Genomic DNA, 56175 nt, shown 5'->3' with positions numbered 1-56175 from the left:
CCGCCGCGCGCCGGAGAGCGTGCTGCTGGCGGTCGAAGCGGCCGGCCAGGCGCTGGCGACGAGCGGCCGCGATCCTGCCGCGCTGGCCTGCGTGTTCGCCTCCTCGCACGGCGACCAGCCGATCACCGACTACATGTGCGCCACCCTCGCCCAGGCGCCGGCCGAACTGTCGCCGACCCGCTTCCACAACTCGGTGCACAACGCCGCAGTCGGCTACTGGACCATCGCCACCGGTTGCCACGCGCCGTCCACCGCGGTCTGCGCGCAACGCGCCAGTTTCGGCGCCGGCCTCTTGGAAGCGGCGAGCCAGGTGCTGGCCGAGCAGCGCGCGGTGCTGCTGGTGTGCAGCGACACCGCCGGCAGCGGTCCGCTCAGTGAAGTCACCGAATGCCTCCAGTCGTTCGGCTGCGCGCTGGTGCTGGCGCCGCAGGCCGGCCCGGCCACGCTGGCCCGGCTCGACCTCGCGCTGCAGCCGGGTGCGGTCATCGACGCGCCGCTGCCCGGGCCGCTGGACGGCTGGCGCGCCGGCAGCCCCGCGGCGGCGAGCCTGCCGCTGCTGGCGCTGCTCGCCGGTCGCGGCGGCCACTGCGAGCTGGCCGCCGCCGCTACACTGGGACTGCGTATCGACATGGAGCACGTCGCTTGAACACTGCCGCCCCACGCTGGTGTGTGCTGATTCCCTGCCTCAACGAGGAAGCCGCGATCCGTGCGGTGGTCGAATCCGTGCTGGCGCTGGGCGCGCCGGTGATCGTGGTCGACGACGGCTCGGACGACCGCACGCCGGAGATCGTCGCCGCGCTGCCGGTGACCCTGCTGCGCCACGCCACGCGCCGCGGCAAAGGCGAGGCGCTGCGCCAGGGCTTCCGCGAGGCGCTGCGCCAGGGCTACGACGCCGTGCTGACCATGGACGGCGACGGCCAGCACCTGGCCGCCGACATCCCGCGCATCGTGGCTGCCGCGCAGCGCCACCCGCAGCACATCGTGATCGGCGCGCGCCTGCTCGACCGCGAGCAGCAGCCGAAGGGCCGCCGCCGCGCCAACGCGGTGGCCGACTGGGGCATCTCATGGGCCTGCGCGCAGCCGGTGGCCGACACCCAGAGCGGGCAACGCTGGTATCCGCAGGCGGCGCTGGCGCTGGTCGACCTGCCGGCGGAGAACTTCGTGTTCGAGGCAGCGATCCTGATCGCCGCTTCGCGCGAGCAGCGGCTCGGCGTGGTTTCGGTGCCGATCGCCTCGCGCTACCACGGCGCGTTCCGTCCCAGCCATCTCAAGCCGGTGCGCGACGTCACCCGCATCACCACCTACACCATCGGCCGGGTGGTCCACTACGGCCACATCGTGGCCAGCTACCGCCGCTCGCGCGGCGCACCGCTGGTGCTCGACGACACCGCCGCGGCGCCGGCCAAACCGATGGCGCTGGATGGTTGATCGCCGCGACTCCTCCGTAGGAGCCCGCTCGCGGGCGATGCTTTTCTTGGGCGAATCCCGGCCTCCAGAGCATCGCCCGCGAGCGGGCTCCTACAGCACGGTCATCACAGCGCGGCGGGCGCGAGAAGCATCAAGCCATGCCGCCGTTCACCCCGATCACCTGGCCGTTGATGTAGGCGGCGGTGTCGGAGCACAGGAACGCGACCAGCGCGGCGACTTCCTCCGGCTTGCCGGCGCGCTGCGCGGGCACCAGTTCGCGGATGCGCTCGGGCGGAAACGTCGCCTCGGCCATGCGCCCCTCGATCACGCCGGGCGCGACCACATTGACGGTGATCCCCCGCGAGGCCATCTCGCGCGCCAGCGACTTGCCGGCGCCGACCAGCGCGGCCTTCGCCGCGGCGTAGTTGGTCTGGCCGCGGTTACCCAGCTGCGCCGCCGCCGAGCCGATAGAGACGATGCGGCCGAAACGCGCGCGCGCCATCGGCAGCAGCAGCGGCTGGGTGACGTGGAAGAAACCGTGCAGCGAGACGTCGATCACCCGGTGCCACTGCTCGTCGCTCATGCCGGCCATCGGCGCGTCATCGTGGATGCCGGCATTGTTGACCAGCGCGTGGATGGTCCCCTCGGTCAGCAGCGCATCCAGCGCGGCGCGCACCACTTCCGCATCGGTGACGTCGAACGCGACCGCCTGTGCACTGCCGCCGGCTGCGACGATCGCCGCGGCGGTTTCCGCTGCGCGCGCCAGGCTGTGGTGGCCATGCACGATCACGTGCCAGCCGGCCGCCGCCAGCGCGTGGCAGATCGCGCCGCCGAGCTCGCCACTGCCGCCGGTGACCAGGGCGCGACGTGCGGGAGGGGCTTCGGACATGGCGTGGCTCGCAGGCGATTCAGCGGGAGGGATGGATCACCGCGGCGCGCCCGCTGGCCAGCAGCCGGCCACGATGCTCGACGCGGAACGCATACTGCGCGCCGCCGTCGTCGGCGTAAAGGCATTCGGCGTGGACGTCCAGCGCGCCATCGAGGCCGTCGACGTATTCCTCGTGCAGCTGCACATCGCGCAGGCTGACCAGTCGGCCGGAACGTACCGTCTCGTCGCCGCGCACACGCGCCAGCAGCGCGCCATGCACCGCCGCTGCCTGCGCGCCGTACTCGGCCAGGTGCACCGCATGCAGGCCCTGCGCGCTGCGCAGCGGGTTGTCCGCGCGCGCATGGCTGGCGCTGGTCGCGTGGATCGTGCGCTCGTCCCAGTCGAGCACCGCATCGAGCAGGCACATCGTGCCCGCATGCGGAATCAGGTGCGCCCAGTCAGTCTTGTCGAGCATGTGGCGCCATCAGGATCGACAGGCAGAAGTGGAACGCCACGCCGAGACTCACGGTGAGCCCGATCGCGCGCAGCACCGGAATCGTCGCCCACGCCAGCATGCCGAACACCAGCAGCGCGGACAGCACGCAGACGATGGTGGCATGCAGCGTGCGCCGCTGCTCGGCCGCGTCGCCGGTGTCGCGCTCGAAGAACAGCGCGTAGTGCAGGCCCAGCCCACCGGCGAGGATCAGCGCGACCAGGTGGAACAGCGAGATCTCGACGCCGGCCACGCGCTCCACCGCCAGCACCAGGAAGGTGGCCAGGGTCATCGGCGCCAGCACGTGCCAGGCGCGGCGCAGGCTGCGCAGGGCGAGCGCGATGGTCAGCACCAGCAGCAGCGCGGCGGCCGCAAGCGCCTGCAGGATGCGCGTACGGTAATCGACCACCAGCGATTCGGAAGCCGCCTTCAGATCCAGCAGGCGCACCGCGCCGTGGCTGTCCGCACCCAGCGCCTGCAGCGCGGCCACGTCGTGCACGCCGCTGACCGTGCCCAGTCCGAGCCAGTGGCCGTCGCGCTCGACCAGCATCGCGGCGAGGCGCTGGCCCAGCGGCGTCTGCGCATAGCGTTCGGGCGTCAGCGGCGGCAAGCGGCGCGCGGTCTGCACATCGTCGACGAACGGCCGGAACAGGTCGGCGCGGAACGGCAGGCCCTGCAACGCCTGGTCCAGCACGTGCTGCAACGTGGCGCGGTCGGGCAGCGTCGCCTGCCGTTCGCGCTGCACGGCCACGCTGGGCAGGTAGCGCGAGGGCAGCTCCAGCGCATCGGCGGCATGCTGCGCCAGCAGCGCGTCTGCCTTCGGCTGCAGTCGCTCCGACAGTTCCAGCACGCCCTGCGCGCTGGGTGCCTCGAGCACCAGCAGGTAGCGCACGTCGGGTGCGCCCAGCGCCTCGCGCAGGCGCGCGTCGCGCTGCAGCAGCTCCGGCGGCAACGGCGTCAGCGCGGCGAGGTTGTCCTGCCAGAACGGACCGCGGGCCAGCACCAGCATCGCCACGATTGCCGCGGCGACCACCAAGGGGATCCAGCGCGGCCGCGGCAGGCGATCGACGAACGTGCGCGCCTGTATCAGCCAGTGCATCCCGGCCACGTCGTGCACGCGTCGCGGCAGCAGGTGCGGCAGCAGGTAGCGCGTGCTGAAGCCGGCCACCAGCAGGCCGACGATGGTGAACAGCGCCAGCTGCTTCAGCCCGTTCACGCCGGAGGCGTAGAACGCCAGGTAGGCGATGCAGGCCGAGGCGATCGCGGTGAGCAGCAGCGGCCACAACGTGCGCACGCTGGCCAGCGCATCCTCGCCGGCGCGGCGGTGGCTGAGTACGCGGATCGGGTATTCCTGCGCCACGCCGAGCAGGGTGAAGCCGAACGCCAGGGTGATGCCGTGCACCGCGGGGAAGGCCACGGTGAGCACAGCGATGCCGGCCAGCGCGGCGCTGGCGATCGGCAGCGCCGACAGCAGCAGCGAGCCGATGCTGCGGTACGCCAGCAGCAGCAGCGCGATGAAGCCCACGGTGGAGATGCGCCCGATCCAGTCCGCCTGGTGCCGCGTTTGCGCCGCGGCCACCACGCTGAAGTAGCCTGGCCCACTAAGCTCGAGCGTTGCGCCGGCGCTGCCGGGCAGCGCGGCGAAGGCCTGGCGGATGCCGTCGATCGCCTGCTGCTGCGCGCCTGGGTCGAAACCCGCGGCAGCCGTCTGCACCAGCAGCAGCGCCTCGTCCTGCGGCGAGAACCACACGCCCTCGCGCAGCTGCGGCGATTTCGCCGGCGCCCAGCGCTCGGCCAACTGCAGCACCTCCAGCGTGGGATCGCGCGGCAGCAGGCCTTTCAGCAGGCTGGCGGCGGGCGAGGACAGGTCGTCCAGCCGCTGCTGCAGCTGGTCGGCGAGATAGGCCTGGTCCAGCGGCTGCGTGTCCAGCGTGGGCGACAGCAGGTAGCGGTACGGCAGCAAGCGCTCGTCCAGCGCACCGAGGTCGAAGCTGCCGTTGAGCACCTGGCTGTAGCGCGCGTCGTTTTTCAGCGCGGCGGCAAGGCCCTGGCTCAGCGCCGCCAGCCTTGCATCGGACTGGCCACGGATGGAGAGCAGCAGCAGGCGCGAACCCGGTCCCTCGCCGACCTGCTCCATCAGCAGACGCTGGTCCGGCGTGGTCGGCGCCGGCATGAAGCTGCGCAGGTCGGTGCTGACGTGCAGGCGCTGGCTGATCATCCAGCCGAGCCCGGCCAGCGCCAGCAACCATCCGATCAGCAATGCCGCGCGTGCGCCCCGGCGCATGCTCAGGGCGCGCTCTGGCACAGCGCGGCCAGCGCTTCGCGCGTGGGCTCGGCCGGCATCCGTGCGGCCAGCGGCCCGAGCAGGTCGACCGCGAGGTCGCCGTCGGCCTCCTGCAGGTGCATGCAACGCGAGGCGTTCGCGTAGCCGTCGATGCGGATGCTGGCCACGGTCTTCGCCACGCGGGCATCGCGCGGCACCAGGGTCAGCGTCCAGGCGCCGCGCGCGTCGCCCTCCTGGTGCACCTCGAACGCCTGCTGCAATCGCGCGGCATCGCCGCCAAGCAACGCCACGAAACTGTCCAGCAGCACCTGCAGTTGTGGCGCGCGCTTCAGCGAGAAGTGCCGCGGGCTGCGGCCCTCGCGCTGCTGGGTCACCTCGCCGTCGGCGATGGTGGAAGTTTCCTGCTGCGGATGCTCGACGCGCCGCTGCAGCCTATCGCCACCGAGCCACGCCAACTCGCCGGAGACCACCAGCGGCCGGTCCAGCATCTGCAGGAAGCGCGCCTCGGCGAAGGCGGTATGCGCCGGTGCCGGCTGGCCCAGCGCGGCAATCAGCGTCGAGGCCGCCGCGGCCTGCTCAGATGCCGACGCGCTCGCCCACGGCAGCAGCAGGCTCAGCAGCAGGCTCACCCGCAGCGGGTGCGTCTTGCCAGAAATCATAGAAGTTGAACCAGTTGTAGGGAGCCACGTGGATATAGTGCTCCAGCCGTTGCGCGTAGCGGGCAATCAGCCGGTCCAGCATCGGGCCACGATCATGCCGCGGGATCTCCACCCGGTCGCTGAACGGTTCAAACACCAGGCGGTAGCGGTTGCCGCCGAGGTACAGGCCGAAGCACAGCACCACCGGCACCTGCAGCGTATGCGCCAGCAGCCAGGGGCTGATCGGAAACGGCGCGGGGGAGCCGAGCAGGTTGGTCCGCCGCAGCACCTCGTGGCCACGGCCGCGGTCGGCCAGCATCGCCACCAGCGCGCCGGCGTCGCAGGCCTCGGCCATTGCCAGCGCGATGGTGGTGCCGTCCTGCGCCGCGTCGATCACGCAGGCGCCCACCTCCGGCGCCAGCGCTTCCAGCAGCTCGGTCATCGCCGGCGTCTTCTGCTTGTCCAGCACCACCCGCAAGGCCATCTGCGGCCGGCGCGCACCGATCGCGCGCAGTGCCTCGAAACTGCCCTGGTGCGAGCCGAGCAACAACACGCCGCGACCCTGCGCGATGCGCTCGTCGAGGAGGTCCAGGCCTTCGGTCTCGATCTGGAATGGCCGTTCACCGTGCGCCAGCAGGAAGATCCGGTCCAGGATGGTGGCGGCGAAACAATGGATGTGCCTGAGCACCTGCCACGCCGTGGCCGGCTTGCCGAACACGCGCTGCAGGTACTGGCGCGAGGCCCGCCGTTCCGGCCCGCGGCGCAGGAAGAAATACAGCGTGATCGGGTACAGGGACAGCCGGCCCACGCGGCGTCCGCCGTGCAGCGCAATCGTGCGGATCAGCCACAGCGCGAAACGGCCACCACCCTCGGGGCGGTTCTGCCAATGTCCATGTGTACTCACGCCGCTCCCTCGACCAAGCCGCGTGCCAGCACCATGCCGTCACGCCGAATCTCGAAACGGACGCGCGATGCGTCCGCCATCGTCAGCTGCAGCTGCGCGGTCTCGTCCGGCTGCAGCGGAGCGGCGAACTTCGCCTCCAGCACGCAGCCCAGCCGCTGCCCGCGCCAGGCGCGCAGGGCCAATGCCACCTGCTCCAGCAGCAGCACACCGGGCACCAGCGGCGCACCGGGAAAGTGCCCGGGCAAGGCCGGATGCTCCACGCCGACGCGCAACGCCTGCACGAAGCCGTCGTTCATGGCGCCACCGCGCGCTTGCCGTGCAGCAATTGAGGCCAGTGCAGCGCCAGCTGCAGCAGCATGTCGTGCAGGCCGGGATGCGGCAGATGGCGCAATCGCCAGCGGCGATAGAGGTACTCCAGGAGAAACGCTGCACCCAGCAGCAAGTAGCCACCCAGGTGCAGCCAGGTCGCGGCCCAGCGCTCGGGCACCGGCAGCGGCGAGGCGACCCCGACGCGCGCGAGCAGCCCGCTCTGGTCGGCGCACAGCAACAGCACGGTGAGCAGCAACGCCTGGGCACCGAGCAGCACCGTCCAGAACCAGGTGACCTGGCGCGCATAGGCGGCCACGCCCGGCTGCCGCAGGCGCTCGGCGCCTTCGATGGCGACGATGAAGCGCTGCACCAGCGGCTCGGCCGTGGCCAGCGTGCGGCCGAACCAGTACGCCAGGAGCGCATTGATGAGCACCGGCACCGCCTCCAGCAACAGCTCGGCAAAACCATACCGCCAGGTCAGCAGCAGGCCGGCCAGCACGCCCGACCACAGCAGCCACGACGACGCGCGACGCGCCAGCAGCTGCGGCAGCAGCAGCGCGGTCAGCAGCACGGCCAGCGCCAGCAGCGCGAACACCTGCCGCTGCGTCACGGCGCCGGCGATCGCCAGCAGGGGATAGGTCGGCAGCAGCAGCAGGCCGTAGCACCGCGCGGCAGGTTCGGGCAGAAGTGAAGAGGAGGTCATGCCGGGTTCCGCATCGGCTCCGCCGGAACCTTGAGCCTGCCACGGGCGATGGAACGCCGCATGAAGGAAGCGTGGTGCACGCCGCCGGGTCGAACCGCCGGCTTCAACCGGCGCGGTTCTTCTCGACATGCGCGGACAGCGTGCGCAGGCTGGTGAAGATCTGTCGGTTGCCGGGGTTGTCCGAGCGCAACTGGAAGCCGTAGCGCTTGGACACGGCCAGGGCGATTTCCAGCGCGTCGATCGAATCCAGCCCCAGCTCGCCGCCGAACAGCGGTGCATCCGGGTCGATCTGTTCGGGGGTGACGGAGTCGAGATTCAGGCATGCCACGACCAGGATAGCCAATTCGTGCTGCGTCGCTGTCTGTTCCGCCATGCTCGGTTCCGTACACTGAATGCATTGCCTCCCCCCCGGTGGCAGTGGTCGCGGAGTGTAACATAGCGCCCCTGTCGTTCCCGGTTGCAAGCCATATGCAGGGCTGTGAAAACCCCCAGATCGATCCGCTGCCGCGCCGCGCGCTGCAGGTGTGCTACCGCGCCGGCGCGGCCAGCGCACTGCTGGCCGAACCCGGTACGCTGGCCTTGCTCGGCTTCGGCGTCAGCACCCCGGCCAGTACCGACCCGCGCTGCCTGCAGGTGGCGCTGGAAACCTTCGATGCGCCTGCGCCGCTGGAGCTGTGGCAGGTCAATGCGCCGGTCAGCTGCGGCCGCGACGGCGCGCTGTGCTGGTCCGCCGGCGGCGGCTGGCTGTTCGCGGCGATCGAACTGGACGAACGCGAACACGGCGGCCCGACCGCCACGGCGCGGCTGGCCTACGAACAGCTGCACCGCTTCGTAGCCATGCGCGAGGCGCGACACGTACTGCGCGTGTGGAACTACCTCGGCGCGATCAACCACGGCGAAGGCGACGCCGAGCGCTACAAGCACTTCTGCGACGGCCGCGCCGCCGGCATGGGCGACTTCTTCGCCGAGGGCTTCCCCGCCGCCACCGCGATCGGTCATCACGGCGACGGGCGCCGCCTGCAGGTCTACCTGCTGGCCAGCGACCAGCCCGGCATGCGCGTGGAAAATCCGCGCCAGGTCAGCGCCTGGCGCTACCCGCGGCAGTACGGCCGCACCCCGCCCAGCTTCGCCCGCGCCATGCTGCTGCCGGCGCAGGACGTGCTGGCGATCTCCGGCACCGCCGCGGTCGTCGGCCACGCGTCGGCGCACCAGGACGATCTCAACGCGCAGCTGGAGGAAACCCTGCTCAATCTCGAGGCGCTGCTGGCCAGCGCCGGCATGGCAACGGGCTTCGACGGCCAGTCCCCGCTGAAGATCTACGTGCGCCACGGCGCCGACGCCGCACGTGTGCGCGCGTTCGTGCAACGCCGCCTGCCCGGCGTGCCGACACTGCTGCTGCACGGCGACATCTGCCGCCGCGAGCTGCTGGTGGAGATCGACGGCTGGCGTTACGCGTAAGCGAGGACTGGGAGAAAAGCCCGAAGCGCGCTCCGCCGCTGCCTTCTCTCACTCCTCTTCGCTCACCCCTGCTTCACCGGCCGCTTCCAGCCGGGAAACGTCTGCTGCCTGCCGCGCGCCACGGTGAGTTCCCCGTTCGGCGCATCGCGGGTGATCACCGAGCCGGCGCCGATGGTGGCCTGCGCGCCAATCGTCACCGGAGCCACCAGCGCGCTGTTGGAGCCGATGAAGGCGCCATCGCCGATGCGCGTGGCGAACTTGTTCACGCCGTCGTAGTTGCAGGTGATGGTGCCGGCGCCGATGTTGACGCCGCGGCCCACCACGGTGTCGCCGAGGTAGCTGAGGTGGTTGGCCTTGCTGCCTTCGCCCAGGTGCGTCTTCTTGGTTTCGACGAAGTTGCCGACGTGCACGCCGGCGTCGAGTTCGGTGCCGGGGCGCAGCCGCGCGAACGGGCCGATCGTGCACGGGCCGTGGGTGACCACGCCGTCGAGGTCGCAGTGCGTCAGCACCACCGTGCCGGCGGCCAGCTGGACGTCCTTCAGCCGGGTGAACGCGCCGACGCGTACCTCGTCACCGAGCGCCACGCGGCCTTCGAGGATCACGTCGATGTCCAGCTCGACGTCGTGGCCGCTGTCGACCGTGCCGCGCACGTCGATGCGCAGGGGATCGGCCAGGCGCACCCCATCGCGCATCAGGGCACGCGCCGCACGCTGGCGGTACTCGGCTTCCAGCCCCGCGAGCTGCAGCGCATCGTTCGCGCCCGACGCCTCCACCGGATCGGCGCACTCCACGCTGAGCGCGGGTCGCTTCTCCTCGCTCGCCATCGCGAAGATGTCGGTGAGGTAGTACTCGCCCTGCGCATTGTCACGGTCGAGCCCCGCGATCCAGACGCGCAGTGCGGCGGCAGACGCGACGAGGATGCCGGTGTTGACCAGGTTGATGGCACGCTGCTCCTCGTCGGCATCCTTTTCCTCGACCACCGCCCGCACATGGCCGTTGCCGTCGCACTGCACGCGGCCATAGCCGCTCGGATCGGCCAGGCGCATGGTGAGCAGGCTGAAGCCTCCCTGCGCCTCCGCCAGCTGCCGCAGGGTGTCGGCCCGGGTCAGCGGCACATCGCCGTAGAGCACCAGCACGCGCGCGCCATCGGGTATCTCGCCCAGCGCCTGTTCCACCGCATGGCCGGTGCCCAGCCGCTCGGCCTGCAGCACCCAGCGCAGATCGTCCTGGCCGACGAACGCCGCACGCACCTGCTCGCCGCAATGGCCATACACCACATGGATCGCCGTCGGCTGCAGCGCGCGCGCGGTGGCCAGTACGTGCGCCAGCAACGGCCGGCCGGCCAGCGGCATCAGCACCTTCGCCCGATTCGATTTCATCCGCGTGCCGGCGCCGGCGGCGAGAACGATGACGTGGAGCGGAGCTAGGTTCATGGAAGAAAGCCTTGGCGCGTCCTGATTGAAAAAAGCATAGCAGCCCGCCGGCCGCGGACGATGGCGGACAGCTGACTCAGGGCTTCGTCGTCGCGGCCGACACCGTGGGCTTGCCGGCATGGCATTCGAAGCGGAATACGTAGGCCAAGCTGAACGGTTTCGTCTCGCTGTCCACCACGTGGCTGTTGCCATCGGCATCGGCGGCCCAGCGGTTGATCGTCAGCGGACTGAACTGCCACTGCAGCGCGGCCGCGCGCACGGCGTCGATGAAGGCCTGGCGGCCTGCATCAGCCTGCGGCTCACCTGTCACGCGCACTTCGCCGACCTTGCCCTGCCCATCGACGATCAGCAATGCCGGCACTTCCTGCGGCGGCGGACAGCTGGCCAGCCGATCGGGCGGATACGCCGGTGCCACACGTCGAAACGGCGTGGCGCCGCTGGACACCTCGCCCAGCGCCAGCGGGTAGCGCACCGTACCGGGCGGCACCACCATCCGCCATGACGCATCGCCGATGGCCGGCGGCGGTGGTTGCTGGCGCGGCGCGACGCAACCGGCCAGCAGCAGCGACAGCACGCAGCCGCCGTGGCGGAAAGTGAACATCGGCCCTGTCATCGGCATCTTCCCTGTGCTGCCAAGAGCGCATCATGCCAATGCAAAAACGCCGGCACAAGGCCAGCGTTCTTTTCCGCGATATTCATCGAAGCGACCGCTTCTATTGAAAGCGCGGCCATGGATGGCCGCCTTTTGATCTCGCTCTGCACTCATGGATGAGCGCACGAACTTCATTTCCATGGATGGCCACCCGTTTGATCTTCGCGATCAGGGATGATCGCAAAAGCTCAGTGCTTGAGGCTCTTGCGCAGCCGCTCCAGCGCCTGCAGCTGGGTGATCGCCTCGGCCAGCTTGACCTGCGCCTCGGCGATTTCCATCGCGTCACTGCGGTTGGCCAGCGCGTCCTCGGCTTCCTTCTTGGCGCGCTGCGCGGAGGCCTCGTCCAGGTCGGCGGCGCGGGCGGCGGTGTCGGCCAACACGGTGACCACCTGCGGCTGCACTTCCAGCATGCCGCCGGAAATCCAGAACTGCTGGCGCTCGCCGCCGGCCAGCAGCACATCGACGTGGCCTGGCTTGAGGCGGGTAATCAGCGGCGCATGGCGCGGCGTGATGCCGAGCTCGCCGACTTCGCCGGTGGCAACGACCATCGTCGCGTCGCCGGAAAAGATCTCGGCTTCGGCACTGACGATGTCGACGCGAATGGTGTGGGTCATGGTTCTCTCTCGCTACGCTCGGTCGAACGGGATTCGAGATTCGCGATGGGGGATTCGTCAAAAGCGCGATGACGCAGCTCAACGAATCCAGAATCGCAGATCCCGAATCCCGGCTTCAGGGTCAGGCGGCTTTCTTGGCGCCCATCTCTTCGGCCTTCTTGATCGCCTCGTCGATGCCGCCGACCATGTAGAACGCCTGTTCCGGCAGGTGGTCGACGTCGCCGTCCACGATCATCTTGAAGCCGCGGATGGTTTCCTTCAGCGACACGTACTTGCCCGGCGAGCCGGTGAATACCTCGGCCACGTGGAACGGCTGCGAGAAGAAGCGCTCGCACTTGCGCGCGCGGGCCACGGCCTGCTTGTCCTCTTCGCTGAGCTCGTCCATGCCGAGGATCGCGATGATGTCCTTCAGCTCCTTGTAGCGCTGCAGCGTGCCTTGCACCTTGCGGGCCACGTCGTAGTGCTCCTGGCCGATCACGTTCGGATCGAGCTGGCGACTGGTCGAGTCGAGCGGATCCACCGCCGGGTAGATGCCCAGCGAGGCGATGTTGCGCGAGAGCACCACGGTCGCGTCCAGATGCGCGAAGGTGGTCGCCGGCGACGGGTCGGTCAGGTCGTCCGCGGGCACATAGACGGCCTGGATCGAGGTGATCGAGCCGGTCTTGGTCGAGGTGATGCGCTCCTGCAGCACGCCCATTTCCTCGGCCAGGGTCGGCTGGTAGCCCACCGCCGACGGCATGCGGCCGAGCAGCGCGGACACCTCGGTACCGGCCAGCGTGTAGCGGTAGATGTTGTCGATGAACAGCAGCACGTCCTTGCCCTTGCCGGTCTCGTCCTTCTCGTCGCGGAAGTATTCGGCCATGGTCAGGCCGGTCAGCGCCACGCGCAGGCGGTTGCCCGGCGGCTCGTTCATCTGGCCGTAGACCATCGCGACCTTGTCGAGCACATTGGAGTCCTTCATCTCGTGGTAGAAGTCGTTGCCCTCGCGGGTACGCTCGCCCACGCCGGCGAACACGGACAGGCCCGCGTGCGCCTTGGCGATGTTGTTGATCAGCTCCATCATGTTCACGGTCTTGCCGACGCCCGCGCCGCCGAACAGGCCGACCTTGCCGCCCTTGGCGAACGGGCAGACCAGGTCGATAACCTTGATGCCGGTTTCCAGCAGGTCGTTGGCCGCGGCCTGGTCGGCGTAGCTCGGCGCCTCGCGATGGATCACCCAGCGGTCCTGCTCGCCGATCGGGCCGGCCTCGTCGATCGGGTTGCCGAGCACGTCCATGATGCGGCCGAGCGTGGCCTTGCCGACCGGCACCTTGATGCCTTCGCCGGTGTTGCGCGCGGCCAGGCCGCGCTTCAGGCCCTCGGTGGAACCGAGCGCGATGGTGCGCACGATGCCGTCGCCCAGCACCTGCTGCACTTCCAGCGTGATCTCGGTGCCGTCGATCTTCAGCGCGTCATACACCTGCGGCACCTGGTCACGCGGGAACTCCACGTCGATGACCGCGCCGATGATCTGAACAACTTTGCCCTGGCTCATGCTGATAGCTCCGGATGAATCTCTTTAAGATTTCGATTTGTACAAAGCGCCAATGAAACGTCGCTCTTACTGGAAGTGCGGCCACGGATGGCCGCCTTTTGATCCTGTTTTGCGATCGGGGACGATCGCATTAGTTCAGCCGATCGCACTTATACCGCCGCTGCGCCGCCGACGATTTCCGAAATTTCCTGGGTGATCGCAGCCTGGCGCGCCTTGTTGTAGATCAGCGTCAGCTCGTCGATCACCTTGTTCGCGTTGTCCGACGCGCTCTTCATCGCCACCATGCGCGCGGCGTGCTCGCTGGCCAGGTTCTCCAGCGCCGCCTGGTACACCACCGACTCGATGTAGCGGGTCAGCACGTGCTCCAGCACGGTCTGCGCATCCGGCTCGTAGAGGTAGTCCCAATCGTGGCCCGACTCCAGCTTGACCCCGGCATAGGCCGACTCGCCCGCGTCCTGGTGCGCTTCCATCTCCGCAGCCACCAGCGGCAACGGCAGCAGTGCGTCGACGGTCGGCTTCTGCGTCATGGTGTTGACGAAGTCGTTGTAGGCGAGGAACACGCGGTCCAGGCCGTTGGCCTGGTAGGCGTCCATCATCACCTTGATCACGCCGACCAGTTGCTCGAGCTTGGGCTTCTCACCGAGGTGGCTGACGCTGCCGACCAGGTTGACACCCTTGATGCGGCGGAAGAACGCCACGGCCTTCTGGCCGATCGCCACCACGTCCACCTGCACGCCCTGCTTCTGCCACTCGGCGATCGCCGGCAGCAGGCGGCGGAACAGGTTGGAGTTGAGGCCGCCGCACAGGCCGCGGTCGGTCGACACCACGATGTAGCCGACCCGCGCCACGTTGTCACGCTGGACCAGGAACGGATGGCTGAAATCGGTGCTGGCCTGCGCCACATGCGCGATCACCTTGCGCATCGAGCGCGCATACGGGCGCGAGGCCTTCATCAGATCCTGCGCCTTGCGGATCTTCGAGGCCGAGACCATCTCGAGCGCGCGCGTCACCTTGCGCATGTTCTGCGTGCTCTTGATCTTGGTTTTGATTTCGCGTCCGCTTGCCATTGGTCTCGCTCGCTATGCTCGCTTCGAAGGGAATAGGGAGTAGAGAATCAGGAATAGTGAAAGCTGCATGATGCTGCTCTTCCTATTCTCTATTTCCTATTCTCGATTCCCTGCATTTACCAGCTGCCGGTCTTCTTGTACTCGTCCAGCGAGGCCTTGAACACGGCCTCGATATCCTTGTCCCAGTTGCCGGTGGCCACGATGGTCTTCATGAGGTCGCCGTGGTTCTGGTGCATGAACGCGTGCAGGCCCTTCTCGAACGCCAGCACCTGGTTCACCGGCAGGTCGTCCAGGTAGCCCTGCTCGGCGGCGTACACCGACAGCGCCAGCTCGGCGATCGACAGCGGCGAATACTGCTTCTGTTTCATCAGCTCGGTGACGCGCTGGCCGCGATCCAGCTGGGCGCGGGTGGCCGGGTCCAGGTCCGAGGCGAACTGCGCGAACGCAGCCAGCTCGCGGAACTGGGCCAGCGCCAGCTTCACGCCACCGGACAGCTTCTTGACGATCTTGGTCTGCGCGGCGCCGCCGACGCGGGACACCGAGATACCAGCGTTCACGGCCGGACGGATGCCGGCATTGAACAGGTCGGTCTCCAGGAAGATCTGGCCGTCGGTGATCGAGATCACGTTGGTCGGCACGAACGCGGAAACATCGCCGCCCTGGGTCTCGATGATCGGCAGCGCGGTCAGCGAACCGGTCTTGCCCTTCACTTCACCGTGGGTGAACTTCTCGACGTACTCCTCGGACACGCGCGAGGCGCGCTCGAGCAGGCGCGAGTGGAGATAGAACACGTCGCCCGGGTATGCCTCGCGGCCCGGCGGGCGCTTCAGCAGCAGCGAAATCTGGCGGTAGGCCACGGCCTGCTTGGACAAGTCGTCATAGACGATCAGCGCGTCTTCGCCGCGATCGCGGAAGTATTCGCCCATCGCGCAGCCGGAGTACGGCGCGACGTACTGCAGCGCAGCCGACTCGGACGCCGAGGCGACCACGATGATGGTGTTGGCCAGCGCGCCGTTCTCGTCGAGCTTGCGCACCACGTTGGCGATCGACGAGCGCTTCTGGCCGATGGCGACGTAGATGCACTTAATGCCGGAATCCTTCTGCGCGATGATCGCGTCGATCGCCAGCGCGGTCTTGCCGGTCTGGCGGTCGCCGATGATCAACTCGCGCTGGCCGCGGCCGACCGGGATCATCGCGTCGACCGACTTGTAGCCGGTCTGCAGTGGCTGGTCGACCGACTTGCGCCAGATCACGCCCGGCGCGACCTTCTCGATCGGCGCGTTGAGCTTGGCGTTGACCGGGCCCTTGCCGTCGATCGGGTTGCCCAGCGCGTCGACCACGCGGCCGAGCAGCTCCGGGCCGACCGGCACTTCGAGGATGCGGCCGGTGGTCTTGGCGGTATCGCCTTCGCGCAGGTGCTGGTATTCGCCCAGCACCACCGCGCCGACCGAGTCACGCTCGAGGTTCAGCGCCAGTGCGAACGCATTGCCCGGCAGCTCGATCATTTCGCCCTGCATCACATCGGCCAGGCCGTGGATGCGCACGATGCCGTCGGACACGCTGATGATGGTGCCCTCGTTGCGCGCTTCCGCGCCGAGCTTGAACTGCTCGATGCGGCTCTTGATCAGTTCGCTGATCTCGGACGGATTCAGTGTGCTGCTGGACATGGTTGCCTATCCCGAAATTGAATTCTCTTTTGAAGAGTCCGGTCATGGATGGCCGGTTTTGCTCTTCGCGAAACGACTTCGCGCCTGCCTAAATTTGTCCGGCCATGGGTGGTCGGGTTTTGCTCTACGCGAAATGGAACTTCGCGTGAAACTAATGGCTCAGCGTGCTGGCCAGTTTTGCAAGCCGCCCACGCGCGGAACCGTCGATCACCTCGCTGCCGGTATCGATCACCACGCCGGCCAGCAGCGAAGCGTCGACCCGGGTATCCAGTTCGATCTCGCGCTTGAAGCGGCGCTTCAACGAGACCTTCAGCTGTTCGGCCTGTGCCGCGTCCAGCGCCATCGCGCTGGTCACCTTGACCAGCAGCTGCGACTCGGATTCACGCTTGAACGCCTCGAACAGCTCGGCCACTTCCGGCAGCAGCACCAGCCGGCGCTGCTCCGCCATCTCGGCGAGGAAGCGCCTAAACGGGCTGTCGGCGGCCACGTCGGGCGGCAGGTGCAGCGCCACCAGCTGCGCCGGCAACACCCGTGGGTCGTTGCCGAAACCGGCCACGCGCGGATCCTTCGCCACCGCGGCGGCGAACGCCAGCGCCTGCGACCATGCGGCCAGCGTGCCAGCCGCATGCGCCACTTCGAACGCGGCACGGGCATACGGGCGGGCGAGGGTGATTGCCTGAGCCATAGATCAGATCTCGGCCGCGAGCTGGTCGAGCAGGGCCTTGTGCGTCGAGGCGTCGACCTCCCGCTGCACGATCTTGCTGGCGCCCTGCACGGCCAGCGCACCGACCTGCTCGCGCAGCTGGTCGCGCGCACGCTGTGCCATCGAGGCGATGTCGTCCTGCGCCGCCGCCTTCAGCCGGTTGATCTCGGCAACCGCTTCGCCACGGGCCTTGTCGATGATCTGGTTGGCCTGCTGCTGGGCCTTGTCGATGATCTCGGAGGCCTGCTGCCGGGCCTGCTTGATCTCGCCGGCCACCTTCACGTCCGCGCTCTTCAGCTCGGCGTGGGCGCGCTCGGCGGCGTTCAGGCCTTCGGCGATCTTGATCTGGCGGTCCTCAATGGCCTTGTTGATATACGGCCAGATGAAGTGGACGCTGAACCAGATCAGGATGGCGAACGAAATCATTTCGCCAATCAAGGTCGCGTTGAAATTCATCGCTGCGTTACCTGTAGATGCAAAGTGGAACAGACCCGGGCATCACGCGGCGCCCGGATCGGATACGCGGTGGCGCCACAACGGCGCCACCGGAGGATGTTGCTTACTGGCCCGCGCCGGCAGCCGACAGGATCTTGCCCAGCAGCGGGTTGGCCACCGCGAAGTACATCGCCAGCGCCACGCCAATCAGGAACGCGGCGTCGATCAGGCCGGCCAGCAGGAACATGCGGCCCTGCAGCAGCGGCACCAGCTCCGGCTGGCGGGCGGCGGCTTCAAGGAACTTCGAGCCCATGACGCCGATACCGATACAGGCGCCCAGCGCGCCGAGGCCGATGATCAGGCCGAGCGCAATGGCAGTGAAGCCCTGGATTTGTGCATATTGGACGAGATGTTCCACGGTGGTCTCCTGAGAAATTCAAACTGGAATAGGCAAAACGGTTGAAGCGAGGGGTTCGACGAACGCGATCAGTGGTGATCGTGTGCCATCGAGATGTACACGATCGTCAGCACCATGAAGATGAACGCCTGGATCGAGATGATCAGGATGTGGAAGATGCCCCACACCGTGTAGCCGATGATGCCGGCGCCGTACAGCGCCCAGCCGGCCAGGCCGGCGCCGGCGCTGAACAGGCCGGCGATCAGCATGAACACCAGCTCGCCCGCGTACATGTTGCCGAACAGTCGCATCGCCAGGCTCACCGGCTTGGACGCCAGCTCGACCATGTTCAGGGCGAAGTTCGGGATCCACAGCAGCGGGTGCTTGCCGAACGGCGCAGTGAACAGCTCGTGCATGTAGCCGCCAACACCTTTGGCCTTGAAGCTGTAGAAGATGATCAGCACGAACACCGTCAGCGACATCGCGAAGGTCATGTTGATGTCGGCGGTAGGCACGGCGCGGAAGTGGCCGATGCCGAACTTTTCGGTGATCCACGGCAGCAGGTCGACCGGCAGCAGGTCCATCGCGTTCATCAGGAACACCCAGACGAACACGGTCAGCGCCAGCGGGCCAAGCACGCGACGATCGCCGTGGAACACGTCCTTGACCTGGCCGTCGACGAACTCCAGCACGATCTCGACGAAGGCTTGCCCCTTGCCCGGCACGCCGGCGGTGGCCTTGCGCGCCTTCAGCCAGAACCACGCGCAGAACAACACGCCGAGCGCCAGCGACACGGTCATCGAGTCGATGTTGATGGGCACCGCCCAAAACCCGCCCTCGCTGATATGCGGGGTCAGATGCTGCAGATGGTGCTGGATGTATTCGGTAAGACCGCCAGTCGGCTCGCTTGCCATGGATCAACCCTTGAATCTGAACGCCAGCAGATAAACCGCGTAAGCCGCCGCCAACCCCGTAATGGCGGCCAGCGGTGGCAACTCGAATTGGAACAGGATCACGACCAGCCCCCCGACGATCACGATCCATTTCAGGAACATGCCCGTCAGCAGACGGCCCAACGCCACGCCAGCGCCACTAACGCCGCTGAAGAACCGCGCCGACATCAGCGCGGTACCCAGCGCCACCATCGTCGCGCCTGCCGCTGCCGCCATCGCTTCGCGATACCCCAGCGCCAGGAAAACCAGGCCGACCAGTACCGCCGCAGCAAGCTGCAGCAGGATGATGCGCAGGGCGAGGCGTCGACCAGAGGCAAGACTGTTGAGCACGTAGCATCTCCGCGCGGCCTGCACCAGGCGGCACCGATACAGCTGCGGGCCACGATCCAATCCGTAAAAGTATATCAGTGCGTCAATTGCAGCGACAAGCCATGCAGGCTGCGGCATGACGTCCGGCTGCCCGAATTCGTGACCTGGTCGGTAGCCACATGTATGGTGGCGACAGCACACACGAACAGGGCCGAACACGAGGTTCGGCCCTGTTCCATCACATCGAGGCGCGACGGTACGGAATTACTTGGCGGCCGCCTTCTTGGCGGCGGCGGCCGGCGCCGCAACGGCGTCGTTGGCGGCCTGACGCTGCTCCTGCACCAGCGCATTCAGCGACTCGGCGGTCTTCTGGGTCACCGCGAGCACTTCCTGCGAAACCGCCACGGCACGCTCGGCGTTTTCGCGGCCCAGATTGGCGCCCTTTTCCCACAGGCCGCGCAGGCCGTTGATGTCACGGGTTTCCAGCGCCTCGGCGACGAACTCGGCGGAGGCCTTGGTCTGCTCCTCCAGCGCCTTGAGCTGCAGCTCGGCGACCGTCTCCAGCCCCTTCAGAGCCAGCGACTGAGCCTTGAAAGCGCCGTCGGTGAACTGCTTGGTGAAAGCGAAAAACTGGGTGTTGAGTTGCTGCGTCATGACGTAGTCCTCGTTGAGGATGGGGTAGTGGCAGGCACTCTAGCAGCAGTTTTTGTGCATTGCACTATATTTTTGGTGGCCGGATAAGGATGTAAGTAAATATTCATTTGCAAACACACGTTTATGGCAAATCCATGAAACACTGCGACGCGTCAAAAACTGTCGCGGCTGCAACTCGCGCCGGAAGTGCAGGTTTCATGCACCACCACTTTGTCCAGCCCTGCCAGGCGCGGTTGCAGCCGCCGCCAGATCCAGCGCGCCAGCATCTCGCTGGTCGGGTTCTCAAGTCCTTCGATCTCGTTGAGGTAGTGATGATCGAGCTGGTCGAACAGCGGCGCGAAGGCCGCCTTCACGTCGGCAAAGTCCATCACCCAGCCCGTCTGCGAGCCCGGCTCACCCGACACGTGGATCTCGACCCGGAACGAATGGCCATGCAGGCGCGCGCACTTGTGCCCGACCGGCACGTTCGGCAGCCGATGCGCCGCCTCGATCTGGAACACCTTGAAGATATGCATGGCGAACGCCTGCGTGTCGTGACGATGATGGACCGGCGGAGAACACACGACCTGGTCGTTTGGTGGTATGGGTGGACTCGAATAGACGCCGCAAAGCCTTATCAGCGCTTGAACATCTCCGATATTGTAAGAAACATACCCCCAGAAATACCCCCAGACGAAGCGGGCTGCCTCCTCCGAGACGCCGTTGCTCACCACAAGACGCTGACTACTTGGGGGCCCGGTAACGGCACCCAGACGTGCAGGTCTCGCGCACCACGATCTCCGAGAGCAGCGGGAGCCGCGGTTTGAGTCGTTCCCAGATCCAGACAGCAAGCCGCTCGCTGGTGGGATTGTCCAGCCCGTCGATGTCGTTGAGGTAGTGATGGTCGAGCTGGTCATAGATCGGCTGAAACGCCACCTTGACGTCACCAAAATCCATCACCCAGCCGGTGCCGGCTCCAGGCTCGCCCGCCAGATGCACCTCAACTCGGAAGGAGTGGCCATGCAGGCGCGCGCACTTGTGCCCTTCCGGCACGTTGGGGAGCCGGTGTGCGGCTTCGAGCGTGAAAACCTTGAAGATATCCATCGCGACATTGTACAGCCGCGCCGAGATGACCCTCGATGACCTCGCTGTGGTCGACGCACGCGAAGACGGTCAACGATGCCCGTCTGACCACCATGGGCATATATGCGATCGGGCGGTAAGCTTGGCCTGATCTCGCTCGGTGAGAAGGCATCACGGTTGCATAGCCGCTCAACGTCGCCAAAACGACCAAGGAACAGGGGAAGCTCGTGAAGCTGGAAGACATCAGCCATGGATCGGTCGTCAGTGGCATCAGCCCGGAGGGTCCGGTAACGATCGTCGCCACCCAGCCAATCGGCGACGAGGCGATCACCGTCTTCTACAGGGGTGCCGACGGCATCCCCGCCGAGCGCATGCTGTTCCGTGCGGATGAAGCCCGGCTTGCCCTAGCCACGGTAGGGCGGCCCTGGGGCTTCAACGCGGATGGTGCCGAATTCAAGCTGGCGGCCGAGGCACTGCGCATCAAGCTGGCGCATCTGTTCGATCCCATGATGGCGGTGCATACCTCCAACGTGGAACCGCTGCCGCACCAAATCTCTGCGGTCTACGAAACCATGTTGCCGCGCCAGCCGCTGCGCTTCGTGCTGGCGGATGATCCGGGCGCGGGCAAAACCATTATGGCCGGCTTGCTGATCCGCGAGCTGGTCATGCGCTCGGACGCCCGCCGCATCCTGATCGTTGCGCCGGGGTCGCTGATTGGCCAATGGCAGGATGAGCTGCGCGAGAAGTTTGGTCTGGATTTCGAGCCCTTCAGCCGTGAGCGTCAGGAAGCCTGTGCCAGCGGCAACTACTTCGCCGAGCAGGATCGACTGCTGGTACGGCTGGATCAGCTAGCTCGCAACGACGACTATCGCGAAAAGCTGTCCCACACCCATTGGGATCTGATCATCGTTGACGAGGCGCACAAACTTTCGGCCAGCTACTTCGGCGGCGACATCAAGAAGACCCAGCGCTTCGAGCTCGGTGAGCAGTTGGGCGGCCTGTGCCGCCACTTCCTGCTGATGACCGCCACGCCGCATAACGGCAAGGAGGAGGACTTCCAGCTGTTTCTCTCCTTGCTGGATGGTGATCGCTTCTACGGCAAATTCCGCGAGGGTGCGCACAAGGTCGATGTCAGCGACCTGATGCGGCGCATGGTGAAGGAGAAGCTGCTCAAGTTCGACGGTACCCCGCTGTTCCCGGAGCGTCGCGCCTATACCGCCAACTACCAGCTCTCGCCGCTCGAAGCAGCCCTGTATGCGGCAGTCACCGACTACGTGCGCCACGAGATGAATCGCGCCGATCGGCTTGGCGGCAAGCGCAAGGGCACCGTCGGCTTTGCCCTGACCCAGCTGCAGCGCCGTCTGGCCTCCAGCCCGGAAGCGATCTTCCAGTCGCTCCGGCGACGTCACGCCCGCCTGGAAACCCGTCTCGAAGAAATGAAGCTGGTCGCACGCGGGCGCCGGGTCAACGAAGAGGCGGAGCTCTACACCGCCAAGACCATCGAACTGCCTGACAACCTCGACGAGCTGGAAGACGAGCTCAGCCCGGAGGATTACGAGAACTACGCCGACCAGGTCGTGGATCAGGCCACCGCGGCCGAAACCATTTCCGAACTGGAAGCGGAGATCATTAGCCTGCAGGCATTGGAGGCGCAGGCACGCGCCGTGGTCGATTCACGCAGCGACAGCAAATGGGCGCAGCTCTCGCACCTGTTGCACGACGAGCCGGAGATGCGCGATCGCAGCGGCCACCGCCGCAAGCTGATCATCTTCACCGAGCATCGCGACACCTTGAACTACCTCAAGGCGCGCATCAGCGACACGCTGGGCAATGCGTCAGCCGTCATCACCATCCATGGCGGCACCAACCGCGACGAACGCGTCAAGTTGCAGGAGCTGTTCCGCCAGGACAAGGATGTGCTGGTACTGGTGGCCACCGACGCCGCTGGCGAAGGCGTGAACCTGCAACAAGCCAACCTCATGGTCAATTACGACCTGCCCTGGAACCCCAATCGCATCGAGCAGCGCTTTGGCCGCATCCATCGCATTGGTCAGCAGGAGGTTTGTCATCTGTGGAACCTGGTCGCCAGCGAAACGCGCGAAGGCGAAGTATTCCAGAAGCTGTTCGACAAGCTCGAAGTCGAGCGCAAGGCGCTAGGCGGGCAGGTGTTCGACATCCTCGGCGAGGCGTTCGAGAACAAGTCGCTGAAAGACCTGCTATTGGAAGCCATCCGCTACGGCGACAGCCCAGAAACCCGTGCGCGCATGCACCAGGTCATCGACGGTGCCCTCGATACCAGCCATCTCAAAGCGATCATGGATCGCAATGCGTTGGTCGACAACGCCATGTCGATGGACCAGTTGTTCGCCATCAAGGAGGAGATGGACAAAGCCCAGGCCCGCAAGCTGCAGCCCTATTTCCTGCGCAGCTTTTTCGTTGAAGCATTCGAGCGCGTGGGTGGCCAACTGCGCCGTCGCGAAGCGCATCGCTACGAAATCCCGCATGTTCCCGCCGTGCTGCGCGAACGTGACCGCCAGATCAGCGAAACGCGCGCGCCGGTACTGACCAAGTACGAGCGCATCTGCTTCGACAAGGCAGAGGTCCACATGGACGGCCGCCCCATGGCCGACCTGGTGCATCCCGCGCACCCACTGATGGCGTCGGTCATCGACGTGATGCTCGGCGAACACCGTGCCGCGCTGAAGCAGGGCACCGTACTCGTCGACCCCAGCGACCCAAGTGACCAACCCGGCCTGCTGCTGATCATGGAGCACAGCATCCGCGAAGGCAGCGGCAGCAGCAGTCGGGTCATTTCGCAGCGCCTGCAATTCGTGTTGGCCGACGAGCAAGGCCACATGCGGGTGGCTGACGCCGCGCCGCACCTGGGCATGGAGCCACTTGCTGCAGCCGACGCCCACCTGCTTGCACCATTACTGAAACAGCCTTGGCTGGCGTCGGGCCTTGAGGCGCGCGCGCTCAACCATGCCGCCATCCACGTGGTGCCCGACCACTACAACGAAGTGCGCCAGCGCCGCGAACATCAGATCGACAAGATCCATCAGGCAGTACGCGAACGACTGGCCAAGGAGATCAACTACCTTGCCGGCCGCGCTGCCGAGCTCGACCTGGAAGTAAAAGCCGGCCGCCAGCCGCGCGTGCAACCCGAGTCACTGCGCCGCCGCGCCGACGAGCTGGCCGCTCGCCTGCAAACGCGCGAGCGTGAACTCCAGGACATGCGCAATATCGTCTCGTCCACCCCGGTCATCATTGGCGGCGCCTTGATCATCCCAGCGGGCTTGTTGGCGTGGCTGCGAGGCGACGCCAAACCCGTCTTCAGTATTGACCCCGCCGCCCGCGCCGCCGTCGAACGCCGCGCCATGGCCGCAGTGACCGCATCGGAAGAAGCGCGTGGTCACCTCGTCAAGGATGTGTCCGCGGAAAAGTGCGGCTGGGATATCACCGCCTACCCGCCCATCGTTGACGACCAGCTGCCCGAGCCGCGGCATATCGAGGTCAAGGGCCGAGCCAAAGGACAAGACGCCGTCATCGTCACCCGAAACGAAATCTGTACCGCCCTCAACCAAGGCAACAAGTTCTGGCTGGCTATCGTGCTGGTGGATGGCGATCAGGTGGACGGCCCGCACTATGTGCAGCAGCCGTTTACGCAGGAACCCGAAGTGGGCGTCACCGCCGTCACCTACACCATCAGCAGCTTGCTGGCGAAGGCGTTGCCATGACTTGTGGACCGCACAAAAAGAGACGCCCGCGCGAGGCGGGCGTCGGGCTGAGGATGCTATCCCCAGCGGGGTTATACGTGGCAGATATTGGCACACGGTTGACCGTTGTCAACAACTTTCGGGCATTTCCGGGTAGCCGTTCATGCAACGTGTAGCGATCTATATAGACGGCTTCAACCTCTATTTCGGCCTCAAGTCCAGCGGCTGGCGTAAATACTACTGGCTGGATCTTCCTGCGTTGGCGCAAAGCCTGCTGAAACCCGATCAGCAACTGCTTGCCACCCACTATTTTACCGCGCGCATCCGCAGCAACGGCCACAACCTGACCGATGCCAAGCGTCAGAACGACTACCTCGACGCCCTGGTCGAACGCGGCACACGCGTCCAGTACGGTCACTATCTGGAAAAACAGCGTACCTGCCGGAAGTGTCATGCCACCTGGCCAGACTACGAAGAAAAAATGACCGACGTGAACATAGCGATCCAGCTGCTCAGCGACGCCTTCGATGACAACTTTGACACGGCCTTGGTGCTGTCTGGCGACAGCGATTTGACCACGCCGATCAGGCGGATTCGCCAGCGCTTTCCGCGCAAGCGTGTGATCGTGGTGTTCCCGCCCAACCGCCATTCTGCCGAGCTGAAACGTTGCGCCCATGGCTACCTGAATATCGGCGAAGACAAGTTGCGCAACAACCAACTGCCTGACCAGGTCGCCACGCGCGGCGGCTTCGTCCTGACTCGACCGACCCATTGGAAATAACCATCGCATGACCCTGCGCAAGCCACATTCCGGCAAGTACCTTCGCCCCGCTAGCGAGATCGCCCTGCAATCCGAGCAGCGACTGCACAAATCGCTGGTGCGTATCGGCAACGATGCAGCGCACTACTTGCGCTGCTTTCGCACGGCCCATGGCCGCCAGCTGGCACTGAACCGTGTCAACGCCGGCATCTATGTGTGGACCGAGGCCGTGTGGGAACACGCACCCAACCGGTTCCAGACCATGCGAAAGAAGCGTTACACCGAACACCAGCCACGCATCGCTACCCTGGAAGCCAATGCCGCACGCTTGTACAAAGGTAACCCGGCCGACTACTGGTGCTTCCCCACCCTTGGCGATCTCGACGCCTTCACCGATTGGTACAAAGCGCTGTGACCACCCCGATCAAATGCCCCAAGAAACTCATCGAAGTCGCGCTTCCGCTGGACGACATCAACGTCGCCGCGGCGCGCGAGAAGTCGATCCGGCATGGCCATCCCAGCACCTTGCATCTGTGGTGGGCACGGCGGCCGTTGGCGGCGGCGCGGGCGGTGTTGTTTGCGCAGATGGTCAACGACCCGTCCGAATACATCGAAGGCGACCGGCGTACGCGTAACTGGAAGAACCGGGTGGAGTTGGAGCGCGAACGCCTCTTCAAGATCATCCGCGCGCTGGTCAAGTGGGAGAACACCAACAACGAGGCGGTGCTGGAAGAAGCGCGCGAGGAAACCCGCAAGAGCTGGCGTGAGACCTGCGAGATGAACAAGAGGCACCCGCAGGCGGCCGAGCTGTTCAATCCCGCGCGGTTGCCCGCGTTCCACGATCCGTTCGCCGGCGGCGGCGCGATACCGCTGGAGGCGCAGCGGCTGGGCCTGGAAAGCCATGCCTCGGATCTCAACCCGGTGGCGGTGCTGATCAACAAGGCGATGATCGAGATTCCGCCGAAGTTCGCTGGCCGCGCACCGGTGGGGCCTATTCCGGCGGGCGAGAAGCAGGGCGAAATGCATGCGGACTGGTCCGGCGCCCGCGGCCTGGCCGAGGATGTGCGCCGCTACGGCCACTGGATGCGCGAGCAGGCGCAGCAGCGCATCGGCCATCTGTATCCGAAAGTCGAGATCACCGCGACGATGGCGAAGGATCGGCCCGACCTGAAACCGCTGGTCGGGCAGCAGCTCACCGTGATCGCGTGGCTGTGGGCGCGCACCGTGCGAAGCCCCAACCCGGCCTATTCCAGCGTCGAGGTGCCGTTGGCCTCGACCTTCCTGCTGTCCACCAAGGCCGGCAAGGAGGCATGGGTGAAGCCGGTGGTCAGTGGCAGCACGTATCGCTTTGAGGTGCGCACGGCAGCGGCTGGGCAGGGCAAGCCGCCGGCATCGGCGAAAAATGGCACCAAGCTCTCGCGTGGCGCAAATTTCCAATGCCTGATGTCGGATACGCCGATCGAGCCGGACTACATCAAGGCGGAGGGCATTGCCGGACGCATGGGCGAACGCCTGATGGCGGTCGTCGCCGAAGGCGCGCGGAGTCGCGTCTATCTCGATCCGACGGAGGCAATGGAAGCCATTGCCAAGTCCGCTCAACCAACATGGCGACCGGACACGCCGCTGCCGGATGACCCGCGCAATTTCTGGACACTGAGCTACGGCCTGACCAAGTTCGGCGACCTGTTCACCCCACGCCAACTGGTCGCCCTAACTACCTTCTCCGACCTCGTCGGCGAAGCCCGCGAACGCATCCGCACCGACGCCCTGCAAACCGGCATGCCCGGCGACACCCGCGGCCTCGACGCCGGTGGCACCGGCGCGACGGCGTACGCGGAGGCGGTGTGTATCTTCCTTGCGTTCGCTCTGGATAAAGTTGCGGATAGAGGTTCGACAATCGGACGCTGGGATCCCACACCAACCCAAAGCGGAATCATCAATACATTCAGTCGCCAAGCATTGCCAATGACTTGGGACTTTGCAGAGTCGAATCCGCTTGGCGATGCATCAGGAAACTATGTAAGTGGCGCTGCACTCGTGGCCAAGGCCATAAACGCCTGTCGGCCAAACATTTTTGGAGTTGCTTCTCAGGCCGACGCGTCAAGTCAGCAGATCAGTACGGACAAGTTGGTTTCAACTGATCCGCCGTATTACGACAACATCGGATACGCGGATCTATCGGACTATTTCTATATTTGGCTCCGTCGAAGTTTGCGAGCGACGTACCCAAGTTTATTTGCGACGGTAGCAGTGCCGAAAGGAGAAGAGCTAGTAGCCACACCTTATCGACATGATGGCAAAGAGGGCGCGGAGACTTTCTTTCTCAACGGCATGACTTTAGCAATGCACAACATTGCCGAGCTGGCACATGGTGCTTTCCCTGTCACGATCTACTACGCCTTCAAGCAATCCGAAACCAAGGATGCTGGCACGGCGTCGACCGGCTGGGAAACTTTCCTCGCCGCAGTGATCCGCGCCGGCTTCGCATTGACAGGCACTTGGCCGATGCGCACCGAACTCGGCAATCGCCTGATCGGTAGCGGCACTAATGCCCTCGCCTCCAGCATTATCCTAGTCTGCCGTCGGCGCCACGACGACACACCCAGCATCTCGCGCAAGGACTTCTTGCGCGAACTCAAGGACGAACTGAAGGAAGCGCTGGAAGCGATGCTCGGCGGCGAGGGCAACGCTTCGCCGATCGCGCCGGTGGATCTGGCCCAGGCCGCGATTGGCCCGGGCATGGCGGTGTACTCGCAGTACGCCGCGGTGCTGGAAGCGAACGGCGAGCCGATGAGCGTGCACAGCGCGCTGACCCTGATCAACAAACAGGTGGACGAGACGCTGGGCGGCGAGAACTTCGACGCCGACACCAACTTCTGCCTCGGCTGGTTCCAGGACGTGGGCTGGTCGGCCGGCGACTACGGTACGGCCAACACGCTGGCGCAGGCCAAGGCCACCAGCGTCGAGGGCGCGCAGGCCGCCGGTGTGCTGGAAGCGAAGGCCGGCAAGGTCAAGCTGCTCAAGCCCGCCGACTACCCGGCCGACTGGGACCCGCGCGAAGACAACCGCACCCCGGTATGGGAAGCCCTGCACCAACTGATCCGCGCCCTGAGCCAGGGCGGCGAATCCGCTGCCGGAAAACTGCTCGCACGCATGCCCGAACGCAGCGGCGACATTCGCCGCCTCGCCTTCTGGCTCTACACCCTGTGCGAACGCAAGGGCTGGGCCGACGACGCCCGCAACTACAACGAGCTGGTCACCGCGTGGTACGCGATCGAGAACACGTCGCATGAGAGTGGTGAGCTGCACACGCAAGGCTCACTGGATGTCTAAGGAGAATGAGATGGACGAGAAGGCCTTCGTGGTAAAGCTGGGCGGTGCCGACTTCGCTTTACGTGAAGCGTCAGAACTCGCAGTCAGCGTGCTTGACGAATCACTGAAACGAGGGCTGGGCTCGCTTACCAAGAAGGATGCTGAGATTCTCATTCTTCATCTTTTCCTTACACACACTGACGCCTGGCAGAAGCCGTTGCATGAGCTTAGTTTGCTGCTTCGCATGCCTGTGGCTCGACTGGCAAACCACATGTACGAAATGCGGTTGAAGTATCCAGGCGACAATCGGAGTTACGTTCGTGATGTTCTCTCCGCTTTGTTCGCACGCGTAAAATTTCGATCTTACGAAGAGAAAGGTGCCCAGATTGTAGAATTTTCGGTGGAAGACAAATTCGTTCGACAACGCATCCTCGCCGACCTCAGAGACATCGGAAAATTTGGCGATGGGTCGTTCAACAAGGAAATACTGAAGATCGAGTTGGACGCACTGGTCAAAGTCTTCGAGCGCTACCTGGATAGGGCCGACATGCTTGCCATGAATACCGTCCTTTCGGCAGCGGGCAAGAGGGGCGCAAAAACCTCGCTGACGACCAGCATTTTTTCTGACCTTTTTCGGGAGTTTCTGAAGGGTGCCGCTGGCCGAGCAGGTGAAATATCCGTGGACGTTGCCGCGGCGGCGGCAACAGGTGGGAAGTCAGTAGTGATCAGTTTGGCGACCGCGATCGCTAAGTTCAGGGGAAACAATTGATGGCCATGAGACCTTGGCGCGAAATCGCCGTCCCTCACGAGGACGTCCTGAAGGGTACCTTCCAGCAGGCCGAGTTCGCCGCCGACATCACCCAGGTGCACGACGGCCTGGCGACGCCGGAATATCAGGACGCGGTGTTGTTCTTCCAGCGCACCTATATCACCGAGGGCATGCGCCTGTTGCTCGATTCGGTGGTGCGGCGCCTGGCAGGCAAGGGCGGCGACCCGGTGATTCAGCTGCAAACCGCGTTTGGTGGCGGCAAGACGCACACCATGCTGGCGGTGTTGCACCTCGCGCAGGCTAAGTCGGCCAGTGAATTGGCCGGCATCCCGGCCATTCTGGACAAGGCCGGCGTGCTCACGCTGCCCAAGGCGCGCGTGGCGGTGTTGGACGGCACCAAGCTGGCACCCAACCAGCCGCGCAAGGTGGATGGTCACGTCATACGCACCTTGTGGGGCGAGCTAGCGTGGCAGCTGGGTGGAGCGGCTGCCTATGCGCGCTTGGCGGAGTCCGATGCCGCCGGCACCTCGCCGGGCAAGGAAGTGCTGACGGGGTTGATTCGCGACGCTGCGCCGTGCGTGATCCTGCTGGACGAAATGGTGGCGTACATCCGCCAGTTTGACGACAACAACGCACTCAGCGGTGGCACGTTTGGCAGCAACCTGTCGTTTATCCAGGCGCTGACCGAGGCGATGAAGGCGGTGCCCAACGCAGTGCTGCTGGCCTCGCTGCCGGAATCCCATCGTGAAGTGGGCGATCAGCGTGGTGTCGCCGCGCTGGAGGCGCTGGAACACTATTTCGGCCGCGTGCAGGCGGTGTGGAAGCCGGTGGCCACCGACGAGGCGTTCGAGATTGTCCGCCGCCGTCTGTTTGCCGAGATCAAGGATCAACCTGCCGCCGACGCCGTATGTCGCGCGTTTGCCGACCACTACGTGACGCATGCTGCCGAGCTGCCGGGCGAGACCCAGGACGGCCAGTATCTCGACCGCATGCGCGCGGCTTACCCTATCCATCCGGAGGTGTTCGAGCGGCTGTACAAGGATTGGTCGAGCCTGCCCAATTTTCAGCGCACCCGTGGTGTTCTGAAACTGATGGCCAAGGTGATCCATCGCCTGTGGCAAAGCGACAACAAGGATTTGCTGCTGATGCCGGGCAGCCTACCCTTGTCCGATGGCACCGTGCGTGCCGATGTGACCACGTACCTGCCAGCGGGCTGGGATCCGGTGCTGGAGCGCGATGTGGATGGCGATCGCTCCGAACCGGCGGACATCGAACAACGCGAGCCACGTTTCGGCGCATTGCAAGCCTGTCGCCGCGCTGCCCGCACGATTTTTCTTGGCAGCGCGCCAACCGGAACCAACGAAGTGGCGCGCGGGCTGGAGACCGAACGAGTAATCCTCGGCTGTCTGCAGCCGGGCCAGGCGCCCCATGTATACAAGGATGCACTGGGCCGTCTTGAGACGCGCCTGACCTTCCTGAACACCGCCAACGGACGTTGGTGGCTCGATGTGCGCCCCAACTTGCGTCGTGAAATGGAGGAGCGCAAGCGGCGCTTCGATGAGCCTGACGTCATCGAGGCCATCCGCTTGGCACTTACGCGGGTCATGGGACCGAGCGCTATCGAGCATGTGCATCTTTTCACGCCGGCCGGCGACATCCCGGATGATTGGGGTTTGCGCCTGGTAGTGCTGCCGCCGGCCGCTGCATGGTCGCGCAGCGGCCCCAATGCGGCGCGCGACGCCGCCACGGCCATCCTGCGCATGCGCGGCGAGCAACCACGCCAGAAGCAGAATCGCTTGCTGTTCCTGGCCGCCGAAGCCGATCAGGTGATGCACTTGAAGGACACGGCGCGGGCCCTGCTGGCTTGGCGCAGTATCGAGGCGGACATCAAGGACCTGCGCCTGAACCTGGACGCGCTGCAGTCGCGCCAGGCCGAGCAGAACCGTGCCCAGGCCAATGACACCGTGCACCGCCTGGTGCGCGAAGCCTTCAAGTGCCTGATAGCGCCCACCCAGGCCCCGAAGCCAAGCGGCGAGCTGGGCGATATCGAGTGGGAGATATTTCCGCTCAACCCCGCCGCGCCGGGACTGGGCAAGGAAGTCGACCGCGTGGTGGCTGAAAACGAACTGGTGATCCGTGAATGGGCACCGATCCATCTGGGCAATATGCTCAAACGCTGGTTCTGGAAAGACGGCGTGGTGGACATCCCCGCGCTGGATGCCTGGCAGAAGACCTGCCAGTACCTCTACTTCCCTCGGCTGGCAGGCTCGTCGGTGATGCAGGCCGCCATCGCCGCGGGCGCGGTCAGCCGCGACTTCTTCGGCCTGGCTTACGGCAAGGACGATGAAGGCTATCGCGGGTTCTCGTTTGGCCACAGCACCTCGCCGATCCTCGATGCGTCGTTGCTGTTGATCGAACCAAAGCATGCCGCGACGTACGAGGAGAAGACGCGACCGGCGCCCGTAGCGGCGTCGACATTGGCTGGTGGCCCCGTCACCGACACGCCACCGACTGCCGCGGGAACGGGAACATCGGCAACACCTCCGCTGCCATCGTCACCACAAGCTCGGCAGCTCACGCGTTATTTCGCCAGCGTCGAACTGGACCCGATCAAGGCCTCGGTGCAGTTCTCGAAAATCGTGTCAGAGCTGGTGGAGCTGTTTACCTCCACGCCGGGCACCCGCGTAAACATCCGTGTTGACGTGGAAGCGGAAGATAGCCGCGGCTTTGGCGAGGGTATCGTTCGGGCCGCGAAAGAGAACGGCAAGACGCTGGGGATGAAGTCGTCAGATTTCGAGTAACGGCTTCGTTCTGCTTAAGGCGTGGAAGCCTTGGTAGGCATCAATTGAACGTCGGAAGCGTCCCGAGTAGCCTCGGCAGGGAAGCCCGCCTGTCCGATATGCCGGTTCTGTCCGGGTATCGGCTCAATCCCACCCTGTGGGGCCAGCAGCGCGGGCTTCACCCTTTCCGCATCCGCGACGTCACGCCTCGACTGCATCAAGCAATTGGCGGATCTCAGCCAAGGTTTTGGCCCGGTCGATCGGCTTGTCGCTTTTCGATGCTCCCAGCAGCCGCATGATGTCGCTCTGGCGACCGACAGGCACCGCGCCGTAACTATAGAAGGTGGTCAGCACGCCTTCATGCCCCAGGTTCTGGCTCCACGCCTTGAATTCTTCGGGTGATCGGCACAGTTCCTCGCCAAGCTGCACCAATGTGTGCCGGAAGCTGTGAGGGTTGAAATACGATAACCCTGCATTGGCAAACGCTCGTCGGAAGATGCCGCGGATCGGTCCCGCGCTGCTCCAGGTCGCGCGTGTCAGGCCCGCCGCCTCGAACCGACGGCTGGGGCCCAAGGCAACCCGCGTCGCCGGGAACAGTGGATTATCGGCACCCCAAAGCATTTCAACACGCAGCCAAGTCACCCATTCCTCCACGATGGCCCGAACCGAGTCGCCGACGGGGAAGAAATGGGTATTGAATGTCTTGCTGAACTTGGTTCGCACCTCACGCGCATCCTGGTAGACGCACTGGCGCTCCAGATCGACGTGCTTGAGCCGCATCGACGCAATGGCACTGTCACGGGCACCGGTCAGCAGCGTGAAAGCGAGCAAGGCGCGATCACGACGCTCAATCTCTGTCTTGTCCGGCATGGCGTTGATGACGTGCCGGACCTGCTCCAGCGTGGGCGTGCGGGATTCACGTCGGGCGGTCGCCACGCGGGTGTCCTTGGCCGACATATTGAAATAGTCCGCATCGGCGTACTGCAGGCGGGACTTGTAGCCTGGCTGCCCCGCCAGCCAGTGAAAGAATCGCTTGAGGTGCGCCAGGGTGGCGTGACTCGTGGCCTTGCTCAACGGTTTCCCGGTTTGCTGGCTGCGCTGCTCCATCAGGCGCCGCTTGAACGCTCGTGCCTGCTCATAGTGGAAGGCCTTGAAGTCTTTGTATTTGGTGTCGTCTTCGAAGCGAGCCAGTGCCTTGGCCACGGCATCCACCGTGGCTTCGCTGTAGCTCTGGGCATCCTGGAGATAGGTGAAATATTGGCGCTTGATGCGCTCGTTGTACGGGTTGTGTTTGGTCATAACTGATGCTCCTGTTTGTAGTCACTATTCACGAAGGGTTGGGCGCTCTCGCCTATGCGTGAATGTGCTTGCGTCATCGTGATGTCCAATTCGCCCCGAATCGACGCCAACTTGGCCAGACTGACCCGTCGATACATCATCGACCCACAGTCGGGACAGATCGCCGCGAGCGTCCCGCCCGTGCTTGTCGACGGGAGGTAGTCGGTCATGTTTCCGGCTGGCACCTTGGGAGTGCGGCAACGCATGCAGTAAATACGCCCAGGCCCGCATGGGCACTTGTTGCGGGTTCGCTTGGCCTGCAGGAACGCCCGCAGCTCGGGACCAAGCACGATCATCGGCCGCCGATCGTCACAAACCGGCAAGCCCTGCTTGATCCATTGCCGGACGGTATTGCGATGGACACCGCATATCCGGGCTGCCTCTTCCACGTCGTAGTTACGATGGATCTTTGCCCGCTGGGGGTTGGGTAAGCGCGCGCTCATGGGTCAATGACGCGCTTTGGCGGAGGGCTTGGCGACCGTCTTTCGACTCGCCGCGATTCGACCGGCGATCCATGCGTCGACCTCGGAGCGGAGCCAGGCCACGGTGCGAGTCGACAGGCGCACCTGCGCGGGGAATTCCATCGCCGCGACCAGACGATACAAGGAGGTGCGGCTCAGGCTGGTTACCTGCTGCACCTCGACCCTGCGCAATAAGCGATCGTGGCTGGCAGCCGTTGGTTCCAAGGCACAACCGTGCTTCTTGGGCGGCCGGCTCACGCCCGGCGGCAACGGGGCATCGAACGGGGGAAGGGTGAGTTGGGCGGGAGTACGGGGTTTCATATGAGCCGTCCTGAACTTCGCCGGGATCGGCGGGGACGGTGCTCATTTGTGTGAACACGGAAGCGGCGCACCAAAGGGCACGCCGATTTGTGTTCACTTGTCCTTCTTGCCCGTCAAACGGTTGGTCAGCTCGCGCTTGCGCTCGACTTCGGCCTGTTGTCTATCAGCGTGGAGCTGCTTGATTTGGGCCCGCAAGGCCTCAACCAACGCTTGGCATTCCTTGAGGTTACCGGGTGTTGCTTCATGCTCCACCGGGTCTCCGGCGAAAAAACCATCATGAATACTCAGGCACACCTCTAGCGGCCGACACGGCAGGTCGGTAAACAAATCGGGAAACTTGCACCGGGCAAGATAGGCGACATCGTTGACTCTAAACCGCCCATCGGCTTGTCGGGGCAGTCCACCGTGGTGAAGCTCGCTTCCACGCTCGCAAGCCCGATCTAGCACCATGCCAGCGCGGTTTCGCGCCGTCCTCTCTGAATCACGCGCATCCCTGGTGCGCGAAGCGATCAGTGCGGCAGCTTCGCCACGCGTGAGCAAGCCATCGGGGCCTTCTTGCAGTACGCGCGCAAGCACGACCTTGGCATCAATTTTCATGTTACGCGACATGATGCCCATAGCTCGCAACATTCATTATCGATCGCATATCGGAAGTCACCCTCTGGTGCGCCATGGCACCGTGTGGGCAGCGTAGCGCTTGACGATGCGGCGACCAATCTAGCCGGCTGATGGGTGGGGAGGCTCAGGCTTACTTGCTATGTGACTGCTCGTCCATGGCTTCAGTATCCGGCCAGCCGCCTGGCGGCCCCAGATGCTTCAGTTCCGGGTCGATCAACAGTTGTGCCTTTGCCCACTCGCTCGATTTCCGGGAATTTTCCCGGATGGCCTCGATTTCAGCATGGGTCAAGCGATAGACATCCCTCGCTTCAGCCGCATCCGGCGAATGTTTCGGATCAGTTGACATGGACATCTCCATCCTCTGGCACATGAGAATCAGGCTGCGCCAACCGCCTTCGACCATCGCCGCCAGCTGAAGCTCGGCGTGTTGCATATTTTCGGTAAAATTAAACAATTACCGAAAATATGGAACACTGCTGGCATGCTTCCTACCCCGATTCACCGCCTGTTCGCTCACTCCAGCACGCTGCGCAGCAGCGAGCTGGCGACCCAAGGCGTTCCGCGGATGCAGCTATCGCGCTGGGTAGCGGAGGGTAAGCTACAGCGGCTCGGACGCGGGCTGTACGCGCTTCCAGATTACGCGCCCAACCAGCATGCTTCGCTGGTGGAGGTGGCAAGCCCTGCGCCGCGGGTGGTGTTCTGTCTGCTGACCGCGCTGCGCTTTCATGAGCTGACCACGCAGGCGCCGTTCGAGGTGTGGATCGCGATCGGCAACAAGGAGCATCCGCCACGCCTACCCTACCCGAAGCTGCGGGTGCACCGCTTTTCGCCGGCCTCGCTGCATTACGGCGTGGAAGAGCATCGCGTGGACGGTGCCAAACTGCGGGTTACCGACGTGGCCAAGACGGTGGCCGACTGCTTCAAGTTCCGCAACAAGATCGGGCTAGACGTGGCGCTGGAGGCACTGCGCGACGCGGTGCAAGGTCGCCGTACCAACATGGATGAGATCTGGCGCGCGGCCACGGTGTGCCGGGTGGCCGCGGTGATGCGCCCCTACCTGGAGTCACTGGGATGAACGACCCGCGAGCAGACTCGTCGCGCGCACGGCTGCTGAACCAGGCACAGCAGCGTGGAGGTGACTTCAAGCTGCTGCTGACCCGCTACGCGCTGGAGCGCAGGCTGTATCAGTTGTCGTGTCGGATAAGGAGGCCGGCTTCGTGCTGAAGGGTGCGCTGTTGTTTGCGCCATGGCTCGACGAACCGCACCGGTAGTGGCGAGCACATCAGGCCCGCTCACGCCTGATCGGCACCACCTTGTCGCCAGCGCGCAGCCCATCAAGATAGTCAGCCCACGCCTGCATGATCTTCCGTCGTTCGGGCAGGTGCTGCGCCTTGTTGTAGATACCTGCGACGCCAGGCTCCTTGTGTGAGAGCTGCCGTTCCAGTGCTTCGGGATTCCAGCCCAGCTCGCCGAGCAGCGTGCGCGCCATGTGGCGGAAACCGTGTCCAGTGAGCACGCCTTTGTAGCCCATGCGCGCCAGCGCCATGTTCACCGCACCGTCGGACATCGGCCGGCTGGGGGTCCGTGCGCCGGGGAACAGATAACGACCATGGCCAGTAAGCGGATGCAGATCCCGCAGCACGGCGAGCGCCTGCCTGGACAGCGGCACGATGTGTGGCGGGGTGTTTGGGTTTTCCTTTTCGGCCTTGCGCAGCTTCCGGTTCGACGGTGGCACGGTGTAGGTCGGATGTTCGCCGTCCATATCGAAGTGCGTCCATTCCGCCAAGCGGATCTCGCCCGGTCGACAGAACCACAGCGGTGCCAGCTTCAGGGCACAGGACACTTCAAGGGTGCCGCTGTAAGCATCAATGGCCCGTAGCAGCTCGGCGACCTGCTTGGGATCGGTAATCGTCGGGAAGTTCTTCTTCTGGCGCGCTGGCAGGGTGTCGCGCAGATCTGCTGCAGGGTCGCGCGTCGCGCGTTCTGTCGCCACGGCAAACCTGAAAACCCGGCTCAACTGGTGCCGCAACCGATGCGACTGCTCCACGTGCCCACGCTTGACCACTCGTGCCAGCAAAGGTCGAATTTCCGGTACTCCGATGTCCGCAATCGGCATGCGGCCGATCCATGGCAACGCGTGGTTCTCCAGCCGATCGCGCTCCTTGTCATGCTGGCGCGGCGTCCACTCGGGCGCCTTCAGTTCCAGCCACTCGCGCGCCACCGCCTCGAAAGTATTGTCGGCGGCCACCTTAGCGCGGAGCTTGTCGGCCTGCCGTTCGGCGCCGGGGTCACGAGAGTCCAGAATCAATGCGCGCGCCTCGTCGCGGCGAAGACGCGCCTTGCTCAGGGTGACCTCAGGGTAGACGCCAAGCGCCAGCAGCTTCTCCTTGCCGGCATAGCGGTACTTCAAACGCCAGTAGCGACCGGCCTCAGTGACATGCAGGAACAATCCGCCACCGTCGAAGTGCTTGCCCGGCGCGGCACTCTTGCATTTCAGATCAGTGAGTTTGCTGGTACCGGTGGCCATGCCCTGTGCTCCAAAAGAGGCGGTGGATGGCTGGGGGTATTTTTAGGGCAGGAATACCCCAAAACCCTCAACTACCCCCGAGACTACCCCCAGAACGAGTGGGCTTCAATGGGTACCGCCGGGACGTATAGGCACAAAAAAACCCGCTGTTATGCGGGTTTTGAAGGATTCTTGGGTCTTGTCGGGGTGTCTTGAAACAGGTCATTGGTGGCTATGGGTGGACTCGAACCACCGACCCCAGCATTATGAGTGCTGTGCTCTAACCGGCTGAGCTACATAGCCTTGAGGGAACCCGCCGTGCCGGCATCGGGACGATGCGGGCGGGGCGCGGCAGTGTAGTCGGGTCGCCCGGCAGGTTCAAGTCCGCTGCTTGCTGCCGCTTCGCGCGCTGTGGTTGAATCGGCGCAGGACTCCGCGGCTGCCTTTGCGGGCAGTACCGCGCCGTTGGGCCCCAGGAGGCGACATGATTGATGTAGATGGCTATCGTCCGAACGTCGGCATCGTGCTGCTCAATGCAGCCGGCCAGCTGTTCTGGGCGCGCCGGGTCAATCGTGACGGCTGGCAGTTCCCGCAGGGCGGGATGCGCACGGACGAAACGCCGCTGGAGGCGATGTACCGCGAGCTGGAAGAGGAGACCGGGCTGGCCGCGCACCACGTCGAGGTGATCTGCGCCACTCACGGCTGGCTGCGCTACCGGTTGCCGGAGCGCTATGTGCGCCGGCACCAGCGGCCGACCTGCATCGGCCAGAAGCAGGTCTGGTTCCTGCTCAAGCTGGTCGGCGACGAGGAGGCGCTGAAACTGGATGCCTGCGACAAGCCGGAGTTCGACCTGTGGCGCTGGGTCGACTTCTGGTACCCCGCCGCGCACGTGGTCAACTTCAAGCGGCAGGTCTACGAGCGGGCGCTGCGCCACTTCGCGCCGCTGGTCGAGGACCTGTTCGGCGTGCAGCTGGGCAGCCTGCCGCCACGCGAGGAGACTGGAAACCCGCCCACCGGCCCCCGCGACGGACGTGCCGCCGCCTGAGCGAATGGTCGCAGCTGGCTGGCTGCTTGTTGACAATCATTCGCATTCGCGTTCCAATGCGCGCCATGTACATCTGCATGTGCAACGCCGTCACCGACCACACCATCCGCCGCGAGGCGGCCGATGGCGTGCGCACTTTTGCCGAACTGCAGGCCCGCACCGGCTGCTCGGACTGCTGCGGCTGCTGCGAGCAGGAAGCGCGCGCCACGTTCGACCAGGCCTTGCTGCAGGTCACCTGCCAGCTGCCGCTCGCCGCAGCCTGATCTCCGTTTCCAATGCGCCGTGTGGAGTCCTGGACTCTGCAGCGGCGGATCGTTGCCATGCGCGTTGCCACCGACCACACGCGAAGTTTGTATAGTTCGCGTTGTCTTCGATCGGAGTGGAAGCCATGAAAGGTGATGCGAAGGTCATCGAGTTCCTCAACAAGGTGCTCTACAACGAGCTGACGGCGATCAACCAGTATTTCCTGCACAGCCGGATGCTGAAGAACTGGGGCTATGCCGAGCTGGCCGAGCACGAATACAAAGAGTCGATCGAGGAGATGAAGCACGCCGATCACCTGATCGAGCGCATCCTGTTCCTCGACGGCCTGCCGAACCTGCAGCACCTGGGCAAGCTGCGCATCGGCGAGAACGCGCTGGAGTCGCTGCAGGGCGACCTGGACCTGGAACTGGCCGCGGTGAAGGACCTGCGCGAGGCGATCGCGTACAGCGAGGGCGTTGCCGACTACGTCAGCCGCAGCCTGTTCAAGGACATCCTGCACGACGAGGAAGAACACATCGACTGGCTGGAAACCCAGTTCAGCCTGGTCAGGGACATCGGCGCCGAGCGCTACCTGCAGAGCAAGATGCGCGGCTGAACCACGCGGCCTGGCGGCCTTCAGCCGGGGCACTGCGGCGTGCCGAAGCGTGTCGCCGTTCCTTGACGCTTTCGTCACCCCGGCGCTATATCTCTGATTTTCGCCGGAACGCGCCGCATGGCCTCACGACCACCTCCGCGCTTCATCGTGCGCCGGCACGACGACGCTGATCGGCGCCGGCGCCTGCTGTGGCTGGGCCTGGCCTGGCTCGGCAGCCTGCTGGTGGTGGGCCTGGTCGTTGGGGCACTCGTGGAGCGGGCGACCGCGCCGGCCGCGGTGGACCATCGCCAGCAAAACGCCCTGCTGGCCCAGATCGACGATTTGAAGCAGCAGGTGGCAAACCTGCAGCGCGCGGCCCAGGTCAACGAAATCGCCACCCGCTCGCTGCGCGGCACCCTGGCACAACGCGAGGAGGAGCTGAACGGACTGCGCGCCGACCTCGGATTCTATTCACGCCTGGTGGGCGGCGACGCCCAGCGGCAGGGCCTGAAGCTGCAGGAAGTGAAGTTGCAGCCGATCGTGGGCTCGCGCGGCTGGAACGTCAGCCTCAGCCTGACCCAGAACGCAAAGCGCGGCGAGGAGATTTCCGGCAACGTGCTGCTCAGCGTGGAAGGCCTGCGCGGCAACCAGGTCACCCGGCTGGAGTGGCCGGCGCTGGGCGACGCCGCACAGAAGAATGGTCTGCCATTCCGCTTCGCCTATTTCCAGCAGTTGCACGGCACCATTGTGCTGCCCGCGGATTTCCGCCCGACGCGACTGCGCATCAGCCTTCAACCTGCCGGCGGCGAGCCGGTTAACCGTGCCGTCGCCTGGGGCGCCGCACTGAGCGGAAACATCACCAACACCGAAGGGGACCGCGATGCTCAACCGTAGACGCAGCGATCGCAACGATCGCAACCACAGCAACGAAACCAGCCTGATCGCCCGCGGCACGGTGATCCGCGGCGACCTGCGCTTCAGCGGCGCGCTGCACCTGGATGGCCGCATCGAGGGCAGCGTGCTGGGCGAGGGCGAGGACGCCGTGTTCACGCTCAGCGAGCACGGCCAGGTGCACGGCGAGATCCATGTGCCGCAGGCGGTGATCAACGGCCACGTGACCGGCGACGTCAACGTCAGCGTGCGGCTGGAACTGGCGCCGCAGGCGCACATCGACGGCGACCTGCGCTACCACACGCTGGAAATGGCCGCCGGTGCGCAGGTCAACGGACGCATCTCGCGCCAGGCGGAGGGTGCTCCGCGCGAATTGCCGGCGCCGGACGCCACCCTGGATGAGGCTGTGCCGGCCTGACGCGGTATGCTTGCCTACAGGTCCGTTCGCCCCCATTCAGATGCCCATGGAAACTTTCACCGCTATTCCCGATTACCGCAGCGGCGGCGCCCCGCTGGTGTTCACCGCCGCCGCCGCGCACAAGGTGCATGAGCTGATTGCCGAGGAAGGCAACCCCGCGCTGAAGCTGCGCGTGTACATCTCCGGCGGCGGCTGCTCGGGCTTCCAGTACGGCTTCACCTTCGACGAGGCCCAGGCCGAGGACGACCTGGCGATCGAACGCGACGGCGTGACCCTGCTGTGCGACCCGCTCTCGCTGCAGTACCTCGGCGGCGCGCAGATCGACTACGCCGAGAACCTCAGTGGCGCGCAGTTCGTGATCAGCAACCCGAACGCCAAGACCACCTGCGGCTGCGGCTCCTCGTTCTCGGCCTGAGGACGGCGCCGATGGACCGGGCCGTCCAGCCTCCGCTGAACACTTTCGCCGGGCTCAGCCTGGTGCTCGACCGCGTCGCCGAGTTGCGCGACGAATCGGCATGGATCGTCGAACAGGCCCGCTCGCCACTGGCGCGCTACCTGCTGCTGGACGGCGCCGGCGAGGCCTTCCTGCACCGCGACCGCGACGCGCTGCGCTGGCTCGACGCGAACGAACGCGAGCGATGGTTCGGCGACCTGCGCGCCAGCCTGCTGGGCATGGCGTACGAACGCCCGCACTTCCTGCTGGTGGCGGACGACCCTGCCCGCATGGGCGAGCTGGAACACGCGCTCGACGCCCGCCGCATGAGCCTGCGCAGCGCCGGCCTGCTGCTGGCGGCCGACGAGGCCAGCCTGTTCGCCTATGCCAAGGGCCTGTCGCACTGGCAGCGCGAGACGCGCTTCTGCACCCACTGCGGCGCGCCGCTGCTGCTGGTCGCCGCCGGTCACCGCGCGCAATGCACCAATGCGGAGTGCGCGCGGCTGCACTTTCCGCGCACCGACGCCGCCGTGATCATGCTGGTCGAGCACAACGGTGCCTGCCTGCTCGGCCGCCAGGCCGGCTGGCCGCCGGGGCGCTACTCCACGCTGGCCGGCTTCGTCGAACCGGGCGAGGCACTGGAGGACGCGGTGCGCCGTGAGGTGGCCGAGGAGGCCGGAGTGATCATCGACCAGGTGCGCTACCACTCCTCGCAGCCGTGGCCGATGCCCGCCTCGCTGATGGTCGGCTTCATCGCCACCGCCGTGTCGCGGCAGATCCGCATGCGCGACCACGAACTAGAAGACGCGCGCTGGTTCACCCCGGCGCAGATCGTCGACGGCATCGCCGACGGCAGCTTCCTGCCATCCACGCGCTTGTCGGTGTCCTACCAGCTGCTCGCGCACTGGCTGCGGCAGCGGGCCGGACTGGAGCTGGACGCGTTGACCGCCGCCGCCACGCCTGGCTGATCCAGCGACGCGAACTTCACGCCGATCCACCGGTCTTTGCCGTATCCGCCGCCAGGGATCGGCCATGCCGCACGGAAGCACACTGCCCCATACCGGTGACCCATCGCGCGCGCATCGCTGGCGGGCCGCATGGCGCCGCGGAGCGATCCTCGGCGGCGTCACGGCGCTGCATCTGTTCACCCTGGCGCTGCTGCTGCGTCCCGCGCCGCCGTATCGGCCGACCACTACCCTCCTGCGCGGCGGCGCGGTGATGCAGCTCCACTTGCTCGCACGGCCCGGCAAGCGGCCAGCCGCGAGCCCGCGTTCGCCATCGCCCAGGCATCCCCGATCGGCGCAGGCGGCAAACCCCGCACGCACGTTGCCTGCAGACGTCGTACCGCGCCCGCACGCAGCAATGCTCGTCGTTGCGCCAGCCATCGCGCCGAACGGTTCCGACGACTACCACGCCGCCCTCGCCGGCGCTGCCGCAGTGCGGTGGGCGCCACGTGTGCGCCTGCCGGGTTCGGACGCGCCATCACGCACCGGCATCCCGCTGCGCGCCGCACCGAGCCTGCGGCAGCTGGTGCAAGCGATGACCACCGCCAGCCGCTGCAAGTACGAACGCATGAAAATGGAGCGCAGCGCCAACCAGTTCGTCACGCGCCAGCTGGCGGAACGCGCGCTCGACGCTGACGGTTGCGGCCCGCAGGGGGAGCATGACGCCATCGACCCCACCATCGACGCGATCTCCCGCCGCGCGACCCGCGGCGATTGACGCCGCTGCGCGATACCGCTTCGGCACTTGGCGATCGCGGGCGGCCTCTTACAATGGCAGCCATTGTCCGCGAGCCCTTTCATCATGGCCATCCGTCTGCTGGTTGCCCTCGTCGCCCTCGGCCTGCTGCACGTGATGCCGCAACTGGCACGCTGGCGCGGTGATGGCCTGTTTCGCCGCTGGGTGACGCAACTGGCGGATACCAGTGGCGGCAGCCGCGTGGCGCTGGCCCTGCTGTTGCCACTGGTGCTGTGCGCGTTGCTGGAGTGGCTGCTCGGGCATACACCGCTGGGCGCACTGCTGCCGTTGCTGTTTGCGCTGGTGGTGCTGCTGTACTGCCTCGGTCCGCGCGAGTTCGAGGTCGACCTGGAGGCGATCCTGGACGCCCCGGACGGCGCCAGCCGCGAAGCCGCGGCGCAGGCGCTGGCTGACGGCGGCCAGCCGATTGCCTGGAATGCACCGGCGCTGGGCGAGGCGATCGCATACGCCGCGCTGCGCCGACGCTTCGCCGTGCTGCTGTGGTTCTTCCTGCTCGGCCCGGCCGGAGCGCTGGCGTACCGGCTGGCGCAGACGCTGGGCCGCGACGACACGCTGCGGCTTGATGCGGACAGCCGCCGCGCTGCCAGCTACGTGGCCAACGCGCTTGACTGGCTGCCGGCGCAACTGCTGACCTTCACCCTGGCCGTGGTCGGCCACTGGGAGGCGGTGATCGGCGCCTGGCGACGCTGGCACAACCAGGCCGCCTCGACCAGCTGGTACGCGACCGGCCCAGGCTTCCTGGGCGTCGCGGCGCAGGCCGACGTGCTGATCGACATCGAGGCCGGCGACGGTTACGCCGAAGAGCACAGCGATCCGCTGGCCGAATTGCGACGCCTGCGCAGCGCCCTGCTGCGCGCGCTGCTGGCGTGGCTCAGCGTGGTGGCACTGGTGGTGGTCGGCGGCTGGATCGGCTGAGTGGGCGGATCAGGCCCGTTCTCCACGCAACTCGCGCACCCGCACCTCCAGCGTCGCCGCCGAGACCTGCACCGGCGCCTGCGGTGCGTCCACCACCAATTCCACCCGCGCCCGGAACCGGCGCGGCAGGCGCGCGCGATGAAGCATCGAATCGCGCCGGCTCCACACGCTGCCCCACAGGCCGCGCAGCGTCATCGGCACCACCGGTACCGGTCGCCGCGCCAGGATCTTCTCCACGCCGGGACGGAACGGCGCGATCTCGCCATCGGTGGTCAGGCCGCCTTCCGGGAAGATGCACACCACCTCGCCGGCGGCCAGCGCGGCGTCGATCGCGTCGTAGGCTTGCTGCAGCACCGCGGGATCTTCCTTGTGCCCGGCGATCGGGATCGCCCTGGCGGTGCGGAACACGAAGCTGAGCAGCGGGATGTTGAAGATCTTGTAGTACATCACGAAGCGCACCGGCCGGCGCAGCTTCGCCATCAGCAGCAGCGGGTCCATGTAGCTGACGTGGTTGCAGACCAGCAGCACCGGCCCTTCCTCGGGAATCTGTTCGGCACCGTCGGCGCGCACCCGGTACAGCGTGTTCACCAGCACCCAGGTGATGAAACGCATCACGAACTCGGGCACCAGGGTGAAGATATACCAGGCCACCAGCACATTGAGCAGGGCTGCGGCCAGGAAGATCTGCGGCGCATCCAGCCCCAGCGCGCCCAGCCCCAGGCCGAAACCGGCGGCCAGCACGATCAGCAGCGCATTGAGGATGTTGGTGCCGGCGATGATCCGCGACAGCTTCTCGCGCGGCGCGCGCGCCTGCACGTAGGCGAACAGCGGCACCACGTAGAAGCCGGCGAACACGCCGATCAGGGTAAGGTCGAGCACCACGCGCCAGCTGCCCGCGCCGTGCAGGAAGGCCAGCCAGTCCAGCCCGCGCACCGCCGCCACGCCATGCCGCGCGAAGTACAGGTCCACGCCGAATGCGGTCAGCCCGAACGCACCCAGCGGCACCAGGCCGATCTCCACCCGCCGGCCCGACATCTTCTCGCACAGCAGCGCGCCGACGCCGGTGCCGATCGAGAACAGGGTCAGCACCAGCGTGTTGACCGAGCCGTCGCCACCCAGCGTCTCGCGCGTGTAGATCGGCAGCTGCGCAATCAGCACCGTGCCGAAAAACCAGAACCACGAGATACCCAGCACCGCGTTGAACACCGCGCGATCGGCGCGGGTGATCGCCAGCACCCGCGCGGTCTCGCTGAACGGATTCCAGTTGAACTTCAGTTCCGGCGCAGTCGCCGGCGCCGGCGGAATGCGACGGGAAGCCAGGTAACCGGCCACCGCTACCGCGATGGTGGCGCCCGACGCCAGCAGCGGCCCCACGCCAGCCACCAGCATCAGCGAGTTGCCGGCGATCATGCCGACCAGCATCGCCATCTGCGTGCCCATCTCCACCAGCCCGTTGCCGCCGACCAGTTCCTCCGGCTTCAGCGCCTGCGGCAGGATCGCGTACTTGATCGGCCCGAACGTGGCCGAGTGCATCCCCATCATGAACAGCACGACCAGCAGCAGTGTGGTGTGGTGCGTGTAGAAACCGTACGCAGCCAGCGCCATCGCGCCGATCTCGAACAGCTTCACATAGCGGATGATCCGGCTCTTCTCGTACTTCTCGGCCAGCTGTCCGGCAGTGGCGGAAAACAGGAAGAAGGGGATGATGAATAGCGCCGGCGCCAGGTTGGTGTACAGCGACACCGCGCGGTCGCCCAGCCCCATCTGAAACGCCACCAGCATCACCAGCGAATTGCGGAACGCATTGTCGTTGAACGCCCCCAGCGCCTGGGTCCAGAAAAACGGCGCGAAGCGGCGCTTGCCCAGCAATGCGAATTGGCTCATGCGTTACCTTGAAAGAGAAAGTGCCGGCGCGTCGACTCCGCTTCGAGACTATCGCCGCAAGCAAATATCGGACACGAAGATAGCTGCCTGTCCAAAACAGTTCCTATGTTTATCCATAGTGCCTGACGCCGCAATCGATGGATTCTGCACACAAAAGAGCCGCCGAAGTAACCCTCGGCGGCTCTCTTTTTTTACAGCTATTACGCTACACGAACTTCAGGCGATCAGAAATCGTACGAGATTCCGAAACGCACATAACGCGGGGTCTGCGCACTGTACGGACGCAGGTAGCTGGAGCTCGCCTCGATCGCGTAGGTCTGCGTGGTCTCCTGGCTGTCAAAGACGTTATAGACCATTACGTTGAACGCCAGCTTCTTGTCCGCCCACAACGGGCGGTACTCCGCGCTCAGGTCGAAGCGGTAGGTCCAAGCCTCGCGCGTGGCACCCGGAGACGACGGCTCGCCCTTGCAGAAGTGGTAGTACGGACCATAGCCCAGACCCGGATTGGTCTGGTCTGCGCCGTAATAACCCAAGCAAGTACGCGGCGCACCGGACATGATCACCAGGTTACCGGACACCATCCATTCCGGCGCGACCTGATACGAGCCGAACGCCTTGATCTGATGACGACGATCATTGGACAGCGAGCCGTTGGCGTAATCCATGACGGCAGCGTAATCCCAGTCAACCGTGGCCGAGACGTCGCGCTGACCAATGTCCGAACGGACCTGACCTTCGCTGTTGCCGAAGCTATGCGACCACAGGTAGTCGACGCGACCGGCCCACTTGCCGTCGAATGGATGCTCCAGGAACAGGCTCAGGCCGTAGTACTTGCGCTTCAACGGGGTGTTGAAGTGGAAGTCCTTCGTCCAATCCATGGTGACGTCGTAGTAGCCGCCCCCAATCTTGGGGATCTTGAAGGTGTTGGAGCGGCCCGGGTTGATCAAATAGCTGCCCTGGATCGAGTCGGGATCATAGGTAGCCGGATCGATACCCATGGCATCCATCTTGTCGATGATCGCAAACGAATCGCCGACGTCATCGATGGCGTTGCGCAGGTTGCGATAGGTCGCCTTGGCGCCGTACACCCACGAATCGCCCAGCTTCTTGTCGAAACCGAGGATGTACTCGTCCTGATACTCGGACTTGAGGTCGGTCGAAGTCGCAGTCTTCGGATCACGCGGAATGCCGTACTCCAAGTTGGCCGAGATCGGACCACCAGTGCTGCTCTTGATCGGGGTCAAGCCAGTCGGAACGCCATTGGCGTCGATCCCCGTATACGTGAAGTACTCGCGGGTATACAGCGAGGCACCAGCCGAGCGCAGCGCCACACTGGAAGGCATTGCCAGGTAGTAGCGGCCGGCGTTGCCGTACACCTTGAAGCTGGAGTCACCGTTCACATCCCAGCTGAAGCCCACTCGCGGGGCCCACTGCGGTTTGGTCAGTCGCAGGTACGGAACACCGTCACCGTTGTAGTTGGTGAACTGGTCGTTGCGCAGGCCGAGCTTGAGCAACCAACGGTCGTTGACCTGCCAGCTGTCTTCAATGTACTGGGCATGCTGTGTCGTTCTGACTGACGAATTGTTGTTGTAGACGTATCGGGCCACGTAATAGCCGGTCTGGCCGCCGGCATAACCTGCCGGAGCCTCCACCCATGGCTGGCTCTGCCAGTCCGGACCATTGGCAACCGGGCCACCGGTGATGTAGGTCGTCGGGGTCTTGCCCGTGCTGTCGTTGTATTCCCAAGCGTAACCCGGACCCGAGGTCACCGTACCGTCGTCGTTGTCGTGAACCGTCTGATTGTCGATACCCGCGGTGATCGTGTGATCACCCAAACGGTAGCTCAGGTCGAAGCGCAGGTTGGTGTTCTTGGTGGTGTGTGCCGGATTCTTGATCCGCAACAGCGTCTGGTTGTTGTTGATGACGCCACCACCTGTCAACGCCGGGTTCTGCTTGTCAGGAGTAAGCAGATACGGGTTGGTCGGATCGTACCCGGGGGTACTGCTGTACAGCGTACCCTTCATCTCGCCGTAGAGGGCGGTCAGCGTCAGGTTGTCCGTGATGTAGCTGGTGAACTTGGCCGAGTAGAGATCGCTGCCGTCCTTGGTCGACGTATCGTTGCTGTTGAAGCCGCCTTCGGTATTGGTGGCGTAGCTGTACTTGTTCAGTGTGCCCTGATAGGACGACTTGTTCGACGCACCGGTCACTTCAAGGATGTTGCTGTCGGTGATGTTCCAGTCCAGCTTGCCATACCATTTCGGGTTGTCATAGCGGTAATGGGTAACGTACGGCGACACGTTCGCACCGGTCGACTCGCCCTGCTGACGCTGCGCCTCAACGGCCGCGAACAGGAACAACTTGTCCTGGATCAGCGGACCGCCGACGTAGGCGTCTACTGTGGTCGTCCACGACTTGTTGTTCTTGCGATTCTGGCGGATCTTGCCCTGCGAACCGTCCTTATTGACGTAGTAGAAGTTCTTCGGGTCGCCTTTCAGGTCGGTCGGGGTCCATTGAATCTGGCCACCGAAGTGCCATTCGTTGGTACCGCGCTTGCCGACCTGGCTGATCACGCCACCATCGGAACGACCGTAGGCCGCGCCATAACCGCCACTGAGTATTTCCTGCTGGTCGATCGCACCGTACGGAAGAGTCAGGCCGCCGAAGCCGCTGAGCGGATCGGTGGTGTTGAAGCCGTTGATGTAATACGCGTTCTCGGTCACCGAGGAGCCGCCGAACGACACTACCGAGCCGCCGGTCGGGCCTGTGAACAGGGCACTACCCTCGACGACACCGGGAGCCAGCAGGGCGATCGCTTCGGCACTGCGCGCCAACGGCAGCCTGGCCAGCTGCTCGGCCGTGATGACCGTACGGGAGTCGACGCCGCTGACGTCGATGGTCGGCAGAGCGTTCGCCTGCACCGTCACCGCCGACAGAGTCTGGGCGTTCTGCGCGCCAAAGGAAATCTCGGTGCCTGAGCCTACCCGCATGGCCACGTTCGAGCGCGAGTCGACCGTCTGACCGTCACGCTGCAGAGTTACCGTGTAGTTGCCCAGTGGCAGCGAATCGATCGTGTAGCGGCCGCTCGAATCCACCGCTACCTGACGAGTGACACCGGAGGTGCTCTTGACCATCACGGTGTCGCCCGCCTGCGCCTGGCCGAAGATGCTGCCGGTGGTTGCCTGACCAAAGGCCAGACCGCTGAAGCCCAAGCCCAGCGCCAGAGCGAGTGCAGTGCGCTGCAGCTGCCCCGTCTTGGAATTTCTACGCAAATTCATCAGTAGTGACTCCCCATGGTTTGGCCCGAGTCATCCGGGCACAAGAAAATTTTGTGTGTTCGTGGCATCCAAAGCCGGCATCCAGGAAACTATGCAAGCCCATGCCGACACACATGATTTAGACTAGGTTTCCTACGCAGACGGCTCACGTAGGTTATTGCGACGTTAGTTCAAGAAAACGCGTGGGTCAACACTTCCCTAACATTCTGTTTCGGTGTTCTTCGCTTGACTTGCGGCATAAACTTACGCTAGCTCCCACCCACGGCGGTATTTTCGATGGACATGCAAACCCCCATGGCTCCGCAAACCGCAGAAACCTTCGCCGAACGCATCAAGTTGCTGATCCAGCGTGTGGGTAGCGCCACCGAGATCGCCCGAATGTGCGGCTTCTCGGAAGGCGTGGTACGCAGCTGGCGCGATGGCAACACCGACCCATCGCGCGCACGATGCGTGACACTGGCCAAGACGCTGGGCATCTCGCTGGTCTGGCTGGTGGCCGGGGAGGGTACGCTGCAGGTGGACCCCACGCCCACCGGCATGGATGAGCAGTACAGCTCGGAAGAAGCGGCACCGCATCGCCACCACGCCCATCCGGCCCCGGTGCACCACCACCTGGCTGCCGCCGCCACGGTGGATGCACAGCGGCTGGATACTGCCGTACGCATGCTGCAGTCGGAGCTGAGCCTGGCCGACAGCCGCCTTTCGTTGTCCGACAACACCGACCTGCTCAGCCAGCTCTACGAAATGCTCGGCCCTGGTGGCTCCCACGTGGACCCGCTGGCCATGGTGACTTTCAACCAGCGTCTCGCCGAGCGGATCCGCCAGCAACGCAACACGGCCTGACCGGTCCAACGCTCGACGGCGACAATGAAAGCGTGGCAACCCGTGCGGGGCTGTCACGCTTTTTTGTACCGGTAGTCAAAGCAGGGCGATGTCGGCGACGGCACCGAACTGGGCTTTCAACTGGCCCAGCAGGGCCAAGCGGTTGGCCCGCACGGCCGGATCGGCGGCGTTCACCAGCACGCTGTCGAAGAAGGCATCGACCGGTGCCTGCAGTTGTGACAGCCGCGCCAGCACCGTGGTGTAGTCACCGTCAGCCAACGCCGCGGCATTGTCCTGCCGGGCCAAGACCAGGGCGTCGGCCAAGTCGCGCTCCGCATCCGCCTCGAAATGTGCCGGGTCGACGGTTCGCCCGACCGGAGGCGCGCCAGCCTCCTCGGCCTGCTTGCGCAGGATGTTGGCGACCCGCTTGTTGGCCGCTGCCAGGCTGGTGGCTTCCGGACGGCGGCCGAATTCGGCCACTGCGCGCAGACGACGATCGAAATCGGCCAGACTGACCGGCTGCACCGCCAGCACCGCCTCGAACTGGGCGTTGTCGAAACCCTGCTCGGCATAGTAGCCGCGCAGACGGTCGAGCACGAAGTCATACAGCTCGTCGGTCAGGATCGCGCGGCGCTGGCCTGCGTTCAGGGCCGGCGGCTTGCCGTCCTTGCCCGGCTTCAGTCCCGCGGCCAGTGCTGCATCCGGCAGCAGCTCGAGCGCTTCGATGAAGCTGGCGCGCAGGTCCAGTTCCAGGCCGCCCTCGATCAGGGTGCGCGCCAGGCCCAGCGCGGCGCGGCGCAGGGCGAACGGATCCTTGTTGCCACCGGGCTTCATGCCGACGGCGAAGATGCCGGCCAGGGTGTCGAGCCGTTCGGCCACGGCCAGCACCTGGCCGAGCCGGTCGGCGGCGATCGCGTCGCCGCCGAAGCGCGGCTGGTAGTAGCTGTCCAGGGCCTCGGCCACCGCCACCATCTCGCCGTCGTGGCTGGCGTAGTAGCGGCCCATCACGCCCTGCAGTTCGGGGAACTCGCCCACCATGCGGGTCAGCAGGTCGCATTTGCTCAGGCTCGCGGCGCGGGTGGCGGCAGCGGCATCGACGCCGACCCGGTTCGCCGCCACCCGCGCCAGTTCGGCGACGCGCACGCTCTTGTCCCACAGACTGCCCAGCGCCTGCTGATAGGTGACGCCCTTGAGCTGCTCCTGATAACTCGCCAGCGGCGTCTTCAGGTCTTCGTCCCAGAAGAACTTGGCGTCGGCGAAGCGCGGCCGGATCACCCGCTCGTAACCCTTGCGGATCTCGGCCGGGTTCCGGCTCTCGATGTTGGCGATGCCGATGAAGTGCTCGGTCAGCTTGCCTTCGGCGTCGAACACCGGCACGAACTTCTGGTTCGCCACCATGGTGGTCACCAGCGCTTCCGGCGGCACGCCGAGGAACTCGCGCTCGAAGGTGCAGGCGATCGCCACGGGCCACTCGGTCAGGTTGGCCAGCTCGTCGAGCAGCGCGTCGTCGAACCGCGGCACGCCGCCGGTGACCACCGCGGCCAGGCCGATCTGCTCGCGAATGCGCTGGCGTCGCTCGCGCGGATCGGCCAGCACGTTGCAGGCGCGCATCGCATCCAGCCAGCCGTCGGCATCGGCCAGGTGCACCGGTTGCGGGTGCATGAAGCGGTGGCCGCGCGACTTGCGGCCGCTGCGGAGGCCCAGCACGCTGCCGTCGATGATGTCGGCGCCATGCAGGATCACCAGCCAGTGCGTCGGGCGCACGAAGCTGTAGTCGTGGTCGGCCCAGCGCATCGGCCGCGGGATCGGCAGCGTCTTCAGCGCCTCGTCGACGATTTCCGGCAGCAACGCCGCCACCGGCTGGCCCGGCTTGACCGTGCGCCAGACATACCAGCCGCCCTTGTCCGTCTCCAGCTTCTCCAGCTGTTCGACGCGGACGCCGCAGGACTGCGCGAAGCCGATCAGCGCCTTCGACGGCTGGCCTTCGGCGTCGAGCGCGGCGTTTAGCGCCGGGCCCCGCCGCTCCAGCGACTGCGGCGGCTGCGCCGCGGCCACGGCCGGGATATACGCGGCCAGCCGACGTGGCGAAGCGTAGGCTTGGGCGAGATCGAGGCCGGCCTCGATGCCGCGCTTGGCCAGGCCGTCGCAGATGCCGCGCAAGAACGCCGCGGACAGCTCGTCCAGCGCCTTCGGCGGCAGCTCCTCGGTGCCCAGTTCGACCAGCAGTGACTTGGCGGCGCTCATGCGGCCTGCTCCCTGGAAACGTTCCTCAACCCCGGGAAGCCGAGCTTCTCGCGCTGCGCCACATAGGTCTCGGCCACGCTGCGCGACAGCGTGCGCACGCGCAGGATGTAGCGCTGGCGCTCGGTGACGCTGATCGCGCGGCGCGCGTCGAGCAGGTTGAAGGTATGGCTGGCTTTCATCACCTGCTCGTACGCCGGCAGCGGCAGATTCGCCGCGACCAGCTGGTTGGCCGTGGCCTCGCACACGTCGAACCAGTGCAGCAGCTCGGGCACGTTGGCATGCTCGAAGTTGTAGGTGCTCTGCTCCACCTCGTTCTGGTGGTACACGTCGCCGTAGGTGACGGTGCCGTAGGGGCCTTCGGTCCAGACCAGGTCGTAGACGTTGTCCACATTCTGCAGGTACATCGCCAGGCGCTCCAGGCCATAGGTGATCTCGCCGGTCACCGGGCGGCATTCGAGGCCGCCGGCCTGCTGGAAGTAGGTGAACTGGGTGACTTCCATGCCGTTCAACCAGACCTCCCAGCCGAGCCCCCACGCGCCGAGCGTGGGCGACTCCCAGTTGTCCTCGACGAAGCGCAGGTCATGCACCAGCGGATCGAGGCCCAATTCCTTCAGCGAGTCGATGTAGAGATCGAGAATGTTCTCGGGATTGGGCTTCATCACTACCTGGTACTGGTAGTAATGCTGCAGGCGGTTCGGGTTCTCGCCGTAGCGGCCGTCGGTGGGCCGGCGCGAGGGCTGCACGTAGGCGGCGGCCCAGGGCTCGGGGCCGAGCGCGCGGAGGAAGGTGGCGGGGTGGAAGGTGCCGGCGCCGACCTCGGTGTCGAGCGGCTGCAGCAGCACACAGCCCTGCGCCGCCCAGTAGCGGTTGAGGGTCTGGATCACATCCTGGAAGGTGCGTGCGGACATGGTTTTCCGTGACCTTGGGTAAAGCGCGTTAGTATAGCTGCAGCATGCTTTTCCGCCGGATTCCGGCTGGAATGCGCATGGAAGGGACACACCCGGATGGCCGCTTCGCCGCAAATCGCATCCCTGCTCGGCCGCCGCGGCCGGCTCGGGCTGGATGAACTGCTGGCCACGCTGGTGGTCGATGGTTATCTGCTGGCCGACGACGCCAGGCAGGTGCGCATGGGCGCCCCAGCCGGCCGCAGTACGGTCGAACTGCACCCGCTGGTGCTGATCGCGAATGCGAGGCTGGCGAACCAGCACGATCCGGGCCGCCCGCTGAGTCTGGAGGGCCTGACTGAGTGGCTTGCCGGCCACGCCGGGTTGCCGTACCTCAAGATCGATCCGATGAAGATCAACGTGGCTGCCGCCACCCAGGTGGTGAGCCATGCTTACGCAAAGCGCCACCGCATCCTGCCGATCGCGGCCGCCCCGGGCGAGGTGACGTTCGCCACCTGCGAGCCCTTCGAGGCCGGCTGGGCGCCCGACCTGGCGCAGATGCTGCGGCGGGACGTCAAGCGCGTGGTGGCCAGCCCGATCGACATCAGCCGTTACCTGCAGGAGTTCTACGGCGTCCAGCGCTCGATCCAGCTGGCGCAGGACGCCAAGGGCGGCAGCGACGCCTCCTCGGCGATCCTCAACTTCGAGCAGCTGGTCGAACTGGGCAAGAGCGGCGAGGTGGGCGCCGACGACCGCCACGTGGTGCACATTGTCGACTGGCTGCTGCAGTACGCGTTCGAGCAGCGCGCCTCGGACATCCACCTGGAGCCACGCCGCGACACCGGGCACATCCGCTTTCGCATCGACGGTACCATGCAGAAGGTGTTCGAACTGCCCTCGCCGGTGATGACCGCGGTGACCGCGCGCATCAAGATCCTCGCCCGCATGGACGTGGCCGAGAAGCGCCGCCCGCAGGACGGCCGCATCAAGACCCGCTCCTCCGGCGGGCGTGAGGTGGAACTGCGCATCTCCAACATGCCCACCGCGTTCGGCGAGAAGGTGGTGATGCGCATCTTCGACCCCGACCTGGTGGTGAAGGATTTCGCCCAGCTCGGCTTCTCCGCCACCGAAGCCGCCCACTGGCGCAGCATGGTCGAGCGCCCGCACGGCATCGTGCTGGTCACCGGGCCCACCGGCTCGGGCAAGACCACCACGCTGTACTCCACGCTGAAGCACCTGGCCACGCCGGAGCTCAACGTGTGCACGGTGGAAGACCCGATCGAGATGGTCTCGCCGGAGTTCAACCAGATGCAGGTGCACGCAGCGATCGAGCTGGATTTCGCCGCCGGCGTGCGCACGCTGCTGCGGCAGGATCCGGACATCATCATGATCGGCGAGGTCCGCGACCTGGAAACCGCGCAGATGGCGGTGCAGGCCTCGCTCACCGGCCACCTCGTGCTGTCGACGCTGCATACCAACGACGCCCCGAGTGCGGTCACCCGCCTGCTCGACCTCGGCGTGCCGCACTATTTGATCCAGTCCACCCTGACCGGCGTGGTGGCGCAGCGGCTGGTGCGCACGCTGTGCCCGCACTGCAAGCAGGTGGCCACGCAGGATCCGCAGGCCTGGACCGTGCTCACCCACGGCTGGGACGTACCGGTGCCGCCACAGGTATTCCAGCCGGTCGGCTGCCTGGAATGCCGCCATACCGGCTTCCTCGGGCGCACCGGCATCTACGAGATGCTGAAGCTGTCGCCACGCCTGCGCGGCATGGTTTCGGCCCAGCTCGACCTCGGCCGGTTCGGCCAAGCGGCACTGTCCGAAGGCATGCGTCCGCTGCGCATCTCGGCCGCTGACCAGGTCGCCGCCGGACTGACCACCGCACAGGAAGTCCTCACCGTGCTTCCACCGATCGACGCGCTCGACGATGCACAGCCGTAAAGACGTCCCGATGCCGCCATTGACCCTCCGCATGAAACCCGTCCTGATCATCCGCACCGGCCGTGCGCCGGAACCCATCCGCGCCCGCCATGGCGATTTCCCGCACTGGTTCCGCCTCGGCGCCGGGCTGCATCCGCAGCAGCTGCGGATCGTCGACGTCGCGGTCGGTGAAGCGCTGCCACCGCCCCACGAAGTGGCGGGCGCCATCATCACGGGCTCGGCCGCCATGGTCACCACGCGCGAATCGTGGAGCGAGCGCACAGCCGGGTGGATCCGCGATGCGATGGACGCGGAGCTGCCGCTTTTCGGCGTCTGCTACGGCCATCAGCTGATGGCTCATGCGCTGGGCGGGCGCGTCGACTACCTGCCCGGCGGGCGCGAGATCGGCACCCAGACGATCGAGCTGACGGCCCTCGCCGCCCGCGACCCGCTGGCTGCCGCACTGTCAGCCAGTTTTCGCGCGCACACCACCCACGAGCAAAGCGTGCTCGAACCGCCAGCGGGGGCCATGGTACTGGCCCGATCGGCGCGGGATCCGCACCAGCTGCTGCGCTACGGGCCACATGCAGTCAGCGCGCAGTTCCACCCGGAGTTCAACGCCGAGGTGATGCGCGCCTACATCCGGCGCAAGCATGCCGACCTCCGGCGCGAAGGCGCGGACCCGCGGGAGATCTTCGGCGCGGTCGCCGCCACGCCGACCGCCCGCCGGCTGCTGCGCCACTTCTCGCGTGACCACCGCTGGACCGCGATCGTGGGCTGAGCTTCAACCGCGCAGACGTCGGGCAATCGCATCTCGCGAAAACAGTGCGAACACCACGCCGAACAGAAAGCCGCCGATGTGTGCCCACCACACGTAGGCGCCGTAGCTCGGCCCCGCATAGCTGAACAGCAACTGCAGCAACACCCACAGCCCGATCAGCAGAAAGGCCGGCACCCGCACGAACTCCAGGTAGAGCCCCAGCGGCAGCACCAGTCCGAGCCGCGCACGCGGAAACAACGCCACGTACGTACCGACCACTGCCGATACAGCACCGCTGCAGCCGATGATGGGCAGGCGCACGCCCGTCAGGGACAACGCGCCGATCAGGTTCGCCACGACCCCGCCGACCACAAACAGCAGCAGGAACCGCAACGACCCCAGCGCGCGCTCGCCCGGCAGGCCGAAAATCGCCAGGAACAGCAGGTTGCTCAGCAGATGCAGCCAGGTCACGTGGATGAACAGCGCCGTGAACAGACGCAGCAGGGCCGGATCGGTCAGCTGCGGCAACAGCGCCTCATGCGGGTCGAAAATATTCGCCGGCACCGTACCCCATTCCAGCAACAGGGAAACCCGCTGCGTGGCCGGTATCAGCGCCAGGCCCACGAAGCAGGCCGCGCAAACCGTCACTACCAACAAGGTTGCCCAGTGCCATCGGGGTCGGCGACGCGTCTCGACGTGAACAAACAAGGGCCGCTCCCCAGGCATGCGCCGGATCGCGGCGTGCCGACATCATAGGCGATAAGGGAATGCGCCCACGGCCGCCAATCAAGCCATGGTGAAGCCGAAGCACAGAAAGTTCGGCGACCGCTCAAAAGCGAAGGCCTGCCGGATGGGGAGGCCTTCCAGGAAAAAGCCCGTGGCGGTGACCTGTTGCGGGTCGGGAGCTGCGGTTGCCACTGTATAAAAGAAACACCCCCACCGTTGCCGGTGAGGGTGTTC

General features: G+C 65.6%; 56 protein-coding genes and 1 tRNA gene. 22 read left to right on the top strand and 35 right to left on the bottom strand.

From position 1 onward, the window contains the following. Together UUA_RS12470 and UUA_RS12465 are read left to right on the top strand one after the other, a co-directional pair. Positions 1 to 646, top strand: a 646-nt coding sequence (locus UUA_RS12470; protein ID WP_008437408.1) for a beta-ketoacyl synthase chain length factor, incomplete at its 5' end; no start/stop codon positions are given. After that, the gene (locus tag UUA_RS12465; RefSeq protein WP_008437407.1) at positions 643 to 1428 is read left to right on the top strand and encodes a glycosyltransferase family 2 protein; all 786 of its coding nucleotides are present in this window, start codon (positions 643 to 645) and stop codon (positions 1426 to 1428) included. The genes UUA_RS12470 and UUA_RS12465, both read left to right, overlap by 4 nt. 130 nt (positions 1429 to 1558) lie before the next feature. Here UUA_RS12465 and fabG read toward each other — a convergent pair whose 3' ends face one another. From fabG to UUA_RS12425, 8 genes are all read right to left on the bottom strand, one after another. After that, positions 1559 to 2296 carry a 3-oxoacyl-ACP reductase FabG gene (gene fabG / locus UUA_RS12460; RefSeq protein ID WP_008437406.1) on the bottom strand — a complete coding sequence of 246 codons (738 nt, stop codon included), beginning with the start codon at positions 2294 to 2296 and terminating at the stop codon, positions 1559 to 1561. A gap of 19 nt (positions 2297 to 2315) precedes the next feature. Continuing rightward, entirely contained in the window at positions 2316 to 2750 is a 435-nt protein-coding gene (locus UUA_RS12455) for a hotdog family protein (protein WP_008437404.1), read from the bottom strand. Beyond that, on the bottom strand, positions 2734 to 5052 hold the full coding sequence (locus tag UUA_RS12450) for an MMPL family transporter (RefSeq protein WP_008437402.1): 2319 nt from the start codon (positions 5050 to 5052) through the stop codon (positions 2734 to 2736). The genes UUA_RS12455 and UUA_RS12450 overlap by 17 nt, the downstream gene beginning before the upstream one ends. A gap of 2 nt (positions 5053 to 5054) precedes the next feature. Continuing rightward, the gene (locus UUA_RS12445) at positions 5055 to 5681 is read right to left on the bottom strand and encodes a LolA-related protein (protein ID WP_008437399.1); all 627 of its coding nucleotides are present in this window, start codon (positions 5679 to 5681) and stop codon (positions 5055 to 5057) included. Beyond that, a complete protein-coding gene (locus UUA_RS12440; RefSeq protein ID WP_008437398.1) occupies positions 5629 to 6594 on the bottom strand; it encodes a lysophospholipid acyltransferase family protein in 966 nt (321 codons plus the stop codon). The genes UUA_RS12445 and UUA_RS12440 overlap by 53 nt, the downstream gene beginning before the upstream one ends. Beyond that, positions 6591 to 6890 (bottom strand): ApeI family dehydratase, encoded by a 300-nt coding sequence (locus UUA_RS12435; RefSeq protein ID WP_008437397.1) that lies wholly within the window; start codon positions 6888 to 6890, stop codon positions 6591 to 6593. Before UUA_RS12435 ends, UUA_RS12440 begins: the two co-directional genes overlap by 4 nt. After that, a complete protein-coding gene (locus UUA_RS12430) occupies positions 6887 to 7606 on the bottom strand; it encodes a COG4648 family protein (RefSeq protein WP_008437395.1) in 720 nt (239 codons plus the stop codon). Before UUA_RS12430 ends, UUA_RS12435 begins: the two co-directional genes overlap by 4 nt. Positions 7607 to 7709: 103 nt before the next feature. Then, the gene (locus UUA_RS12425) at positions 7710 to 7979 is read right to left on the bottom strand and encodes a phosphopantetheine-binding protein (RefSeq protein WP_008437394.1); all 270 of its coding nucleotides are present in this window, start codon (positions 7977 to 7979) and stop codon (positions 7710 to 7712) included. A gap of 95 nt (positions 7980 to 8074) precedes the next feature. Between UUA_RS12425 and UUA_RS12420 the strand changes: the two genes are divergently transcribed. Continuing rightward, on the top strand, positions 8075 to 9064 hold the full coding sequence (locus UUA_RS12420; RefSeq protein WP_008437392.1) for a chorismate transformation FkbO/Hyg5 family protein: 990 nt from the start codon (positions 8075 to 8077) through the stop codon (positions 9062 to 9064). Positions 9065 to 9126: 62 nt separating this feature from the next. On the opposite strand, the gene glmU is transcribed toward UUA_RS12420, so the two are convergent. From glmU to queD (UUA_RS12350), 15 genes are all read right to left on the bottom strand, one after another. Further along, positions 9127 to 10497, bottom strand: a complete 1371-nt coding sequence (glmU, locus tag UUA_RS12415) for a bifunctional UDP-N-acetylglucosamine diphosphorylase/glucosamine-1-phosphate N-acetyltransferase GlmU (RefSeq protein WP_008437390.1) — start codon at positions 10495 to 10497, stop codon at positions 9127 to 9129. 76 nt (positions 10498 to 10573) lie between these two features. Then, complete coding sequence (locus UUA_RS12410; protein WP_153022916.1) at positions 10574 to 11110, bottom strand: hypothetical protein; 537 nt, start codon at positions 11108 to 11110, stop codon at positions 10574 to 10576. A gap of 30 nt (positions 11111 to 11140) precedes the next feature. Then, positions 11141 to 11290: a hypothetical protein gene (locus tag UUA_RS19385; protein WP_155943272.1), complete on the bottom strand. Its 150-nt coding sequence runs from the start codon at positions 11288 to 11290 to the stop codon at positions 11141 to 11143. A 47-nt stretch (positions 11291 to 11337) separates the two neighbouring features. Continuing rightward, positions 11338 to 11763: a F0F1 ATP synthase subunit epsilon gene (locus UUA_RS12405; RefSeq protein ID WP_008437387.1), complete on the bottom strand. Its 426-nt coding sequence runs from the start codon at positions 11761 to 11763 to the stop codon at positions 11338 to 11340. A gap of 121 nt (positions 11764 to 11884) precedes the next feature. After that, a complete protein-coding gene (atpD, locus tag UUA_RS12400; protein ID WP_008437380.1) occupies positions 11885 to 13297 on the bottom strand; it encodes a F0F1 ATP synthase subunit beta in 1413 nt (470 codons plus the stop codon). Between the two features lie 149 nt (positions 13298 to 13446). Continuing rightward, positions 13447 to 14364 (bottom strand): F0F1 ATP synthase subunit gamma, encoded by a 918-nt coding sequence (atpG, locus tag UUA_RS12395; protein ID WP_008437379.1) that lies wholly within the window; start codon positions 14362 to 14364, stop codon positions 13447 to 13449. 116 nt (positions 14365 to 14480) lie between these two features. After that, positions 14481 to 16031, bottom strand: a complete 1551-nt coding sequence (gene atpA / locus UUA_RS12390) for a F0F1 ATP synthase subunit alpha (RefSeq protein ID WP_008437377.1) — start codon at positions 16029 to 16031, stop codon at positions 14481 to 14483. A 151-nt stretch (positions 16032 to 16182) separates the two neighbouring features. After that, positions 16183 to 16716, bottom strand: a complete 534-nt coding sequence (locus tag UUA_RS12385) for a F0F1 ATP synthase subunit delta (RefSeq protein ID WP_008437375.1) — start codon at positions 16714 to 16716, stop codon at positions 16183 to 16185. Between the two features lie 3 nt (positions 16717 to 16719). After that, positions 16720 to 17190: a F0F1 ATP synthase subunit B gene (locus UUA_RS12380; RefSeq protein ID WP_008437373.1), complete on the bottom strand. Its 471-nt coding sequence runs from the start codon at positions 17188 to 17190 to the stop codon at positions 16720 to 16722. Positions 17191 to 17293: 103 nt separating this feature from the next. Further along, positions 17294 to 17587: a F0F1 ATP synthase subunit C gene (gene atpE / locus UUA_RS12375; RefSeq protein WP_008437371.1), complete on the bottom strand. Its 294-nt coding sequence runs from the start codon at positions 17585 to 17587 to the stop codon at positions 17294 to 17296. 68 nt (positions 17588 to 17655) lie between these two features. Continuing rightward, entirely contained in the window at positions 17656 to 18480 is an 825-nt protein-coding gene (atpB, locus tag UUA_RS12370; RefSeq protein WP_008437364.1) for a F0F1 ATP synthase subunit A, read from the bottom strand. 3 nt (positions 18481 to 18483) lie between these two features. Then, positions 18484 to 18849, bottom strand: coding sequence for a hypothetical protein (locus tag UUA_RS12365; protein ID WP_039953972.1), 366 nt, complete (start codon positions 18847 to 18849; stop codon positions 18484 to 18486). Between the two features lie 243 nt (positions 18850 to 19092). After that, positions 19093 to 19482 carry a phasin family protein gene (locus tag UUA_RS12360; RefSeq protein ID WP_008437345.1) on the bottom strand — a complete coding sequence of 130 codons (390 nt, stop codon included), beginning with the start codon at positions 19480 to 19482 and terminating at the stop codon, positions 19093 to 19095. Positions 19483 to 19634: 152 nt separating this feature from the next. Further along, the gene (gene queD / locus UUA_RS12355; RefSeq protein WP_008437344.1) at positions 19635 to 19997 is read right to left on the bottom strand and encodes a 6-carboxytetrahydropterin synthase QueD; all 363 of its coding nucleotides are present in this window, start codon (positions 19995 to 19997) and stop codon (positions 19635 to 19637) included. Positions 19998 to 20205: 208 nt separating this feature from the next. Beyond that, positions 20206 to 20565 carry a 6-carboxytetrahydropterin synthase QueD gene (queD, locus tag UUA_RS12350; RefSeq protein ID WP_008437342.1) on the bottom strand — a complete coding sequence of 120 codons (360 nt, stop codon included), beginning with the start codon at positions 20563 to 20565 and terminating at the stop codon, positions 20206 to 20208. Positions 20566 to 20771: 206 nt separating this feature from the next. On the opposite strand from queD (UUA_RS12350), the gene UUA_RS12345 reads away from it, so the two are divergent. The 6 genes from UUA_RS12345 to UUA_RS12320 all read left to right on the top strand — a co-directional run bounded on the left by UUA_RS12345 (position 20772) and on the right by UUA_RS12320 (position 31902). Continuing rightward, positions 20772 to 24281: a helicase-related protein gene (locus UUA_RS12345; RefSeq protein WP_008437340.1), complete on the top strand. Its 3510-nt coding sequence runs from the start codon at positions 20772 to 20774 to the stop codon at positions 24279 to 24281. Positions 24282 to 24423: 142 nt separating this feature from the next. Beyond that, entirely contained in the window at positions 24424 to 25041 is a 618-nt protein-coding gene (locus UUA_RS12340) for an NYN domain-containing protein (RefSeq protein WP_008437338.1), read from the top strand. A 7-nt stretch (positions 25042 to 25048) separates the two neighbouring features. Continuing rightward, on the top strand, positions 25049 to 25435 hold the full coding sequence (locus tag UUA_RS12335) for a hypothetical protein (protein WP_008437337.1): 387 nt from the start codon (positions 25049 to 25051) through the stop codon (positions 25433 to 25435). Continuing rightward, on the top strand, positions 25432 to 28353 hold the full coding sequence (locus tag UUA_RS12330) for a DUF1156 domain-containing protein (RefSeq protein ID WP_008437335.1): 2922 nt from the start codon (positions 25432 to 25434) through the stop codon (positions 28351 to 28353). Before UUA_RS12335 ends, UUA_RS12330 begins: the two co-directional genes overlap by 4 nt. A 10-nt stretch (positions 28354 to 28363) precedes the next feature. After that, the gene (locus tag UUA_RS12325) at positions 28364 to 29101 is read left to right on the top strand and encodes a hypothetical protein (RefSeq protein WP_008437333.1); all 738 of its coding nucleotides are present in this window, start codon (positions 28364 to 28366) and stop codon (positions 29099 to 29101) included. Then, complete coding sequence (locus tag UUA_RS12320) at positions 29101 to 31902, top strand: ATP-binding protein (protein ID WP_008437332.1); 2802 nt, start codon at positions 29101 to 29103, stop codon at positions 31900 to 31902. Before UUA_RS12325 ends, UUA_RS12320 begins: the two co-directional genes overlap by 1 nt. 180 nt (positions 31903 to 32082) lie before the next feature. On the opposite strand, the gene UUA_RS12315 is transcribed toward UUA_RS12320, so the two are convergent. From UUA_RS12315 to UUA_RS12295, 5 genes are all read right to left on the bottom strand, one after another. Next, positions 32083 to 33180: a tyrosine-type recombinase/integrase gene (locus UUA_RS12315; RefSeq protein ID WP_008437324.1), complete on the bottom strand. Its 1098-nt coding sequence runs from the start codon at positions 33178 to 33180 to the stop codon at positions 32083 to 32085. Continuing rightward, the gene (locus UUA_RS18920) at positions 33177 to 33662 is read right to left on the bottom strand and encodes a helix-turn-helix domain-containing protein (protein WP_039953962.1); all 486 of its coding nucleotides are present in this window, start codon (positions 33660 to 33662) and stop codon (positions 33177 to 33179) included. The genes UUA_RS12315 and UUA_RS18920 overlap by 4 nt, the downstream gene beginning before the upstream one ends. 3 nt (positions 33663 to 33665) lie before the next feature. Then, entirely contained in the window at positions 33666 to 34001 is a 336-nt protein-coding gene (locus tag UUA_RS12305) for a helix-turn-helix transcriptional regulator (RefSeq protein WP_008437322.1), read from the bottom strand. Between the two features lie 93 nt (positions 34002 to 34094). After that, a complete protein-coding gene (locus UUA_RS12300) occupies positions 34095 to 34619 on the bottom strand; it encodes a hypothetical protein (protein WP_039953958.1) in 525 nt (174 codons plus the stop codon). 130 nt (positions 34620 to 34749) lie between these two features. Further along, positions 34750 to 35052, bottom strand: coding sequence for a hypothetical protein (locus UUA_RS12295; RefSeq protein WP_008437320.1), 303 nt, complete (start codon positions 35050 to 35052; stop codon positions 34750 to 34752). Here UUA_RS12295 and UUA_RS12290 point away from each other — a divergent pair. Next, on the top strand, positions 35044 to 35694 hold the full coding sequence (locus UUA_RS12290; RefSeq protein WP_238533021.1) for a type IV toxin-antitoxin system AbiEi family antitoxin domain-containing protein: 651 nt from the start codon (positions 35044 to 35046) through the stop codon (positions 35692 to 35694). The genes UUA_RS12295 and UUA_RS12290 overlap by 9 nt on opposite strands. Before the next feature lie 207 nt (positions 35695 to 35901). On the opposite strand, the gene UUA_RS12285 is transcribed toward UUA_RS12290, so the two are convergent. Both UUA_RS12285 and UUA_RS12280 read right to left on the bottom strand, forming a co-directional pair. Continuing rightward, on the bottom strand, positions 35902 to 37146 hold the full coding sequence (locus tag UUA_RS12285; protein WP_008437310.1) for a tyrosine-type recombinase/integrase: 1245 nt from the start codon (positions 37144 to 37146) through the stop codon (positions 35902 to 35904). A gap of 205 nt (positions 37147 to 37351) precedes the next feature. Further along, positions 37352 to 37428: transfer RNA gene (locus UUA_RS12280), tRNA-Met, on the bottom strand. A gap of 181 nt (positions 37429 to 37609) precedes the next feature. Here UUA_RS12280 and UUA_RS12275 point away from each other — a divergent pair. From UUA_RS12275 to ampE, 9 genes are all read left to right on the top strand, one after another. Next, a complete protein-coding gene (locus tag UUA_RS12275) occupies positions 37610 to 38170 on the top strand; it encodes an RNA pyrophosphohydrolase (protein WP_008437309.1) in 561 nt (186 codons plus the stop codon). A 56-nt stretch (positions 38171 to 38226) separates the two neighbouring features. After that, on the top strand, positions 38227 to 38433 hold the full coding sequence (locus UUA_RS12270) for a (2Fe-2S)-binding protein (protein WP_008437308.1): 207 nt from the start codon (positions 38227 to 38229) through the stop codon (positions 38431 to 38433). Positions 38434 to 38558: 125 nt separating this feature from the next. Then, positions 38559 to 39029: a bacterioferritin gene (bfr, locus tag UUA_RS12265; protein WP_008437305.1), complete on the top strand. Its 471-nt coding sequence runs from the start codon at positions 38559 to 38561 to the stop codon at positions 39027 to 39029. Positions 39030 to 39146: 117 nt separating this feature from the next. Beyond that, entirely contained in the window at positions 39147 to 39902 is a 756-nt protein-coding gene (locus tag UUA_RS12260) for a DUF6776 family protein (RefSeq protein ID WP_008437303.1), read from the top strand. Further along, the gene (locus UUA_RS12255; protein ID WP_008437301.1) at positions 39889 to 40317 is read left to right on the top strand and encodes a bactofilin family protein; all 429 of its coding nucleotides are present in this window, start codon (positions 39889 to 39891) and stop codon (positions 40315 to 40317) included. Before UUA_RS12260 ends, UUA_RS12255 begins: the two co-directional genes overlap by 14 nt. Positions 40318 to 40357: 40 nt before the next feature. Then, the gene (gene erpA, locus UUA_RS12250) at positions 40358 to 40732 is read left to right on the top strand and encodes an iron-sulfur cluster insertion protein ErpA (protein ID WP_008437300.1); all 375 of its coding nucleotides are present in this window, start codon (positions 40358 to 40360) and stop codon (positions 40730 to 40732) included. Positions 40733 to 40743: 11 nt separating this feature from the next. Next, complete coding sequence (gene nudC, locus UUA_RS12245) at positions 40744 to 41718, top strand: NAD(+) diphosphatase (RefSeq protein ID WP_008437298.1); 975 nt, start codon at positions 40744 to 40746, stop codon at positions 41716 to 41718. Between the two features lie 64 nt (positions 41719 to 41782). Further along, on the top strand, positions 41783 to 42472 hold the full coding sequence (locus tag UUA_RS20050; RefSeq protein WP_008437297.1) for a hypothetical protein: 690 nt from the start codon (positions 41783 to 41785) through the stop codon (positions 42470 to 42472). 84 nt (positions 42473 to 42556) lie between these two features. Continuing rightward, positions 42557 to 43426, top strand: coding sequence for a regulatory signaling modulator protein AmpE (gene ampE, locus UUA_RS12235; protein WP_008437296.1), 870 nt, complete (start codon positions 42557 to 42559; stop codon positions 43424 to 43426). A gap of 9 nt (positions 43427 to 43435) precedes the next feature. Here ampE and UUA_RS12230 read toward each other — a convergent pair whose 3' ends face one another. Together UUA_RS12230 and UUA_RS12225 are read right to left on the bottom strand one after the other, a co-directional pair. Continuing rightward, a complete protein-coding gene (locus UUA_RS12230) occupies positions 43436 to 45310 on the bottom strand; it encodes an MFS transporter (RefSeq protein WP_008437295.1) in 1875 nt (624 codons plus the stop codon). A gap of 224 nt (positions 45311 to 45534) precedes the next feature. After that, the gene (locus tag UUA_RS12225) at positions 45535 to 48579 is read right to left on the bottom strand and encodes a TonB-dependent receptor (RefSeq protein ID WP_425476906.1); all 3045 of its coding nucleotides are present in this window, start codon (positions 48577 to 48579) and stop codon (positions 45535 to 45537) included. Positions 48580 to 48879: 300 nt separating this feature from the next. Between UUA_RS12225 and UUA_RS12220 the strand changes: the two genes are divergently transcribed. Beyond that, entirely contained in the window at positions 48880 to 49428 is a 549-nt protein-coding gene (locus tag UUA_RS12220) for a helix-turn-helix domain-containing protein (protein ID WP_008437293.1), read from the top strand. Positions 49429 to 49503: 75 nt separating this feature from the next. Here UUA_RS12220 and glyS read toward each other — a convergent pair whose 3' ends face one another. Both glyS and glyQ read right to left on the bottom strand, forming a co-directional pair. Continuing rightward, on the bottom strand, positions 49504 to 51651 hold the full coding sequence (gene glyS / locus UUA_RS12215; protein WP_008437292.1) for a glycine--tRNA ligase subunit beta: 2148 nt from the start codon (positions 51649 to 51651) through the stop codon (positions 49504 to 49506). Further along, entirely contained in the window at positions 51648 to 52559 is a 912-nt protein-coding gene (gene glyQ, locus UUA_RS12210) for a glycine--tRNA ligase subunit alpha (RefSeq protein WP_008437291.1), read from the bottom strand. The genes glyS and glyQ overlap by 4 nt, the downstream gene beginning before the upstream one ends. Before the next feature lie 96 nt (positions 52560 to 52655). Here glyQ and tfpB point away from each other — a divergent pair, with 96 nt between their 5' ends. Both tfpB and UUA_RS12200 read left to right on the top strand, forming a co-directional pair. After that, positions 52656 to 54476: a type IV pilus assembly ATPase TfpB gene (gene tfpB / locus UUA_RS12205; RefSeq protein WP_008437290.1), complete on the top strand. Its 1821-nt coding sequence runs from the start codon at positions 52656 to 52658 to the stop codon at positions 54474 to 54476. 31 nt (positions 54477 to 54507) lie between these two features. Continuing rightward, positions 54508 to 55236, top strand: coding sequence for a glutamine amidotransferase (locus UUA_RS12200; RefSeq protein ID WP_008437289.1), 729 nt, complete (start codon positions 54508 to 54510; stop codon positions 55234 to 55236). Between the two features lie 3 nt (positions 55237 to 55239). Here UUA_RS12200 and UUA_RS12195 read toward each other — a convergent pair whose 3' ends face one another. Further along, positions 55240 to 55923: a rhomboid family intramembrane serine protease gene (locus UUA_RS12195; protein ID WP_039953951.1), complete on the bottom strand. Its 684-nt coding sequence runs from the start codon at positions 55921 to 55923 to the stop codon at positions 55240 to 55242. Positions 55924 to 56175: the final 252 nt, after the last annotated feature.

Origin of the sequence: Rhodanobacter thiooxydans LCS2 (genome assembly GCF_000264375.1) — a bacterium.
GTDB lineage: Bacteria > Pseudomonadota > Gammaproteobacteria > Xanthomonadales > Rhodanobacteraceae > Rhodanobacter > Rhodanobacter thiooxydans.
This window is presented reverse-complemented; position numbering and strand designations above follow the sequence as displayed.

Bases quoted from the DNA above. Each gene is read 5' to 3' on its own strand.
- atpA (WP_008437377.1), bottom strand. From the start codon at position 16,031: ATGTCCAGCAGCACACTGAATCCGTCCGAGATCAGCGAACTGATCAAG.
- UUA_RS12425 (WP_008437394.1), bottom strand. From the start codon at position 7,979: ATGGCGGAACAGACAGCGACGCAGCACGAATTGGCTATCCTGGTCGTG.
- UUA_RS12340 (WP_008437338.1), top strand. From the start codon at position 24,424: ATGCAACGTGTAGCGATCTATATAGACGGCTTCAACCTCTATTTCGGC.
- UUA_RS18920 (WP_039953962.1), bottom strand. From the start codon at position 33,662: ATGAGCGCGCGCTTACCCAACCCCCAGCGGGCAAAGATCCATCGTAAC.
- UUA_RS12380 (WP_008437373.1), bottom strand. From the start codon at position 17,190: ATGAATTTCAACGCGACCTTGATTGGCGAAATGATTTCGTTCGCCATC.
- UUA_RS12325 (WP_008437333.1), top strand. From the start codon at position 28,364: ATGGACGAGAAGGCCTTCGTGGTAAAGCTGGGCGGTGCCGACTTCGCT.
- atpB (WP_008437364.1), bottom strand. From the start codon at position 18,480: ATGGCAAGCGAGCCGACTGGCGGTCTTACCGAATACATCCAGCACCAT.
- glyQ (WP_008437291.1), bottom strand. From the start codon at position 52,559: ATGTCCGCACGCACCTTCCAGGATGTGATCCAGACCCTCAACCGCTAC.
- tfpB (WP_008437290.1), top strand. From the start codon at position 52,656: ATGGCCGCTTCGCCGCAAATCGCATCCCTGCTCGGCCGCCGCGGCCGG.
- nudC (WP_008437298.1), top strand. From the start codon at position 40,744: ATGGACCGGGCCGTCCAGCCTCCGCTGAACACTTTCGCCGGGCTCAGC.
- UUA_RS12360 (WP_008437345.1), bottom strand. From the start codon at position 19,482: ATGACGCAGCAACTCAACACCCAGTTTTTCGCTTTCACCAAGCAGTTC.
- erpA (WP_008437300.1), top strand. From the start codon at position 40,358: ATGCCCATGGAAACTTTCACCGCTATTCCCGATTACCGCAGCGGCGGC.
- UUA_RS12285 (WP_008437310.1), bottom strand. From the start codon at position 37,146: ATGGCCACCGGTACCAGCAAACTCACTGATCTGAAATGCAAGAGTGCC.
- UUA_RS12420 (WP_008437392.1), top strand. From the start codon at position 8,075: ATGCAGGGCTGTGAAAACCCCCAGATCGATCCGCTGCCGCGCCGCGCG.
- UUA_RS12230 (WP_008437295.1), bottom strand. From the start codon at position 45,310: ATGAGCCAATTCGCATTGCTGGGCAAGCGCCGCTTCGCGCCGTTTTTC.
- queD (WP_008437342.1), bottom strand. From the start codon at position 20,565: ATGGATATCTTCAAGGTTTTCACGCTCGAAGCCGCACACCGGCTCCCC.
- UUA_RS12275 (WP_008437309.1), top strand. From the start codon at position 37,610: ATGATTGATGTAGATGGCTATCGTCCGAACGTCGGCATCGTGCTGCTC.
- glyS (WP_008437292.1), bottom strand. From the start codon at position 51,651: ATGAGCGCCGCCAAGTCACTGCTGGTCGAACTGGGCACCGAGGAGCTG.
- fabG (WP_008437406.1), bottom strand. From the start codon at position 2,296: ATGTCCGAAGCCCCTCCCGCACGTCGCGCCCTGGTCACCGGCGGCAGT.
- glmU (WP_008437390.1), bottom strand. From the start codon at position 10,497: ATGAACCTAGCTCCGCTCCACGTCATCGTTCTCGCCGCCGGCGCCGGC.
- UUA_RS12200 (WP_008437289.1), top strand. From the start codon at position 54,508: ATGAAACCCGTCCTGATCATCCGCACCGGCCGTGCGCCGGAACCCATC.
- atpD (WP_008437380.1), bottom strand. From the start codon at position 13,297: ATGAGCCAGGGCAAAGTTGTTCAGATCATCGGCGCGGTCATCGACGTG.
- UUA_RS12455 (WP_008437404.1), bottom strand. From the start codon at position 2,750: ATGCTCGACAAGACTGACTGGGCGCACCTGATTCCGCATGCGGGCACG.
- atpG (WP_008437379.1), bottom strand. From the start codon at position 14,364: ATGGCAAGCGGACGCGAAATCAAAACCAAGATCAAGAGCACGCAGAAC.
- UUA_RS12430 (WP_008437395.1), bottom strand. From the start codon at position 7,606: ATGACCTCCTCTTCACTTCTGCCCGAACCTGCCGCGCGGTGCTACGGC.
- UUA_RS12405 (WP_008437387.1), bottom strand. From the start codon at position 11,763: ATGACCCACACCATTCGCGTCGACATCGTCAGTGCCGAAGCCGAGATC.
- UUA_RS12305 (WP_008437322.1), bottom strand. From the start codon at position 34,001: ATGAAACCCCGTACTCCCGCCCAACTCACCCTTCCCCCGTTCGATGCC.
- UUA_RS12220 (WP_008437293.1), top strand. From the start codon at position 48,880: ATGGCTCCGCAAACCGCAGAAACCTTCGCCGAACGCATCAAGTTGCTG.
- bfr (WP_008437305.1), top strand. From the start codon at position 38,559: ATGAAAGGTGATGCGAAGGTCATCGAGTTCCTCAACAAGGTGCTCTAC.
- ampE (WP_008437296.1), top strand. From the start codon at position 42,557: ATGGCCATCCGTCTGCTGGTTGCCCTCGTCGCCCTCGGCCTGCTGCAC.
- UUA_RS12450 (WP_008437402.1), bottom strand. From the start codon at position 5,052: ATGCGCCGGGGCGCACGCGCGGCATTGCTGATCGGATGGTTGCTGGCG.
- UUA_RS12410 (WP_153022916.1), bottom strand. From the start codon at position 11,110: ATGACAGGGCCGATGTTCACTTTCCGCCACGGCGGCTGCGTGCTGTCG.
- UUA_RS12315 (WP_008437324.1), bottom strand. From the start codon at position 33,180: ATGACCAAACACAACCCGTACAACGAGCGCATCAAGCGCCAATATTTC.
- UUA_RS12270 (WP_008437308.1), top strand. From the start codon at position 38,227: ATGCGCGCCATGTACATCTGCATGTGCAACGCCGTCACCGACCACACC.
- UUA_RS12300 (WP_039953958.1), bottom strand. From the start codon at position 34,619: ATGGGCATCATGTCGCGTAACATGAAAATTGATGCCAAGGTCGTGCTT.
- UUA_RS12295 (WP_008437320.1), bottom strand. From the start codon at position 35,052: ATGCAACACGCCGAGCTTCAGCTGGCGGCGATGGTCGAAGGCGGTTGG.
- queD (WP_008437344.1), bottom strand. From the start codon at position 19,997: ATGCATATCTTCAAGGTGTTCCAGATCGAGGCGGCGCATCGGCTGCCG.
- UUA_RS12260 (WP_008437303.1), top strand. From the start codon at position 39,147: ATGGCCTCACGACCACCTCCGCGCTTCATCGTGCGCCGGCACGACGAC.
- UUA_RS12335 (WP_008437337.1), top strand. From the start codon at position 25,049: ATGACCCTGCGCAAGCCACATTCCGGCAAGTACCTTCGCCCCGCTAGC.
- UUA_RS12385 (WP_008437375.1), bottom strand. From the start codon at position 16,716: ATGGCTCAGGCAATCACCCTCGCCCGCCCGTATGCCCGTGCCGCGTTC.
- UUA_RS12320 (WP_008437332.1), top strand. From the start codon at position 29,101: ATGGCCATGAGACCTTGGCGCGAAATCGCCGTCCCTCACGAGGACGTC.
- UUA_RS12255 (WP_008437301.1), top strand. From the start codon at position 39,889: ATGCTCAACCGTAGACGCAGCGATCGCAACGATCGCAACCACAGCAAC.
- UUA_RS19385 (WP_155943272.1), bottom strand. From the start codon at position 11,290: ATGGAAATGAAGTTCGTGCGCTCATCCATGAGTGCAGAGCGAGATCAA.
- UUA_RS12435 (WP_008437397.1), bottom strand. From the start codon at position 6,890: ATGAACGACGGCTTCGTGCAGGCGTTGCGCGTCGGCGTGGAGCATCCG.
- UUA_RS20050 (WP_008437297.1), top strand. From the start codon at position 41,783: ATGCCGCACGGAAGCACACTGCCCCATACCGGTGACCCATCGCGCGCG.